Below are 55,760 nucleotides of genomic sequence, written 5' to 3' on the forward strand. Positions count from 1 at the left end.
GAACGCCGCCACGACCAACGCCGGCGCCGACGTCGGCGCGAGCAGCAGATCGGAGAGACGCCGCAACCGCTCTGCCGAGTCGGCCGAGCGCGGGCGACCCAGCTCCTCAGCCTCCAGCGACCCCGCGGCCGCGAGCGCATGCAGCCGCGCGAACGCCTGCAGCGGCGCGTGCTTCACCACCGGCACCAGCGAGAGCAGCTCGGTCGAGAGCCGCACCGCGTCCTGCGCGATCGCGTCCCCGCCGGAGGCGCGAACCTCGCCCAAGGACGACGAGGACCCTTCCAGCACGGCAGAGGCGTGCGCACCGCGCAGCAGCGACTCGGCAGTGGTCTCCGGAGACGTACGCCGCAGTCCCCGGTCACGCAGCATCACATCGATGCCGTCACGAGCTGCGGCGAACCCCGAGGCCACACCTTCGAGCGACACCAACCGGGCAAGCGGATCGTCCTTCACGCGTCAACCTTAAGCGCGCGTTACCCTGACCGAGATGACGGACCCAGCCAACCCCGATCCGGCACGCTCCTTCGGAGGCGTGGCGGACAGCTATGACCGCGGGCGCCCGTCCTACCCGGTGGATGCGGTGAAGTGGCTGGTCGGCGAGGAGCCGTGCTCGGTCCTCGAGCTCGGGGCCGGCACCGGCAAGCTCACCGAGGTGCTGGTCGGCCTGGGCCACGACGTCTTCGCGACCGACCCGGACGACGCGATGCTCGACATCCTCTCCGGGAAGCTCCCGGACGTACGCGCCACCAGCGGTACCGCCGAGCAGATCCCGACCGGCGACAGCCTCTACGACGTGGTCGTCGTCGGCCAGGCGTTCCACTGGTTCGACCACACCAAGGCGCTGACGGAGATCGGGCGAGTGCTGCGTACGGACGGACGACTCGCCGTGGTCCAGAACGAGCGCGACGAGCGGATCCCCTGGGTGCGCAAGCTGGGCAGGCTGATCGGCAAGCAGGACGGTGGCTTCGACCCGGCCCCGATCCTCGACGACTCCGGGTTCTTCTCGGCCGTCGAGGCCCAGACCTTCCGGCACTGGCAGGTCGTCGACCGCCACTCGATCCAGGACCTGGTCCAGTCGCGCTCCAACATCGCCACCCTCGAGCCGGAGGCCCAGGAGCAGAAGCGCCGCGAGGTGCTGGCCTTCTACGACGACTACGGCCGCGGCATGGACGGCATGCAGCTGCCCTACAACTGCCGCGCCTGGCGGGCGCAGGTGCTCCCGCACGCGCAGGTCAAGCACACCGTCGAGATGGACGAGGAGCCGGAGTCGAAGGTGCCCCTGGCCAAGCGCACCGACACCGCCGTACGCCTCCCCCGCGTCATCACCGACCCCGAGAACGGCGACGACGACCTGCTCATCGACTTCCGGTGAGCCCCGCGATCAAAGCACTGTGCGCGGACGCGTCGTGAGCGCGTCGCGCTCCGGGTCCATCAGGTCGAAGCTCTGGAGGACCCAGAAGATCGTGAAGCAGACCAGCAGCGAGACCTCGGTCGCCAGCAGCCAATACTTCCAGCCGGCCAGGCCCAGCACGATCCCGCCCACCAGCAGCACCACCATGGCCACGACCAGCGCCCAGTAGGTCTTGTCCAGCCGCGTACGCGCCTTGTCGGCCTCCTGCGCGATCTTCCGCACGCCCCAGTCGGTGTTGAGGACGACCGCCAGCGCGAACGGCGTGAAGGTGAACACGGCCGCGAGCCCGTGCGCCTTGGTCGCGAAGCTCTCCTGGTCGATCAGCAGCCAGCCGACCCCGACCACCCATGCCCCCGCGACGGAGACCAGGCCGATGGCACCCCAGCGCGACGGCCAGGCCCCGGCGGCGGCGCGCTTGCGGAGCCCGAAGATCAGCACGACCACCCAGCCGATCGCCATCACCGCCAGATAGCTCCAGGCGTTGTTGACGATGGCGGCCTTGTCGATCTGCTGCCCGATCTCGGGCGTCGGCACGAAGCCGACCATCGGCGCCGAGAGCCCGGCGAGGTTGAGCGCGGTGTCCTCCGCGTCGGTGTAGCCCCGCAGCACCACCAGACACACACCCAGCGCACACAGCACCGCGGTGAAGACCGGGCCCGCCGGGGTGTAGTAGTAGGACGAGATGGAGGTCTGCCACTCCCCACTCATAACCGTCTCGGCACCCACCGAGATCGCCAGCCCCGCGAGCAGACAGCACAGAGCGAAACGGACATAGCGGTACGTCGTCACCTCGGTCGTCATACTCCCGAACGTAGCGGGATCCGGCCACCCTCGGGGCCCCATTCGGCAGCGCGTCCGAGACCCGCGCCAATCGTTCACCGAGCAATCTCGAAGAACGCATAGCGTGACGAACGCCACATCGGATACCGTAAATCGAGCCCGGATCCTCGCCGGTTTCGATAAATCCTCCGTCGCTCCTACGATGCGCGCGTGAAGATGACGATCAAGTGAAATCCTTCGCCCCGAGCCGATGATGTCTTGGGATGCGCCCACGGACGCGTTAGCGTCCGGACGAAGCCGCATATCTCTGCCGTAGCCCCACCACCATCACCGCTCGGGCGATGCCTCCTGCGGAAAAAGTGAGGTCGACATGTCCACCGTGACATACCTCGAGGACGGCCCTTCCGTCCTCTCCCTGTACGAAGGTTTCTTCGCCGGTGGCGCCCGGATCCTGCACACCGCAGTCGTCCGCGCGCTCGACGCCACCACGCCTCAGCAGCACAGCGTGCTCAGCCTCAGCGACCGCGTGCAGCGCGAGTTCACCGCGCAGCGGATCTCCTCCGACAACTCCTACCGCCGCCTGACCTCGGCCGGCGTCCCGGTGCGGGCATTGAGACGTACGCCGACGGGCCCCATCACCACCAGCCAGCTCAAGCGCGTGGCGCAGTCGGTGGCCAAGGCCGACGTGGTGCTCTCCCTCAAGGAGCAGCCGCTCACGGTGCTGGGCAGGGTCGGTACGTCCGGGACTCCGCTGATCACCTGCCTGCACCGCTCCGACCCGGAGCATCAGGGGGCAGGGGTGCAGGAGCTCATCGACCTCGACCGGGCCGGGCTGCTGACCGCGGCCGTGTGCTGCGCGGAGTCGACCCAGCGGGCTTACCACGAGGCGACCGGGATCCCGCTGGAGCGGCTGCCGGTCTTCCCCAACGGGGTCGACCTCTACAAGTTCCGCACCGATGCCGAGCTGCGGGCCGGCAAGCGGGCCGAGCTCGGCGTGGACGGCGACGCACCTGTGGTGATGATCGCGGCTCGCTTCGACGAGATGAAGAACATCCCGCTCTTCGTCCGGGCGGCGCGCCGCTTCGTCCAGGAGCACCCCGACGCCCACCTCGTCATGTGCGGCGCCGGGATGACCGCGGACAATCCGGCCTTCGCCCAGCTCATCACCGAGGAGCTCGGCGCCTGGCCGGCGCTGGAGAACAACCTGCACGCCCTCGGGATCCAGAGCCAGATGGCGCCGCTCTACAACGCCGCCGATCTGATCACGCTCACCTCGGCATTCGGCGAGGCCGCCCCGCTCTGCCTGCTCGAGGGGATGGCCTGCGGCGCGGTCCCGGTGACCACGCCGGTCGGCGACGCTCCGGCGATGGTCGGCGACCTCCGTCTGGTCTCGAGCTTCGACCCGGCCGAGATGGCCGAGTCCTGGAAGGCCGCCTTCGCCCAGCGCGAGGAGCACTTCGAGCGGATCTTCCGCAACCGACAGCGCCTCTCCGAGCAGCGGCTCTTCGATGCGTACGCCCGGCTCATCAAGGACTCCGCCGACGCAGCACTGATCCCGGTGGCGGTTTGAGACGACCGCTGGTCGAGCCCCGTGAGCGGAGCTCGACCAGCGGTGGGCCGATCAGTAGATGGTCACGCCGTAGGCGTTGACCGCCTCCCGAACGGGCTGGAAGAAGGTCGTTCCGCCTGTGGTGCAGTTGCCGGAACCACCCGAGGTGATGCCGAGGGCCTTGGTGCCGTCGTAGAGCGCGCCGCCGGAGTCACCGGGCTCGGCGCACACGTTGGTCTGGATCAGGCCGCTGACCCGGCCGGAGCCCTGGTAGCGGACGGTGACGTTGAGCGCCTGGACGGTGCCGGTGTGGACGCCGGTGGTGGAGCCGTCTCGGGTGACCCGCTCACCGACGTACGCGTCGGCGACCGAGAAGCCGCCGGGGTGCGAGAGCGAGGGGTTGTCATAACGGACCAGGGCGTAGTCGTTGCCCGGGAAGCTCGAGGAGACCGTCGGGCCGATCAGGGTGGACTGGCCCGAGTTGGCGTACCAGGTCGGAACCTCGTCACCGCAGTGACCTGCGGTGATGAAGTAGTAGCTGCTGCCGCTCTGCACGTTGAACCCCAACGAGCAGCGGTAGCCGGAGCCGTAGATCGCATCGCCGGCGCCGAGCAGGGTGGTGAACTTGCCGGCGGTGCGCTTGATCGTGAGTGCCTCGGCATCGGCGCCGGCGGCCTTGGTGACCTTGGCCAGCTCCGCCTTGGAGACGGTGGAGTCGGCGGTGACGACGACCTTGCCGGTCGCGGCGTCGGTGTACCAGGCGATGCCGGATACGGCCGACTTGTCGACGGCGGAGTTGACCGCTGCCAACGCCTTCGGACTGAACTCCTTGTGATCCGGTGCGGCGACAGCCGGCGTGGTGGCAGCGGTAGCTGCCAGACCAAGACCGGCGACGACTGCGGCCAGACGGGTGCGGGACGTGGTGAACCTCATGTGTTCCTCCTACGAACGACCAGGCACCCGCGTGGTTGCAGGCGCCAGGAATGCCCGACCACCGCGATGTGCCCGAGCACGCCTTCTCGGGAGTATGTCGACGGGTCGATCGGTCGGCTACGCGAAGGAAGAAAATTTCACCGCCAGGCGGAAATCATTACCAAATAGCGCGAAGTGGTCTGAACCACTTCGCCCAATTTCAGCGGCGTATCAGTAGATGTTGACGTCGTAGGCGTTGACGGCCTCGCGGACGGGCTGGAAGAAGGTGGTGCCGCCGGAGTCGCAGTCACCGGAGCCGCCCGAGGTGATCCCGAGCGCGGTCGAGCCGGCGTAGAGCGGGCCCCCTGAGTCGCCCGACTCGGCACAGATGTCGGTCTGGATCATGCCGCGGACGGTGCCGGACCCGCGGTAGCGGACCGAGACGTCGAGCGCCTCGACCCGGCCGGAGTGCACGCCGGTCGACGAGCCGTCGCGGGTGACCCTCTGGCCCACGCGGGCGTCACCGACGGAGTAGCCGCCCTGGTGGGTCAGCGAGGTGTTGTCGTAACGCACCAGCGCGTAGTCGTTGCCCGGGAAGCTCGACTTCACCGTCGGCCCGATCCGGGTGGTCCGGCCGGAGTTGGTGTACCACGTCCCCACCTCTTCGGCGCAGTGGCCGGCGGTCAGGAAGTAGTGGGTGCCATGGCTGCGTACGTTGAACCCGACCGAGCACCGAACGCCGGAGCCGTAGACGGCGTCGCCGGCGCCGAGGAACGGCTTGAACTCGCCCTTGGCGCGCTTGATCGTGATCGCGTCGGCATCGGCCCCGACCGTCTCGGTCAACCTGCTCAGCGCGGATGCGGGGACGGTGGAGTCCGCGGTCACGACCACCTTGCCGGTGGCCTCGTCGGTGTACCAGGCGATGCCGGACAGCGCGGACCTGCTGACCGCGGAGTCGACGGCGGCGTAGGCGGCCGCCAGCGTGTGGGCGCGGGCCCCCACCTCTGGGGGCGCGGCGACCGCCGGCGTGGCCGCGGCGCCAGCCGCCAGCCCTAGTCCGACCGCTGCAGCGAGCAGACGGTTACGTGACCTGGTGAACCTCATACGTTCCTCCACCGCGGATTGTGCCCGAACACGACCACAGTGAGTATGTCGTTGTAGGCACCTCATCGGCCAGTCGTTGGCAAAAAACTTTCGTAGTTCGACGAAATTTCGTACGCCGCGGGGCAAAGTGGCTCAAACCACCTCACCCCGCGGCGTACCTGTGCTTGATCAGTAGATCGTGGCGCCGTACACGCTGAGCGCCTCGGTCACCGGCTGGAAGAAGGTGGTTCCGCCGGTGGAGCAGTTACCGCTGCCGCCGGAGGTCAGACCCAGCGCGGTCGAACCAGAGTAGAGCGCGCCGCCGGAGTCACCGGGCTCCGCGCACACGTTGGTCTGGATCAGGCCGCTGACGGTTCCCTCGGCGTAGCGGACGCTGGCGTTGACCGCCGTCACGGTGCCGGTGTGGACACCGGTGGTCGAGCCGTCGCGGGTGACGCTCTGGCCGACCCGAGCGGTGCCCGCGGTGAAGCCACCGGTCTTCGAGATGGTCGAGTTGTAGCGGACGATCCCGTAGTCGTTGCCCGGGAAGCTCGAGCCCGCGGTCGAGCCGAGGAGCGTGCTCTGCGAGGAGTTGGCGTACCAGGTCGAGACGGCGTCGGTGCAGTGGCCCGCGGTCAGGAAGTAGTCGGCGCCGCCGACCTTGACGTTGAAGCCGAGCGAGCAGCGGGAGCCGCCGCCGTAGATGGCGTCGCCGGGGCCGATGAGCGGGCTGAACTCGCCCTTGGTGTGCTTGACGGTCACAGCCTCGTCGCCCTGGCTCGTCTTCTCGGCGGCAGCGTCCTTGACCTCCGCGATCTCGGCCGCGGAGACGGTCTCGTCGACGGTGATGACGACCTTGTTGGTGGCCGGGTCGGTGTACCACGACGAGCCGACCGGAGCGGACTCGGCGACGGCCGACTTGACCGACGCGACCTCGGCCTTGCTGAACTCGGCATCCGCGGCGGCTGCCGGGACGGCGACGGCGGCGGAGGCCGCGAGACCCACACCCGCGGCAAGCGCGGCGATCGTGCGGGGACGGAAGGTGGTGCGTTGGAACCTCATACGTCTCCTCCTGGGGGAAAGGCCCACGTGTTGTGGGCTTCCGCACCCGAAACCACGGGTTTCGCGGCTTACCGGGGGCGGGTAACTGAGTTTCGTGTTCTTTCCCCTGCCCCGCATCACAATCGATTCCCCAAGAATCTGCATTGCAAAGACTCGTTCATCGAATTCCTGCAATGCAGCAACACGCGATTCCGCAGGGTTTGCGGCTCCGCGCCGAAAGAAGAGGATTGGGTAAGCATTGCCAAGTTGTAGGTGCCCGGGTCCTGGGCCGCGTACGGTGGGTATCCGTGTTCATCTCGCTGCTCGAGCGGGGATTCGGGCGGGATTTCGTCCGTCTTCCAAACCTTCGGCGTGGCGACTGTTGATAGATGGTAGACAAACCCCATGCCGTATCCGCCGCCCCCAGGCTCCCCCGGTTCGGGCGCGCCTGACGAGGAGCCGCAGAAGCAGCCTGCCCCTTTCGACTACAACGAGCGCCTGATCGGGCTCTCCGACGAGGGCGGCAACCGGCCGGCGTTCAACGCCCGCAAGGAACGCGCCGGCCAGGGCGGGCCACTGCGCCAGGTCCTGACCATCGCCGTCTCCCTCGGGCTCGTGGTCGTGTGCGGGGTGGTCGTCTACGCCCTCTTCACCCGCGGCGATGACGCGGCCACGACCGCCGGAGCGCCGACCGCGAGCGACACGGCCTCGGCCGGCAGGACACCGAGCGAGTCGGCGAGCCAGGGCGGCGGAAGCTCCGACGTCGGCGGTGAGTCCAGCGGCAAGCCCGACTGGCCCGGGACCAGCTCCGCCGACCCCAGCGACGGCGCCACCAGCTCGCGTTCGACCATCGGGCCGGAACACCTCTCCAAGGCCGACGTCCCCCGCCCATGGCAGTTCACCTACGGCGACGTCACCCTGAAGGCCCGCTACCTGAGCGGCAAGGACTACTCCGGCTGCAAGGCGACGCTGAAGCCCGCGATCCGCAACCTCGGCTGCGACTACGCCGTGCGGGTCTCCTACAAGGCGCAGCGGGGCAACCTGCGGATGACCCACTTCATCTACGACTTCAGCACCGTCGAGGCCGCCGGCAAGGCCGCCACGAAGATCGAGCCGCGGCACGTGATCCCGCCCACGGAAGCCTCCCTGCCCGGCTACACCCAGGGATGGTTCAAGGTGAAGGACTACGGCAAGTACGTCGTCTACACCATGGTCACGGCCAGCGACGGAATCACCGTGGCCCAGGGCAAGGAGTACACCTCCTACGGCAACACCGACCTCGGCGCGGAGATCCTCTTCCGGATGTGAGCCGGCCTCAGGGGGTCGCCTGGTCCCCTGCGTCGGGGGAGGCTCCTACCGTGGGCGAAGGCCCGGTCGAGGTGCTGCCGCTCTCGCTCGGCTGCGCCGACGGTGAGGAGCTCGACCCGGTCGAGGTCGACGGCTCGGCGCTCGGCTCCTCCGTCGTGGCCGACTCGGACGGCTCGGCCGACTCCGAGGGCTCGGTGCTCGCGCTCGCGGACTCCTCGGGAGTCGCGGTGGCGTCCGGTGACGGGTCCTCGCGCCGCTTGTCGTCGCCCTTCTCCGAGTCGCCTCCGGTCACCCGGGAGATCGTCGTGCTGCCGTCTCCACCGCTCGTGATCGAGCTGACGCTGCGCCCGGCCAGCAGCTCGAAGACGGTGATCGCGGCGACCACGACCACGAACATCGCCAGCGAGAGCAGCGCGATCCGCTTCCAGGGCAGAGTCTTGAGGCGCTCCTGCCACGACAGCGTCGGCTCGGCGTCGCCGTCCTCGTCCCCCTCGGCCACCTCCGCCGCCTCGGCCACGGAGTCCGAAGCCGGCTCTGTCGCAGGCTCCGGGCTGGTTCGTACGCCGGCGAGCCCGGCCGCCCGCCACCGGGCCAGGGCCTGGACGCTGGTCACCTTCTGGTGGCTCTTCGCGAGCCACTGCGAGTAGAGGTTGGTGCCGATCGTGGCCGCCACGCTGCCCATCGCCGCCCCGACGAGGGTGCCGACGGCACCGAGCGTGGAGAGCAGGACGGCGGAGGTGACGGCAGCGAGGGCGCCTGCGGCGGTCGCGATCCAGTCGATGCGTGTCGGTTTCGATTCTCGGGTATCGCTGGAGGGCGGGGTGTTGCTCATTGGTCCGAGCGTAACTCGCGACCGGACGCTACCGGCATCAACTTGACGCAGATCACCCTTGACTCAGGTCACGCTCCAGAGCCGCTGCGCCGGACATCAGGGTGGCGACGACGCTCGGCAGGGACTCCTTGTCGTAGCGGACGCTGGGCATGGAGATCGACATCCCGGCGACGACGTCGCCGCCGGCGCCACGGACGGGGACGCCGACCGCGACCACGCCACGCTCGGAGCGGCCGTCGTTGAAGGCGAAGCCGTTGCGGCGTACGCGCTCGAGCTCGGTACGCAGCGCGTCGATGTCCGGGCGATCGGCCAGGTGGTCGGCGTACCTCTCCCGGGAGTAGATCGAGGCGACCTCGTCGTCGGAGATCTGGGCCAGGAGCAGGAGGCCGGCGGTGGTGCGGTGTGCGGGGAAGACCATGCCCTCGCGGGAGCCGACCTTGAGCGACTGCGGCGACTCGACCGAGGCGATGAAGCGGCAGGTGTCACCGGTGCGTACGGCGACGTTGGCGGACTCGCCCAGCAGGTCGACCAGGCGCTGCAGATGCGGCAGCGCGACCTGGCGGAGCCTGGATGCGGTCGAGCGCGAGTGGGCGGCCAGCTCCAGCACCGGTCCGGCTCGGTAGACCTTGTCCTCGTCCTGGACCGCGAAGTCGCGGTAGACCAGCATCGCCAGCAGCCGGTGGGCGGTGGAGCGAGCGACGTCGAGCCGAGCCGCTGCCTCCGAAACGGTCAAGCGGCCTTCGACCTGAAGGATCGCCGCCAGCTTGAGTGCGTGGTCGACGCTGGTGATCGCGTACGGGGGCCGGGTCTTGAGCGGCTTGTCCATCCCACCTCTTCCTGATCACACCAAACCAAGCATCTATCGCTCGCCTTCGCAGGAGATTGACCGAGCTGGCGACGGGGCTGTGACAATGACCACGTCTTCGAGGCGCTCCGTCCCACCGCACCCAGATCGACCAGTGAGGAACACCAGACGATGAAGCTCGACACCATCCGTACCGCCGAGGGAACGTGATGTCCGTCCTGATCGGCACCACCCCGACGCGTACGTTCGACGACGCCCGCCGCTGGGTCGCGGAGGGCACGGCCCTGCTGACCGGCGCCATCGACGGCCTCGCCATCGACGGCTTCGATGCCGACTCGCAGCTGCCGGGCTGGACCCGCAAGCACCTGGTCGGCCACGTCGCCGCCAACGCCGATGCCCTCGGCAACCTGATCTCCTGGGCGGAGACTGGCGTGGAGAAGCGGATGTACGCCTCCACGGAGCAGCGCAACGCCGACATCGAGGCGGCGGCGACGCGACCGGCCGAGGAGCTCCGCTCCTGGTATCACCGCGGCGCCGCGGAGCTCGACGCGGCCATGGACCGACTGACCCCCGAGCAGTGGGAGCACGAGGTGATCACCGCTCAGCTCGTCACCCGGAAGGCGAGCGACGTCCCGTGGATGCGGGCCCGTGAGGTCTTCGTCCACGCCGTCGACCTCGGCGTCGGAATCACGTTCGCCGATCTGCCCGACGACTTCCTGCTTGCGCTGGCCGGCGAGATCCGTACGAAGCGGGGTCTCTCGGACGACGACCTGAGCGGCGTCGACGGCCCACTCCCCGAGGTCGCCGCCTGGCTTGCGGGACGGCCGCACGGCCTCTCCGGCACACCGGAGCTCGGGCCCTGGCTGTGATCAGCTCCAGCGGGCGAGCTTGTCCGGGTTCAGGACGATCCAGACGTCGGTGACCCGGCCGCCGGCGACCCGCAGGTTGGCGACGCCGCGGTGAGCGCCGTCCTCGACGAAGGTGAACCCGAGGCCGTCGGCGGTGGCCTCCGTCCGGATCGCCCAGGTCGGCCGCTTCGTGAGCACGCCCAGCAGGAACCGCGCCACCTTCTCCGGCCCGAGGATCGGGTTGAGGGCCGCGCTGACCCGGCCACCGCCGTCGGAACGGAGCGTGATCGACGGGTCCAGCAGCGTCACCAGCCGGCCGAGGTCGCCGCCGGCCGTGGCCGAGACGAAGGCGCGTACGACGTCGTCGTGCTCCGGCAGCGGGGCGACGTCGTCGCGGTGCTGGGCGACCCGGCGGCGCGCGGAGGCCGCGAGCTGCCGTACCGCGGCCGGGGAGCGGCCGACCACCCCGGCGATGTCGCCGAACGGGACGGCGAAGATGTCATGGAGCACGAACGCGACCCGCTCGGCCGGGGTCATCGCGTCGAGTACGACGAGCAGCGCGGTGCTCACCGTGTCGTCCAGGGTCGCCCGGTCGGCCGGATCCTCGGGGGCTGCCAGGAAACCCGGCCTGACCGGCTCGGGCAGCCAGGGGCCGACGTACCTCTCCCTTCGGCTGCGCGCCGACTTGAGTACGTCGAGGCAGACCCGGCTGGTCACGCGGCTCAGCCAGCCGGAGGGGTTGTCGATCGCCGCCCGCTCGTCGTCGGAGAGGCGATACCACCGCAGATAGGTCTCCTGGACCGCGTCCTCGGCCTCCTCGACCGTGCCGAGCAGCCGATAGGCGAGCGCGATCAGGCGGCGGCGCTCGATCATCACCTCGCCCAGGTCGTCCATGTCAGGCATCGTGGCATCTCCTCCGGGGTTCACCCAGTGTGACGAGCCAGACATCGCGATTGTGAGGTGGCGACCTCACATTCGCATCGGCCGCCTCGTCAACCTGATGAGTGCCCGCGCAGTGCGGGCCAGACCCGAAGGACCCAGATGCTCGCCAACGTCAACGTCACCAAGCTCTTCCCCGCTGCGTACAAGGCCCAGATGGCCGTCGAGGAGGCGGTCGAGGAGGCCATCACCGTCGCCGGCCTCGACCGGCTCACCGTCGATCTGGTCAAGCTCCGCGCCTCCCAGATCAACGGCTGCGCCTTCTGCCTGCGGATGCACACCCAGGACGCCATCAAGAACGGCGAGACCAGCGACCGTCTCGCCCTCGTCGCCGCCTGGTGGGAGTCGCAGTACTTCACCCCCGAGGAGCAGGCCGCCCTCACCATCGCCGAGCAGATCACCCGCATCGGCGACCTGCACACCGCCCCCGCCCCCAGGGTGGACGTCGAGAGCATCCTCGACGCCAAGCAGATCGCCGCCCTCACCTGGGTCGCGATCTCCATCAACGCCTGGAACCGGATCGCGATCTCCAGCCACTACCCGGTCGCTCCGTGATCAGGACGGCGTGAACGAGATGGTTCGGGACGTTTCTGCCTATTACCTGCGGGTAGACGGGCGGAAACGTCCCGAACTACTTTTCGGCCGCTACCGATTGCTGTCGCGACCGAGCAGGTAGCCGACCGCCAGCGCGACGACCGCCAACGCCACCGGATAGCTCTGCAGGAATGCCCCGAAGACCACGTCGGCCACCAAGCCGAGCAGTTCCAGGATCACCCAGATCGCCAGGACCGTGCCGGCGACGATGAGGACCTTCCACTTCGTCTCCATCTACTGACTCACACAGTCAGAGGCGTACGTGGTCAAGCGAGGACGCATGGGGATCCTTTGTGGAGCGTGATGGCCGAGGCGGCGCCCACCCGTCGGCGCATCGCAGAAAGTAGCAGCGGTGGTGGGGGCGTACGAGAGAATCGTGGAACCGCGTGGGAACGTTTCTCCTACGTGATTCTTTACTCGGCCAGGGGGCCCGATGACTACGCCGACACCACCACCACCGCCGGACGGGTACGGCGCGATGCCTCCTGCGCCGGACCTTCAGCCTGGGACACCGGCCGGCTGGCCGCCGAACGAAAATTCGTTCGCCGTCGGAGGGCCACCGCCGCCGGAGAAGCCGCACAACCCGTGGCCCATCGTCATCGGGCTGGGGGCGATCGCGGGGGTGCTGATGATCGGCGTGATCATCACTGCCGCTCTCGTCCTGCTCCGCGGTGACGAGGACCCGACGGCCAAGCCCGGGCCGCTGACGGTGACGGCCACGCCGAGCACGTCGGCGACCGCCCCTGCCCCGGGCGGGCTGGCCGCGGATCTGTTCGAGGGCGACTGGAGGTTCAAGCTCGGCGACGTGAGCATGAACGCGACGTACGTGGCCTCCCAGGACTACCCGGACTGCGGGCCGATCGCGTCGGCGGCCCTGGAGAAGAAGGGCTGCGGCTACGCCGCGATGGGGATCCACGACGCCGAGGGCGGCAAGTTGCGGATGCTCCGGGTGATCTACGTCTTCGACAGCGAGGCGGAGGCGACGGCGGCCGCGGAGTCGGTCAAGGAGACCGACTTCGACCTGCCCACCGGCAGCCTCATCGCTGACGACGTCATCGGGAAATGGGTCGCCAAGGACTCCTCCAAGGCGGTCGTCGTCGGCTTCGTGACCGCGCAGAAGGGTGTCCCGGAGTCGACGGTCGACGACTACCTCCACTACGGTACCGCCGACATCGCGGGCGCCCTGATCTTCATGGACCTGTAGGCGCCGGAGTTCACCCGAGGTTTCCGAGTATTCGAACGCGTTTGGTTCGGCGCACACAGCGGACTCATACCGTCGGTAGGCGTGTCCCCCACTGCCTCGGACGGTCTCGCCAAGCTCGACCACCGATGGCGGGCCGTCGTGCCCGCGATCGCGCTGTGCGGTGTCATCGCCGCCGCCTTGAGCTTCCTGGTCCCGACGACCGCCTCCGCCGGCCCGACCGTCAAGGTCGCCCAGGCCGGACCGGTTCAGCCCGGCTTCCAGCGCTTCGCCTGGCTCAACGCGTGGGCCGACCACCACACCGCTCCCGGAGGTGCTGCTGCCGGCCGGCTCGACGGCGTGCCGCGGATGCGGATCGTGGTGGGTCACCTGCGGCGTACGGTCATCGACTTCGGCGTGCTCGCCGAGGTGGAGGCGCCGCAGCGGGAGGCCTTCGAGTCGTTCGGCCGGGAGTTCGCCCTCGTCTCCACGCCCGATGCCACCGACGACGCGGTCTTCTACCGGCGCTCGGTCTTCCGGCTGGTCAGCAAGGAGACGGTCACCATGTACTACCGCCACGGCGCCCACGTCAGCGCGCCGGTGGTCGTGCTGGAGGAGCGTTCCTCGGGACAGCGCGTCGGGGTCCTGCCCGTGCACTTCCCGGCGAGCCTCCCGTCCGCGCCCGGGCAGAAGAAGTGGCGCGACCTGAACGCCCGGATCGTCAAGGACGTGGTCGCGCGCGCCGAGGTGCCGATGGTCGTGGCCGGCGACTTCAACCAGCGCAACGACATCCTGTGCGACCTGACCTCGCCCGGGACCGGTCTGGTGAGTCCGCTCGCGACGCACGAAGACTGCGCCACCGCCCGCCGGGCGCCGATCGACCAGGCATTCCTCAGTCCGTCGCTACGGCCCGACCGCTACCAGGTCTACTCCGGCCCGTCGGCCCGTCGCGCCACCGACCACGGCGCGTTCTACCAGGTCAGGCTGCGACTCTCCGACATCGCCTGAGTCCTCAGAAGTACGTCCGGACCAGGTCGGTCACGGTGTAGTCGAGATCGACGACCGGGATCAGGCGCCACTTGTCGAACGCCGTGCACGGGTGCGAGATCCCGAAGCTGACCAGGTCGCCCGGCCGCAGCCCGGCATCCGTGCGCAGGAAGGCGTGCTGGTCGGCCAGCTTCTCGACGGTGCCCTCGAGCGGCTCCGCGCCACCGAAGCCGTTGCGCCGCACCGCGAGCGGGACGGGCAGGCCGTGGTCGAAGGGCGCGTCCCGCCTGCCCATTCCGACGATGACCAGCCCCTCCTCCGGGGCCGAGACGACCTGGGCCCACACCTCGATCGCCGGGTCCAGGGTGCCCTCGATGCGGCCGTAGGGCGTCTCGCCGGCGTAGAGACCGTGGTCGTGGGTGACGTACGCACCGCTGCGCAGCACCTTGCGAGGCGTCATCCCGTCCGGCCAGCCCGCGGACCAGCGCTCGGCGAGCACGTCGAAGAAGGCACTGCCACCTGCGGAGACGATGGCGTCGGCGGCGATCAGGCCCTTGGTGTACAGGCTCGAGGCGAGCTCCTTGAGACGGTCGAAGTAGTCGCCGACCGCCTCCGCCGTCCGCAGCCCGCCTTCGTAGCCGGCGACCCCCGCCAGGAGTACGCCCGGCGTGGAGTCGACCACCCGCGCGAGCTCGACAGCCTCCTGGACGGAGCGACAGCCGGTCCGCCCGCCCGGGAAGCCCAGGTCGATCAGCACGGCCAGCGGCCGGTCCTCGACCCCGACCAGGGCCGACGCCTCGGCCGCCGCCTCGACGCCCTCGACCGAGTCGACCCAGTGCAGGTGGAGGAACTCCGGGTCGGCCGCACGCTCGGAGGCCACCCAGCTCAGCGCGCTGTGGTCGAGGATCTCGTTGGCGACCAGGACCCTGCGTACGCCGGCATGGCGGGCGACCAGGGCCTGGCTGGGCGAGGCGACGGTGATCGCCCACGCGCCGGCGGCGAGCTGTCGCTGGTAGAGCGAGGGCGCCATCGTGGTCTTGCCGTGCGGGGCGAGCAGCAGGCCGTGCTCCTCCGCGAAGCCCGCGAGGGTCGCGATGTTGTGCTCCAGCGCGCTCTTCTTGAGCACCATCACCGGCCAGGTGAACGAGCCGTCGAAGAGGTTGCGGCCGGAGGTTGCGTACGTGGTGAGATCGACGGCTTCTCCCGGCTCCCAGAAGCCCTTGTCCGCCCAGGTCACTTGATCATCCATCGGGACAGAACCTACCGAGGGCCCAGCTGCGAGACATCGAGTTTTCGAGAAACTGTGGAAATCCCCAGGGAGGTATCGGCGTCGCTTATCGTGACGCCATGGCCAACCGTGCAGCTCAGAGGGCGATGACTCGCCAGCTCCTGCTGGACGCGGCGATGGATCGGTTCGTCGCGAGCGGCTACGCGGCCACGACGATCGATGAGATCGCCTCGGCGGCAGGCACCACCCGGGTGACGTTCTACGCCTACTTCCCCTCGAAGTCCGAGGTCATCAAGGCGTTGATCGCCGAGCGCCTCGAGGACGAGATGGTCCAGCTCCGCTCCCCACAGGGCAGCTCTCTCGGCGGCCTCGCCGACGCCGTGGCGGCCGGCACCCGCGAGCAGCTCGGCGCCTGGATCCGACAGGCCATTGCCCGATGGCCGGCGGTGCGCCCGATCGTCACGATCGCCCGGGCCGCCCAGGCCGTCGATCCCGATCTCACCCGCATCGTCGACGCCTGGACGGACGAGACGATCGAGGACGTCAGCGCGGGTCTGGACAAGGCGGACCGATTCGACGCCGACAGCCGGCGGCTGCGCGGCGCACTGGCGGTCGGCCAGCTCGACTATCTGTTCCAGCGCTGGGAGGACGGGTTGTGGGGTGTGGAGCACGGCCACATGTGCGAGCTGGTCACCGAGAGCTGGTTCCAGCTGCTGGGCGAGTGACCCAGCAGGTCACAGGAAGGTCTGCCCCTCGCCCCGGTAGGTCGGCGCGACGGTGATGATCGTGTCGCCCTCGATCAGCTGGAGCGTGTCGAGCCGCTCGCAGACCTCGCCCGCCTTCGCGTGCCGGAACCAGACCTTGTCACCGATCGCGAGCTGGTCGGCGGCATGCCCACGCAGCGGTGTCTGGACCTCCCCGGCGCCTTCGGTGCCGACGTACTCGAGGCCGAAGGGGTAGGTCGGGCTGGGGACGCGGTCGAGTCCAGGCGGGCCCGAGGCGATCCAGCCACCACCGGCGACGGTGACGATGCCGGGCGCAGGGCGGCGGACCACACTCAGCCCGAAGTAGGCCGCGGGATGGGGCGTGAAGCCGTCGTAGCGGTCGAAGAGGGTCGGCCCGTAGAGCCCGGAGCCGGCCGCGATCTCGGTCACCGACGGGTCGGCATGGGTGGACTCGATCGAGCCCGTGCCACCCCCGTTGACGAACTCGAGGTCGGCCAGGGAGCGTACGGCGGCGACGATCTTCCCGCGGCGCTCGGTGATCTCGGCGATCGAGGCCTTCTTCATCCTCCTGATGACGGCCGCGGGCGGGTTGCCGCCGAGCGGGCGGTCGACGGTGCCGGCGACCTGACCCTCGTAGGCCATCAGCCCGACCAGCTGGAAGTCCGGGTCGTCGGCGACGATCCGGGCCAGCGCGACGGCGTCCTCGGGGGTGCGGACCGGAGAGCGGCGGGCGCCGAGCCAGATGCGGCGCGCGATGACCAGCGCGGCGTCGAGGTCGATGGCGACGCGTACGGGGGCGACCGGGGTGCCGATCGCGGCCTTGACCAGCGACAACCCCTCGGCGCTGTCGACCATCAGGGTGACTCGGGCGAGCTTCTCCTCGTCCTTCGCGAGGGCAGCGAGCGCGGCGCGGTCGACGGTCGGGTAGCCGACCACGACGTCGTAGTGCGTCTCGGCCAGCCACAGCGCCTCGAACAGCGTGAAGGCCAGGATCCCCTCGTATCCCTCGCGGGCGAGCACCCGGTCGATCAGCGCCCGGCAGCGTACGGACTTGCTGGCCACTCGGATCGGGGTGCCAGCCGCACGGCGCACCAGATCGTCGGCGTTGGCGTCGAACGCCGCGAGGTCCACCGCCCCGACGGGTCCGTCGAGACGGGCGGTCGCCCGGTCGAGCCGTTCGTGCTGTTGCGCGGAGAGATGGTGGGAAGTCGTGACCACGACGCAAGTGTCTATGCCCCGCGCGGCACTCGCGTCAACGGGAGGTAACCATCTGTGCCATCGCGCGGGCCGATTGATGTGGGCGAAGGCGTTGACCCGACGGCTCCGAGCCGACACCCTTTCCCGCGTGGGTCAGTGGCAGAACTGGGCAGGCAACCAGCACGCGGGCGCGATCGAGGTCGTGCTGCCTCGCGACGAGGCAGAGCTCTCGGCGGTGGTCGTGGCCGCGGCGGAGGCCGGGCGGAGGATCAGGCCGATCGGCGCGGGGCACTCGTTCACCGCGATCGGCTCGCCGGTCGACATCCAGGTCAGCCTGGATCGCCTCTCAGGGATCGTTCGAGCGGACTCGACGACCGGCCTGGTGACGGTACGCGGCGGCACCCGCCTCAAGGTCCTCAACCGCGCGCTCGAGGCGCTCGGCCTGTCGATGACCAACCTCGGTGACATCGAGGAGCAGTCGATCTCCGGGGCGATCTCGACCGGCACGCACGGCACGGGAGCGCGGTTCGGCGGCCTGGCGACCCAGGTACGCGGCCTGCGGCTGCTCCTCGCCGACGGCTCCGTGATCGCCTGCTCGGCTGAAGAGAACCCCGAGGTCTTCGACCTCGCCCGGGTGGGACTCGGCGCGCTCGGGATCGTCGTCGAGGTCACTCTTCAGACCGAGCCTCTCTTCGCGCTGAACGCGCGCGAGGGCAACGGGGAGCTCGCCAAGGTGATGGCGTCGTTCGACGAGCACGCCTCCGGCACGGACCACTTCGAGTTCTACTGGTTCCCGCACACGACCCGGGTCCTGACCAAGCACAACACCCGGCTGCCGCTGCCGGAGACTCCGCTGGCGCCGGTGGGCCGGCTCCGGGGCTGGTTCGACGACGAGCTCCTCTCCAACCAGGCCTTCGGCGCGACCGTCGGTCTCGGTCTTCGGGTCCCTGGCCTGGTGAAGCCGCTGGCCCGCTTCGCCGCCTCCGCCCTCTCGCCGCGCGAGTTCACCGACATCTCCTACCGCGTCTTCACCTCGCAGCGGAAGGTGCGGTTCGTGGAGAGCGAGTACGCCGTCCCGCGTGCTGTCGGCATGGAGGTCCTCGCCGAGCTGGAGCGTGCGGTCGAGGCCTCGACATGGAACATCTCCTTCCCGGTCGAGGTCCGGGTGGCGGGCGCCGACGACATCCCGCTGTCCACCGGGTTCGAGCGCGAGAACGTCTACATCGCCATCCACACGGCGCCATCCTCGCCCTGGCGCGAGGAGTACTTCGCGACCTTCGAGCGCATCGCCGGCGAGGCCGGCGGCCGCCCGCACTGGGGCAAGATGCACACGCTCACCGCCGCTGACCTGGGCGAACGCTATCCGCGATTCGGCGACTTCGTCGCGCTGCGCGACAAGCTCGATCCGTCGCGCACCTTCGGCAACCCCCACCTCGAGCAGATCCTCGGCTCTTAACCTGCACTTCTCCCGGGGGTCACCGGCGACCCTTAGCGTGACCCGATGCCGCAGCCTCCCCGACCGCCGCGCATCGCTGAGATCCACGGGTTGCGGGGGTTGGCGCTGGCGCTCGTGGTGGTCTTCCACCTCTTCGGCAACGGCCGGGTCTCGGGCGGCGTCGACGTCTTCCTCGCGCTGACCGGGTTCCTGGTGACCCGGTCGCTCGTCCGCCGGGTCGCGTCGTCCCAGCTGCGGCTGGGGGACCACTACGGACGTACGTTCCTGCGGCTCTCGGCTCCCACGCTGGTCGTGCTCGCCGGGACGGCGGTGCTGATGGTGACGGTCATGCCGCGGTCGATGTGGAGCTCGACGTTGCGGGAGATCGCTGCCTCGGCGGCGTACGTCCTGAACTGGGAGATGATCCGGTCGCAGCTCGCCTACGGGGCGGCCGGGCCGAGCGCGAGCCCGCTGCAGCACTTCTGGTCGCTGGCGGTTCAGGGACAGTTCCTGCTGGCCTGGCCGGTGGTGGTGCTGGTGGTCTGGCGGGTGGCGCGGGCGCGGCTCCGGCTCGTGCTGGCGCTCGTCGTGGCGGTGGCGACGGTGGCCTCGTTCGTCTTCGCGTGGCGGCTCGGGATCACCGACCAGCAGGTGGCCTACTTCCACACCGGGGCACGCTTCTGGGAGCTCGGCGTGGGCGCGCTGCTCGCGCTCGGGCTGGACCGTCTCCGCCCGCCCGGGGCCGTGCGCCCGGTGCTCGCCTGGATCGGGCTGCTGCTCGTCGCGAGCTCGGGGTTCGTGCTCGACGGTGCCGCGCTCTTCCCCGGCCCGTGGGCGCTGTGGCCGGTCGGCGGGGCGCTTCTGGTCGTGATCGGGTCGGGGTCTGCGTACGCCTGGGGACCGCAGCGGCTCCTCTCGGTGAGGCCGCTGCGGTTCGTCGCGGACATCTCCTTCCCGCTCTATCTGTGGCACTGGCCGCTGCTGGTGGCGTGGCTGAGCTGGACGTACGCCACCCGGACCACGCTCTTCGCGGCGGTTGTCGTGCTCTCGGCCTCGGTGGTCCTGGCCTGGCTCACCCACCGGTTCGTCGAGGTGCCGGTCACGCGGGTCGTGCCACGCTTCGCCGGGCTCGGGCAGCTCGTGGCCATCCCGGTCGTGCTCGCACTGGTCGCGGGCACGACGATGGCCGGCGCCACCGCGGTCGAGCGCCAGGACGCGGCGGCGAGGGCGGCCGCCGTCGCCGCCGCGGAGAAGTACGCCGGCTGCATCGGCGCCGCCGCGATGGACTCCGCGACCGCCGGCTGCGAGGGTCCGGACCGGCTGCTCGACGCCAGTCTCGGCTACCAGGCGCCCGACGGGTCGGGCTGCTGGTCCAACAAGGAGCGGCCGGTGCGGTTCAAGGTGTGCACGCTCGGGCCCGCTCGCGGCTACACGCGGCGGCTGCTCGCGATCGGCGACTCGCACAACCACCAGCTCGTCCCCGCCTACCGCGAGATCGCCGAGCGGCGCGGGTGGCGCATCGACGTCGCCAGCCGCGCCGGCTGCCACTGGAACGCGCGCGATCGCGTCGGCACTCCCCGGACCACCGTCGAGCTGTGCCGGCAGTGGAAGTCGCGGCTCGCGACCTATCTCTCAGAGGAGCGGGGGATCGATGCGTACGTCGTCATCCACTCCAGCCAGGTTTCGGTCGAGGCCGTCGGTGACGAGACGCCCGGCGAGGCGCTCAGCCGTGGCCTCGCGGAGGCATGGGCGAGCCGGCCGGACCCGTCGGTGCCGGTCATCGCGATCCGGGACAGCCCGATCTTCGAAGGCAGCACCACCCGGTTCGCCCGCGTCGTCCAGCCGTGCATCGACGACGCCGGACTCGCGGCGGGGTCGACCTGTGCTCGCGACCGGGAACGGGTCGTACGCGACGACGGCAGCGCCGGCGCGGTTCACCTGACCCCGAACGCCCACCGTGTCGACCTCACCGACTACTTCTGCGAGGCCGACACCTGCTCCCCCGTCGTCGGCAACCTGCAGGTCTACCAGGACGGCTTCCACATCTCGCCGCTCTACGCCGCGACCCTCGCGCCCTATCTCGGCGACCGGATCGCGACGATCCTGCGCTGATCTCGCAGAGCTAGGCGAGCTCGGCGGCGACCGCCTCCGGCTCGTCCTCTCGCGGGAAGTGGGTCTGCTTGAAACGTACGGCCAGCTTGGTCGACGGTCCCATGGCGGCGGCAGCGGCGACGACGATGGCGCCGATGACGAGCCAGCCGGCGCCGCTGTAGAAGTCGGGATGCCAGCCCATGGCGAGGAAGGTGAACAGGGCGGGGGCCCAGGCGCCGCCGAGCTGGCGGCCGATGCCGGCGACGCCTTCGTACTCACCCCGTCGGTCGGGGTCCATGAGCTCGGCCTGGAAGGCCCACGAGGCGGAGCCGATGGCCAGCTCGGCGCCGGTCACGGCGACGTGGCCGAGCCAGACCAGGAAGATGGTGAGGAACCCGCGGGTGTCGTGGGTGACCAGCGTGATCGCGCAGGCGGCGACGAAGAACGCGCTGCTCCACCACACCCGGCGCAATGCGTCGCGGACGTCGTGGACGCCCTTGGACGTGTAGGCCGGAAGGATGATGCACAGCACCGTGTTGGTGGCGAAGAGCCAGGCCAGCAGCCAGCGCGGCGAGTCGGTGTATTCGACCAGCCACAGCGGGATCACGGTGTGCAGCAGCACCTGGTTGCTCCACAGCGTGCCGGTGAAGGTGGTCACCAGGAGCCAGCCGACGTTGCGCAGCGCGCCCGGGCCGGGCAGCTTCTCGGTGACCTCGCCGGCCGCGCGGCGCTCCTCGTGAGGCGCCCTCGGCAGCCGGGTGATCCAGACGGAGTTGGCGATCCCGATGGCCAGCGCGAAGAACGGCACGCCCCACTTGAGGACCGTGTCGGTGTCCAGGGCGAGCGCGATGCCGGCGATCAGGGCGCCGATGGTGAAGCCGAGATTGAGGCTGGAGTACATGAACGCCTGCGTCGCGACCCGCTCCTTGTCGGGCAGCACATCGAGGACGTACGCATTCCGGCCGGCGCCGCCCGCGTTGTTGACCACCTCGAAGACGACGATGACCGCCAGGTAGGCCCAGAAGCCGTGGATGAACGGCATCGTCGCGAACATCAGTGCGCTGATCAGCGCGCTGATCGCCCAGATCCGCTTCGGGCCGATGAAGTCGGCCAGCCGGCCCATCGGGTAGGCGGTGAGGAACGACGCGATCCCCGCCACCGTCAGGCCGACACCGATCTGCGCCGGGCTCAGGCCGACGAAGGCGACGAGGTAGAACGCGGCCGCGGTGTTGAACGTGCCGTCCCCCGCCGCGAAGAGCAGCGACTGCGTCGCCAACCGCCGCGACAACGGTGTCGGCGGGATGAGGTTGCTGATGAAACCGGGCAGGGGCACCGGCCAATTCCACCACCGCGACCGGGTGGTTGCCGACTGGTTTTCTGGCCTCAGCGGGGGCGGCGGGAGGCGAGGGCCTCGACGGCGTCGCGGGCGGTGGCAGCGATGGCGAGATCGACGTCGTTCTGGATCCGGGCGGTGCGGTCGGAGTCGGTGAGCACGGCGATGGCGACGCGACCGGCGGGGTGGATGACCACGGCGATCTCGTGGCGCAGGGTGAGGAACCCCCCGGTCTTGCCGGCGAGCTCGATGTCGTCGGCGAGCAGGTCGGCGGCGATCCGATGGGTGAAGACCTGCTTGCCCATCAGCCGCCGCACCAGCTCGGTCGCCTCGGGCTTGGCGACCTCGTCGCGCCAGACCCGCTCGAGCAGGCCGACGCAGGCGCGCGGCGAGCCGATCGTGGCGCGGCCGACGTCGAGCGAGTCGATCACGTGCCGACCACCCGGCCGGCGGCCCTCGACCGCGAGCTGGGTGGCGAGGGCGAAGTCGTGGCCGGCGATGCGGGTGGCGTAGTCGTACATCGGCTGCATCCGGTGCCGCACGCGCAACCCCTCCACCCCCCACTCGGCGAGCTGCTCGTCGACCTCGCGCGGCGAGACCAGGTCGAAGAGCGCGTCGGCGGCGGCGTTGTCGCTGAGACCGAGCATCATCAGCATCAGGTCGGTGACCGAGCAGGTCGCGTCGTGGGTGAACGCCGAGATGCCGTACGGCCCGTAGCTCCGCTCCGCCGCGGTCAGCGTCACCATCGCACTGCCGTCGATCTCGCCGCGGGCGATCCGGTCCGCCACCACCAGGGCCAGCGGGACCTTCGCCACCGACGCCAGCGGCATCGGCCGGTCGACGCCGACCCCGACCTCGTGGCCGGTGTCGATGTCGCGGGCGAGGAACGCGACCCGGACCTGGAGCTCCCGGAAGCGCTCGGCGGTCGCCTCGGCGAAGTCGATCAGTCCGCGGTCGCTGCCGACGAGCGGGCTCATCCGCGTCCTTCCTCGGGTGCGCCGACGCAGGCACCGAGCAGGGCGAGGGCCTGCTCGCGCACGGGGCCGGTCGCCAGCGGTCCGGGCGGTGGTGGCTGCTCGACCAGGCGATGGCCGCGCGCCACCTTGTCGGCGAAGGGCGACCAGCTCAGTCCGTACGTCACCGCCTCATGCCGCGCGCAGACCAGGCTCGCGCGCCCCGCCATGGTCTCGGCCACCGCGAGCTGGTGCGGGGCGCGGCGCAGGGTCGCCGGTCCGATGCCGGCCCGGTCCGCGAGCCGTCGCAGCCGGCCGGCGGGATCGTCGAGATCTCGCGGGAGAGCCAGCACCTGCGTACGTTCGCCGCCTCGGCGGGGGCGCATCGCGCTCAGCGACACCGACCCTTCGGCGGTCCCGGGAGCGGTGGCCGCGCCCAGCGGGGTGAGCCACGTGGCCGCGTCCGGGTCGCACGCCTCGACCGTCCAGGCGGCCGACTCCGGCGTCCCGTCGTGGTCGCTGTCGCTCGCGAGGCGTACGTCGACGCCTTCGGCCTCCAGCAGCGCGACCAACCGCGCGAGCGGCGCGGGGTCGCATCCGGACGGCACCGCGACCACGAAGCTCTCCCGGTCGTGGCGGCGGATGCTCCGCAGCAGATGGTCGGCCTGGTCGAGCAGGTGCCTGGCGCGTGGCAGGAGCGCCGTGCCGGCCGGGGTGAGCGCGATCTGGCGCCGGGTGCGGTCGAGCAGCTCCACCCCGAGCTCCCGCTCGAGAGCACGCAGGCGACGGCTGAGGAGCGGTTGGTCGACGCCCAGCTCGAGAGCGGCCTCGGAGACGCTCATCTCGTCCGCGACGGCGGCGAAGCCGCGCAGGTGAAGCAGTAGGTCCACGCGTACAGGATGGCTGATCGGCCCCACCTCGTCCCATGTCGGCGATGCATACGTCCATGCCGGATCGTCCTTGGACGCCGTCGCCGCGGCGGCATCACGATGCTCGGCATGACCACACCGATCCTCAGCCGCCGCGCCATCCTGGGCGGAGCCGCCACTGCGGTCGCCGTCGCCGCGACCGGAGTCAGCAGCTCCGTGGCGTACGCCACCGACAGCCCTTCGATCGCCGCGCTCGAGCAGAAGCACCAGCGTCACCTCGGCGTCTGGGCCAAGAACATGCGGACCGGCCGCGTCCTCGAGCACCGTGCCGACGAGCGCTTCCCGATGCTGTCGACCTTCAAGACCCTGCTCACGGCCTCGATCCTGCGCGATCATCCCGCGCGTACGCTCCAGCAGCGTCTGACCTGGGAGGCGGCCGATGTCGTCGTCAACTCACCGGTCACCTCGCTCACGACGCGCAACGGTCTGACCGTCGCGCAGCTCGCCGAGGCGACGATGACGCGCTCCGACAACACCGCCGCCAACGAGCTGCTCCACCTCATCGGTGGCCCCTCCGGCATCACCAGGTTCGCCCGATCGCTCGGCGACACCGTGACCCGGCTGGACCGCTGGGAGCCCGACCTCAACAGCGCGATCCCGGGCGACCCGCGCGACACCACCTCGCCCCGTGCGATCGCGCAGACCTACACCAAGCTGGTGCTCGGCAACGCCCTCGACCGCGCCGACCGGGACCAGCTGATCACCTGGATGCTGGCCAACCAATCGACCGTCACGAGGTTCGGCGCCGGGGTTCCGGCCGGCTGGCGGCTCGCCGACAAGACCGGCGGTGGCGACTACGCGTCGCGCAACGACGTCGGTGTCACCTGGACTCCTGATGGCGCCCCGATCGTCATCGCCGCCCTCACCCGCTCCGACGACCCCGCCGCCACCCCGCTCGACGTCCCGCTCGCGGACATCGCGGCGACGGTGTGTGGGGAGCTCGGCTGAGGCGCAGGGATACCCGGTTAACCGGGAAAACCTGCACTTCTCTGGCGTTGCATTGCCTGAGAAGTGCAGGAATACCCTGTTAACCGGGTATCCCTACATGCGACTCAGGCCCCGTACACCTTCTCCGGCACCGGCGCCTGCGCGAGCAGCTTGCGGAGGGCGGGGCCGACGTCGGCAGCGTCCCAGCGAGTTCCGGCGTCGGCGGAGGGGCCGTGGGCCCAGCCGTTCTCGACGGTCATCGTGGGCCCGTCGATCTCGATGACCCGGCCGGTGACATCGCGCGCGTCCGGAGATGCGAGCCAGGCGACGACCGGTGAGTTGTCCTCGGGCAGTGCCATGGCGGAGGTGTCGAAGGCGCCCTCGGTCATCCGGGTCTTGGCGACCGGGGCGATGGCGTTGACGGTGACGCCGTAACGGGCCATCTCGGCGGCGGCGACCAGGGTGAGCCCGGCGATCCCGGCCTTGGCGGCCGAGTAGGTGCCCTGCCCGATCGAGCCCTGCAGACCCGCGCCGGAGGATGTGTTGATGACCCGGGCATCCCGCTGCCGGCCCGCCTTGGACTCGGCCCTCCAGTACGCACCCGCGTGCCGCAACGTCGCGAAGTGACCCTTCAGATGCACCCGGATGACCGCGTCCCACTCCTCCTCGGAGGTGTTGACGAGCATCCGGTCGCGTACGAAACCGGCGTTGTTGACGAGGATGTCCAGTCCGCCGTACGTCTCGATGGCCTGTCGCACCATCGCCTCGGCCTCCGCGAAGTCGGCCACATCGGCGGCGTTGGCAACAGCCTCCCCACCTGCAGAGACGATCTCGTCAACGACCTGGGAAGCGGGCGACTCGCCGGTGCCCTCGCCCGCCAATGAGACGCCGAAGTCGTTGACGACGACCTTCGCCCCGTGACGTGCGAGCTCGAGCGCGTGTGCCCGGCCGATGCCTCGCCCCGCTCCGGTGACGATTGCGATCCGGCCTTCGAGCAGTCGAGCCATGGTGGCGTCCCTTCCCATTCTTGCGTTCAGAAACCAAGCAAGTGCTAGGGTACCAAGCAATCGCTAGGTTAGGAACGGACCATGGGCATCTCCACCGAGATCACCGACGAGCAGATCGCCGTCGTGACGATGAACCACCCTCCGGTCAACGCACTGCCGGTGAAGGGCTGGTTCGAGGTCGCCGCCGCCGTCACGACCGCCGCCGACAACGGCGCACGAGTCGTGATCCTGCGCGCCGAGGGGAAGGGCTTCAACGCCGGCGTCGACATCAAGGAGATGCAGCAGATCGAGGGCTTCGAGGGCATCCTCGGCGCCAACCGCGGCTGCTACGCGGCGTTCAAGGCGATCTACGAGTGCCCGGTCCCGGTCATCGCCGCGGTCAACGGCTTCTGCCTCGGCGGAGGCGTCGGCCTGGTCGGCAACGCGGACACGATCGTGGCCAGCGACGACGCCTTCTTCGGCGTACCCGAGGTCGACCGCGGAGCCCTCGGCGCCGCCACCCACCTGAGCCGGCTGGTGCCCCAGCACATGCTGCGTACGCTCTACTTCACCGCCCAGACCATCACCGCCCAGCGGCTCCACGAGCTCGGATCGGTCCACCAGGTCGTCCCGCGGGAGGACCTCGACGAGGCCGCCCTGGAGGTCGCGCGACAGATCGCCGCCAAGGACCCGCAGGTCATCCGCGCGGCCAAGGCCGCGCTCAACGGCATCGACCCGGTCGACGTGAACGCCTCCTACCGCTTCGAGCAGGGCTTCACCTATGAGCTCAACCTCGCCGGCGTGGCCGACGAGCGCCGCGACGCCTTCGTGAAGGACGGACGATGAGCACCGCACAGACATTCCGTACGCCACTGACCGAGCTGACCGGTGTCGACCACCCGATCGTGCAGACCGGCATGGGCTGGGTCGCCGGCCCGCGCCTCGTCTCCGCGACCGCCAACGCGGGCGCGCTCGGCATCCTGGCCTCGGCCACGATGACCCTCGACGAGCTCGAGAAGGCGATCATCGAGGTCAAGGGCCGCACCGACAAGCCGTTCGGCGTCAATCTGCGCGCCGACGCCTCGGACGCTCCCGACCGCTGCCGGCTCCTGATCGACCACGGCGTCAAGGTCGCCAGCTTCGCGTTGGCGCCCAAACCCGAGCTCATCAGCAAGCTCAAGGAGCACGACATCGTCGTGATGCCCTCGATCGGCGCGGCCAAGCACGCCAAGAAGGTGGCGGGCTGGGGCGCCGACATGGTGATGATCCAGGGCGGGGAGGGCGGCGGCCACACCGGAGCGGTCCCGACCACCCTGCTCCTCCCCAGCGTCCTGGACGCCGTAGACATCCCCGTCGTCGCCGCGGGCGGCTTCTTCGACGGCCGCGGACTCGCCGCGGCGATGGCCTACGGCGCCGCCGGCATCGGGATGGGCACGCGCTTCCTGCTCACCGCCGACTCGGCCGTCCCGGAGGACGTCCGACGGCGCTACCTGAGCTTCGGCCTCGACGGCACCGTCGTGACCACCAAGGCCGACGGCATGCCGCACCGCCTGCTCCGCACCGAGTTCATCGACACCCTCGAGAAGGAGGGTCTCACCGCAAAGCTGCTGCGCACGCTCAAGCGCACACGCCAGTTCAAGGAGTTGTCCGGCCTGCCGTGGCGGACGCTCATCAAGGACGGCCGAAACATGGTCCACGGCGGCGACCGCACCTGGGCCGAGGTCGTCCTCGCCGCCAACACCCCCATGCTGCTCCGCGCCGGCCTCGTCGAGGGCGACACGAACGCCGGGATGCTCTCCAGCGGACAGGTCGTCGGCCTCCTCGACGACCTCCCCACCTGCGAGGAGCTGGTCGACCGCATCGTCGCCCAGGCCACCGACCGCCTCAAACACCTGGACGCGACCCGCGCCTGAGCAGCATTCTTGCGCCATGGTGATCGAGGTTCGCCCGGCGACGGTGTTCGAGGACGTACGCACGCTTGTCGGTCCCAAACGCCCCGACGCCAGCGTGTGCTGGTGCCTGAGCTACCGGATCCCCTCCACGATCAACAACAAGATGCGCGGCCAGGAACGCGGTGAGTTCGTACGCGACCTCCTCGCCGACGGGCCGCTGGGCGTGCTGGCCTACGAGGGCGATGATCCGGTCGGCTGGGCCGCCGTCGCCCCACGCGCGGACACGACCTTCGCCCGCAACCGGAAGATCCCCCACGTCGACGACCTGCCGGTCTGGTCCGTGTGGTGCATCCGGGTCCGGCCGGGCCATCGCGGCAAGGGCATCTCGCACACGCTGATCAAGGGCGCCGTCGACTTCGCGCGCGACCGCGGCGCCCCGGCCATCGAGGCCTACCCGCTCGACAACAAGGGCGCCAAGGTCGACCTGACGATGGCGTACGCCGGGATCCGCAAGAACTTCGAGGCCGCGGGCTTCACCTGGGCCGCCGACACCACCTCGGTCCTCGCCGGTCACCCGCGCGTGCTGATGCGGCGCGACCTGAGATGAGGGCCTGGTTGACCTCCATCGGTAGAGTGTGAGTCGTGAAGAACGAGACGAGCCGCGTACGCATCGCGCTCGTCGCACTTTTCACGCTGATGCTCCCGGCGCTGATGAGCGTCGATCCCGAGCAGGCGCTGCTCACCATCGCGGTCTCGACCGCGCTCGCCGCGGTCGCCGTCGGCGCGATCCACAACGTCGGCGCCTTCGCCCTGGTCAGGGCCCATTCGACGGCCCCACGCGACTCCTCCGACGGGCCTCACCATCTCGCTGCCCGGGTCACCGACCCGGTGTGCTCCCCGCGCCGCCCGCGCGCTCCTGAGCAGGTCTGACCGCTCGCCCACCGGCGAGCCCGTCAGCCCTACCCACTCGCCTCAGGAGCACACCCATGTCCGTTCTCGCCCCGTTGTCGCACGCCCTCGCCGCCGTCCTCGCCGGCGCCCACCACGTCCTCGCCTTCGCCGGGGACAACGCCAGCTGGCTGCTGGCCATCGCCGCCGTCGTGGTGCTGGTCCGGCTCGCCCTCCTGCCGCTCACGATCCGCGGCGTACGCCACTCCCACGCCGCCGCCCGGGCCCGCCCGCAACTCCAGGCGCTGACGAAGAAGTACGCCAAGAAGAACGCGAAGGGCAGCCCGAGCCAGGCCGATGTGATGGCGATGATGGAGGAGCGGCGCAAGATCAACGAGGAGCACGGCGTACCCCGCTTCGCCATGCTCGCCGCCTTCGCCCAGCTGCCGATCTTCCTGGCGCTCTACCACCTGCTCTCCGACGTCAGCCGCAACAACGCGGTCGGCGCGATGAACGACTCGCTGGTCGCCTCACTCGGGAACGCGACGTTCCTGGGCACGCCGCTGACCGGCCACGGCTACCTCTCCGGCGACACGACCCACCTGGTGATCACCCTCGGCCTCGCCGCGACCGCCGCGGCGGTCAGCTACCTCAGCCAGCGGCTGTGGGTCCTGCCCAACATGGTGCGCGCCGACCTGCCCGAGTCGATGGTGCGGATGCAGGAGCTCATGCCCGTCATCTCCGCCGCGGGCATGCTCCTCGCGGGCAGCAGCGTCCCTCTCGCCCTGCTGGTCTACTGGGTCATCAGCGGCCTGTGGACCGCCGGCCAGGCCGCGGTCATCCACCACTGGTTCCCCACGCCCGGCTCCCCCGCCGCCGCTCGCGCCGAGAAACGACACGAGAAGCGAGCTGTACTCACAGCCGCTCGATGATGGTGACGTTCGCCTGGCCGCCGCCCTCGCACATGGTCTGGAGGCCGTAGCGGCCGCCGGTGCGCTCGAGCTCGTTGAGGAGGGTGGTCATCAGCCGGGTGCCGGTGGCGCCGATGGGGTGGCCGAGAGCGATGCCGCCGCCGTTGACGTTCACCTTCGAATGCGGGACGTCGAGCTCCTTCATCCACGCCAGGACGACGCTCGCGAAGGCCTCGTTGCACTCGAACAGGTCGATGTCGTCGACCGTCAGACCCGTCTTGGCCAGGGCATGACGAGTTGCCTCGATCGGGCCGGTGAGCATCCAGACCGGGTCGTCGCCGCGGACCGAGAGGTGGTGGATCCGGGCCCGCGGGGTGAGGCCGAAGGTGCGTACGGCCGCGGCCGACGCCACCAGCAGCGCCGAGGACGCGTCGCAGATCTGCGAGGCGACGGCGGCGGTGATCCGCCCGCCGGGAGCGAGCGGCTCCAGGGAGGCCATCTTCTCGAGCGAGGTCTCCCGCGGGCACTGGTCGACGGCGAAGTCACCGACCGGCACGATCTCCCGGTCGAACCGCCCCTCGGCGATGGCGGTCTTGGCGCGCTGGTGCGAGGCGAGCGCGTACGCCTCCATGTCCTCGCGCGAGATGTCCCACTTCTCGGCGATCATCTCCGCGGATCGGAACTGGGAGACCTCCTGGTCGCCGTAGCGCTTCACCCAGCCGGGCGACTCGGCGAACGGGGTGGTGTAGCCATACTGCGCCCCCACCAGCATCGCCGCCGAGATCGGGATCGCGGACATGTTCTGGAGCCCACCTGCTACGACCAGGTCCTGGGTCCCCGACATCACTCCCTGAGCCGCGAAGTGCACCGCCTGCTGAGAGGAGCCGCACTGCCGGTCGATGGTCACGCCGGGTACGTGGTCGGGCAGCCCGGCCACCAGCCACGCGGTCCGCGCGACGTCGCCGGCCTGCCCGCCGATGGTGTCGCAGCAGCCCATGATCACGTCGTCGACGGCTCCCGGGTCGATCCCGGTGCGGTCGACGAGCGCGGCGAGTGAGTGGGCGCCGAGGTCGGCCGGGTGGACCTCGGCCAGCGCGCCCCCGCGCTTGCCGACAGGCGTACGAACCGCGTCGATGATGAATGCCTCAGACATCTGGTGACCCTCTCGATCAGGCGTGCTGGCTGGAGACGGAGACGACCTCGCCGGTCATGTAGGACGAGTAGTCGCTGGCCAGGAAGACCATGACGTTGGCGACCTCCCAGGGCTCGGCGGCGCGGCCGAAGGCCTCTCGGCCCTTGAGCTCCACCAGGAGCTCGGGCGAGGTGACCTTCTCCAGGAACGGGTGCATCGCCAGGGACGGCGAGACCGCGTTGACGCGGATCCCGTGCGGAGCGAGGTCGGCGGCGGCGGAGCGGGTCAGCGCCATCACCCCGGCCTTGGCCGCGGCGTAGTGCGCCTGCCCCTCCTGCGCCCGCCAGCCGATCACGGAGGCGTTGTTGACGATGACGCCGCGCTTCCCGGCGGCCACGAACCGCTGCCCGACCGCTCGGACGCATCGGAACGTCCCGGTCAGGGTGATGTCGAGAACGCGGGACCACTGCTCGTCGGTCATCTCCAGCACCGAGGCGGTCCCACCGAGGCCGGCGTTGTTGATCATCACGTCGACACCGCCGTACGGCTCCGCGGCATCGAGCAGCGCCTGGACCTGGTCCTCCTGCGTGACATCGCAGGTCACAGCCGTGATCCGGTCCTCCCCGAACTCCTCGGCGAGGGCATCGCGCGACTCCTTGAGCCGGCGCTCGTGGGTGTCGGAGACGACGACCGCCTTCGCGCCCTCCTCGAGCACCTTCCGCACCACCGCCGCCCCGATCCCCGCACCGGCGGCCGCCGTCACGACGACGACCCGTCCGTCGAGGAGCGAGTGGCCGGGGACGTACGCGGGGCTTGGCTGTTCCGGCTTCATGCACGGGCCTCTCTGCGTGATTCTCTGGGCAGGCCGAGCACACGCTCGGCGATGATGTTCCGTTGGATCTCGTCCGAGCCGCCGTAGATCGTGTCGGCGCGGGAGAAGAGGTAGAGGGACTGCAGCCGGTCGAGCGCGTAGTCCTCGCCGGTGGTCAGGCCGGCGAGGCCGAGGACGTCCATCGCCAGCTCGCCAAGGTCGCGGTGCCACCGGGCCCAGAGCAGCTTGGAGACGCTCGCCTCGGGGCCCGAGGAGCCGGAGTCGTACGCCGACAGTGTCCGCAGCGCGTGCAGCCGGAGCACCTCGAGCCCGACGTGGGCCTGGGCGAGCCGAGCGGCGATGCCGGGGTCGTCGATGGTGCCGTTGGCACGCGCCGCGTCCTCGACCATCTCCAGCTCGCGCGCGAAGCCGACCTGCTGGCCGATCGTGGAGACGCCGCGCTCGAACCCGAGGGTCGCCATCGCGACCTTCCAGCCGTCGCCGGGCTCGCCGACCACCAGGTCCGCGGCGGTGACCGCGCCGTCGAAGAAGACCTCGTTGAACTCGGAGGTGCCGGTGAGCTGCTGGATCGGTCGTACGTCGACCCCGGGCTGCGCCATCGGCACCAGCAGATAGGACAGCCCGTGATGGCGCGAGGAACCCGGCTCGGTCCGGCACACCACGAAGCACCAGTCGGAGAGGTGGGCGTTCGAGGTCCAGACTTTCTGCCCGTCGACGACCCACCGGTCGCCGTCCAGCCGCGCGCGGGTGCGCACCCCGGCCAGGTCGGACCCGGCGCCGGGCTCGGAGTAGCCCTGACACCACAGCTCCTCCACCGCCACGATCTTCGGCAGGAACCGCTCCTTCTGAGCGGACGTGCCGTGGGCGATCAAGGTGGGTCCGAGCAGCTCCTCGCCGAGATGGTTGATTCGCACCGGGGCGTCGGCCCGGGCGTACTCCTCATGGAAGATCACCTGCTGGAACAGCGGCAGGCCGCGTCCGCCGTGCTCCTCGGGCCAGCCCAGACACGTCCACCCGTGTGAAGCCAGGTAGCGGTTCCACGCCAGCCGCCCTTCGTACGACTCGTGATCGCGCCCGTTCCCGCCGGTGCCGCGCAGCGCGGCCCACTCGCCCACCAGATGGTCGGCCAGCCACTCGCGCACCTCGGCACGGAACGCCTCGTCCTCGGCGGAGTAGGTCAGGTCCATGCCGGACAACCTACCAAACCAAGCACTTGTTTGGTAGCGTCTGCGGCATGAGCGCCACTCCAACCGAGACCAGTGTCGTGACGTACGAGACCCACGGACCCGTCGCGGTGGTGCGGCTGAACCGCCCCGAATACCGCAACGCCCAGAACTCGAAGGTGACCTACGCGCTCGACGCGGCGTTCACGCGAGCGACCAACGATGACGAGATCAAGGTGATCGTCCTCGGCGGCAACGGCAAGCACTTCTGCGCCGGCCACGACATCGGCACCCCGGGCCGCGACATCGACGAGAGCTTCGAGCGCAAGGCCGTGATGTGGTGGGACCACGTCGGCAAGGAGGGTGTCGACTCCCGCTTCGCGCGCGAGTCCGAGGTCTACCTCGGCATGTGCCGCCGCTGGCGTGAGCTGCCGAAGCCGACGATCGCGATGGTGCAGGGCGCCTGCATCGCCGGCGGCCTGATGCTGGCCTGGTCCTGCGACTTCATCGTCGCCTCCGACGACGCCTTCTTCTCCGACCCGGTGGTCAAGATGGGCATCCCCGGGGTCGAGTACTTCGCGCACCCGTGGGTCACCAACCCCCGCGCCGCCAAGGAGATGCTCTTCACCGGCGACCGGTTCTCCGCCGAGCAGGCCGAGCGCTGGGGCATGGTCAACCATGTCGTACGCCGCGACGACCTCGAGACCGAGACGCTCGCCCTCGCGGGGCGGATCGCCGAGATGCCGCGGCTGGGGCTGGCGCTGGCGAAGAAGGCGGTCAACCAGGCCGAGGACCTGATGGGCATGCGCGCCGGGATGGACTCGGTCTTCGGCCTCCACCACGCCGCGCACGCGCACAACGCCGAGGTCGGCAAGGACTCGCTCGCGGGAATGAACGCGAGGTCGATGAAGTCGTGAAGTTCGAAAACAGCATGCTGGGGCCGAGCAGCGCCGATGTAACACGTTGTTCGTCGGACTACTCGCCCGGTCAGAACGACCGGATAGTCCTACGAACGACGTGTTACAGCGACCGAGGAGCGCAATGAGCACCTTGGAGTTCACCGGAGCCGAGGAGGCCTTTCGGGTCGAGGCGCGCGAGTGGCTCGCTGCCAACAACCCCGGCCGGCTGCCGTCGATGGACACTGCCGAGGGTGCCGCGGCGCACCGGGAGTGGGAGCGCACCCTGGCCTCCGGTCGGTGGTCGGTGGTCGCCTGGCCCGAGGCGTACGGCGGTCGCGACGCGTCGCTCACCGAGTGGGTCATCTTCGAGGAGGAGTACTACCTCGCCGGCGCCCCCACGCGGATCAGCCAGAACGGCATCTCGCTGCTCGCGCCGATCATCTTCGGCCACGGGACCGAGGCTCAGAAGGAGCGCTATCTGCGCGACATGACGGACGGCACGCTCGTCTGGGCGCAGGCGTGGTCGGAGCCGGAGGCGGGGTCCGACCTGGCCTCGCTCCATGCATCCGCGACGCGGGTCGAAGGCGGCTGGAGGCTGAACGGGCAGAAGACCTGGAGCAGCCGGGCACCCTTCGCCGACCGCGGCTTCGGTCTCTTCCGCTCCGATCCTTCGGCGGAAAGACATCGGGGCCTGACGTACTTCCTCTTTCCTCTCGAAGCCGACGGCGTCACGGTCCGTCCGATCGACCAGCTCGACGGCACTCCCGGTTTCGCGGAGATCTTCTTCGACGACGTCTTCGTGCCCGATGAGGACGTGCTCGGCGGGGTCGGCGACGGCTGGAAGGTGGCGATGTCGACCGCGGGCAACGAGCGGGGTCTGTCACTGCGTTCGCCGGGGCGGTTCTGTGCCGCGGCGGAGCGGCTGCTGGACCTGTGGGCGTCCGAGCCGCAGCCTCACCTGCGTGACCAGGTCGTCGACGCCTGGATCGGGGCCGAGGCCTACCGCCTCTACACCTGGGGCACCGTCACCCACGTCGAGGCCGGCGGCTCCGTCGGCACCGAGGGTTCGATCAACAAGCTGTGGTGGTCCGACCTCGACCTCTCGCTGCACGAGACCGCACTCTCGCTGCTCGGCGCCGACGCCGAGCTCTCCGGTCCGTGGGTCGACGACTACCTCTTCTCCCTTTCCGGCCCGATCTACGCCGGCACCAACCAGATCCAGCGCAACATCGTCGCCGAGCGCGTCCTCGGCCTGCCGAGGGGTGACCGATGAGATTCGGACGTACGCCGGAGCAGCACGCCTTCTCCGAAGCACTCGATGACCTGCTGGCCGCCGCCGACGTCCCCTCGGTCTCGCGCGCCTGGGCGGCCGGTGACCACTCGGCCGGGCTCAAGCTGTGGCAGCGGCTCGCCGAGCTCGGTGTCACCGGGCTGCTGGTGCCGGAGGAGCACGGAGGCGTGGGGGCCACCCCGGTCGACCTGACCGTCGCGTTCGAGCGGCTCGGCTATCACGGCGTCCCTGGTCCGTGGATCGAGTCTGCCGCGGTCGTGCCGCATGTCCTCACCGGTACACCCGATTCTGACCTCCTCCCGCGGCTGGCTTCCGGCGAAGCGATCATCTCGGTCGCCCCCGAAGCAAGGGCCGTGGATGCCGATATTTCCGAGCGAACGTACGCGCTGAGCGCCACCCTCCACGACGCGGTTGTCGGCGCCGAGCGGAAGTCGGTCGACCCGACCCGACGGCTCTTCGACGTGACCCCAGGCGAGGAGATCGCCATGGTCGACGCGGCGACGGCGCTCGACCTCGGCACCCTCGCCTGCTCGGCCCAGCTCCTCGGCGCCGGGCTGAGGCTCCTCGACGATTCGGTCGCCTATGTGAAGCAGCGGACGCAGTTCGGGCGCCCGATCGGCGAGTTCCAGGCGGTGAAGCACCTGCTCGCGGACGTACGCGTCGCTCTGGACTTCGCGGCCCCGCTGGTGCACAACGCAGCGGTCGAGCTCGACGCGGAGGCGCCCACGGCGGCCCGAGCGGTCTCGGCCGCGAAGGTGGCGACCGGCGACGCGGCGTACCTCGCCTCGCGCACCGCGCTCCAGGTCCACGGCGCGATCGGCTACACCCGCGAGTTCGACCTGAGCCTGTGGATCCTGAAGGTGCGCGCGCTGGTCGGCGCCTGGGGCACCCCGGCCGAGCATCGTGCGCGGATCCTCGCTCTGCTTACCGAGGGCGGGCTGGTGGAGGGCCGATGAGGTTCGCGCTCACCGAGGAGCAGTCCGACCTGGTCGCGACCGTGCACACGCTGATCGCCAAGCGGGCCGCGTCGATGGATCTGCGTGCGGCGATCAGCACGCCCGAGGGCTACGACACCACCCTTTGGCAGACGCTCACCGAGCAGATCGGGGTGACCGCGCTGGCGGTCCCCGAGGCGTACGGCGGGGTCGGCTGCACCTACATCGAGGCGCATCTCGTCCTCGAGGAGCTCGGCGCCACGCTCACGCCCTCGCCGTTCGTCGGCACGCTGCTGGCGACCCAGGTGCTGACCGCCGCCGACACCCTGCAGGCCGGCGAGCTGCTGGCGCGGATCGCCGGCGGGGCCACGGCCGCGGTCGCCGCTTCGGGATCCGATCTCGTCATCGACGCGTCCAGTGCTGAGATCCTCCTGGTGCTGCGCGGCGACCAGGTCCACGCGGTGGATCCTTCGGCGGCCACGGTCACCCCGACCCCGGCGCTGGACCCGACCTGGAGGTTCGCGACGGTCACGATCGACGACCTCCCGGATGTATCCGTCGGAACGGTCGACCCGGCGTACGTCACCACAGTCGGCGCCACCATGATGACCGCCCTTCAGGCCGGAGCGGCGCGCGAGGCGCTGGAGCGTACGGTCGCCTATCTCAAGGAGCGCCACCAGTTCGGTCGGTCGCTCGGCTCCTTCCAGGCGCTCAAGCACCGCTGCGCCGACCTGCTGGTCCAGGTCGAGACCGCGCGGACGATGAGCTGGGCAGCGGCTTGGGAGCTCACGCAGCCGACTCCAGACGTAAGTCTCGTCCATGCCGCCAAGACCTGGTGCTCCGATGCGTTCTCGCAGGTCGCGGCCGAGATGATCCAGCTCCACGGCGGGGTGGCGATCACCTGGGAGCACGACGCCCACCTCTACTTCAAGCGCGCCCACGCCACCGCCCAGCTCTTCCGAGGAGACACGTGAACAAGACACTCCCCCTCACCGAGGTCAGCAGCAAGCTCGAGTCCGGGATGACCATCGGTATCGGCGGCTGGGGCTCGCGGCGCAAGCCGATGGCGCTGGTCAAGGAGATCCTCCGCAGCGACATCACCGACCTGACCGTGGTCGCGTTCGGTGGCCCCGACGTGGGCCTGCTCGCCCGTGCCGGGAGGATCCGCAAGCTGGTCTACGGCTTCGTCAGCCTCGACTCGATCCCGCTCGACCCCAACTTCACCCGCGCCCGTGAGCGGGGCGAGATCCCGGAGACGAGCGAGTACGACGAGGGCATGTTCGTCGCCGGTCTCAAGGCGGGCGCCAACCGGCTCTCGTTCCAGCCCATCCGCGCAGGCCTCGGCAGCGACGTGATGGTGATGAACCCCGACCTCAAGACGGTGAAGTCGCCCTACGACGACGAGGAGTACGTCGCCGTCCCCGGGCTCCGCCTCGACGTCTCGCTCATCCACCTCAACCGCGCCGACGCGGCCGGCAACGGCCAGTACCTCGGCCCCGACCCCTACTTCGACGACCTCTTCGCGATGGCCGCCGACACCACGATCATGTCCGTCGAGCAGATCGTCTCCACCGACGACCTCACCGCCAAGGCCGCGCCGCAGACGCTCCTGGTCCCCCGGATCTTCGTGAACCACGTCGTCGAGGCCCCCGGCGGCGCCCACTTCACCAGCTGCGAGCCGGACTACGGCCGCGACGAAGAGTTCCAGAAGACGTACGCCGCAGCAGCCAAGTCGGATTCCGACAGTGACTGGACCGAGTTCGAGGAGCGTTACCTGTGACCCAGCAGACGATCAGCCGAGCAGACATCTGCGTAGCCGCCGTCTCCGACGCCTTCAAGGGCTCCGGGGAGGTGCTCGCCCACGCGGTCGGCATCGTCCCGGCCATCGGCGTACGCCTGGCCAAGGCCACCCACACCCCCGAACTCGCACTCAGCGACGGTGAGGCGTTCATGATGGCCGAGGCTCCACCGCTGCTGAAGACCGCGGCGGCCGGCGGCACCCCGGAGGCCTGGGTGCCGTTCCGCAGCATCTTCGACATCGTCGCCAGCGGCCGCCGGCACTCGATGATGGGCGCCAGCCAGATCGACCGTCACGGCAACCAGAACATCTCCTCGATCGGCGACTGGCGGCAGCCGAAGCGGCAGCTGATCGGCGTACGCGGCGCCCCGGGCAACACCGTCAACCACCGTGTCGACTACTGGGTCGCCAAGCACTCCGCCCGGATCTTCGTCGACCGCGTCGACGTCGCCAGCGGTGTCGGCAACGACCGCGCCACCGGCACCGCCGGGCGCTTCCACGACCTGGGCGTCGTCGTCACCAATCTCGCCGTCTTCGGCTACGACGAGAACGGCCTGATCAAGGTCGACTCGATCCACCCGGGCGTCACGCCCGAGGAGCTCCAGGACGCCACCGGCTTCTCGATCGACGCCACCGACGCGCCCCTCACCCGCGAGCCCACCCCGGACGAGCTGAAGATCATCGAGGCAGAAGACCCCAAGGGCCTCCGCTTCAAAGAGGTCCCCTAAGACCCCGAGGTCAGGCGAGGATGCCGGCGTGGAGCAGCTTCAGATACTGCTCCGCGAGGGTCTCGGGGGTGTGGCGGCCGCCGGGGCGATACCAGGAGACGGTGGACCAGACGCCGTCGCGGATGAACCGGTAGGTCAGCGCCGGGTCAAGGGAGGCCTGGAAGGCGCCCGAGGCCTGGCCGGCCTCGATGACCCGGATCCAGAGCGCCTCGTTGTCGCGCGAGCGCTCGGCGACGAACTCGAAGCCCTCGACGGTCGCCAGGAAGGACGCCTCGTTCTGGTAGAGCGCGACAGCGAGCCGTTCGTTGTGGATGGTCCGGAACGATTCCGTGATCAGTCCGTCCAGGTCGGCCCGCGGGTCGACCCCGCTCTCGACGATCTCGGTGAACCGCGCGTTGAGCCCGTCGAGGAACCCCGACAGCAGCTCGGTCAGCATCGCTTCCTTGGACCGGAAGTGGTGGTAGAGCGAGCCGGACAGGATCCCGGCGGCGTCTGCGATGTCGCGTACGGTCGTCTGGGCGAAGCCCTTGGTCGCGAACATCTCGGCAGCCAGCGTGAGCAGCTCGGCCCGCCGCGACGACCCCGACGCCGTCCCCCGCCTTCTCGGCGCAACCCCCGTGTCAGTCATGGACGAAGCCTACCAAACAAGCAGTTGCTCAACTACGCTTGCGAGGGTGACCCCGCGCACGATCCCCGCCCTGATCGAGAAGGCCAAGCAGACCTACGCCGACCATCCGGCGATCGTCGACGGCCCCACGACGCTCACCTACGCCGAGCTCGCCGAGGCAGCGGACAGGGCCGCGCGCGCCTTCCTGGCCAGCGGCGTACGCAGCGGCGACCGCGTCGCGATCTGGGCGCCCAACCGCTGGGAGTTCCCGGTGGCGGTTCTCGGCGCGCAGACGATCGGGGCGGCCGTGGTGCCGCTCAACACCCGCTACCGGGGCCATGAGGCGCGCGAGATCCTGGAGCGCTCCCGCGCCACGGCGCTGGTCACCGTCAACGGCTTCCTCGGCACCGACTACGTACAGATGCTCCACGACGCCGGGCCGCTCCCGGAGCACCTGCTCACCATCGTCGACCTCGCCGCCAACTGGGAGGAGTTCCTCGCCAAGGGCGAGGCGATCCCCGATCAGCGGCTCGAGGACGCGAAGGCGTCGGTCACCCCCGACACCCTTGCCGACCTGCTGTTCACCTCCGGCACCACCGGGAAGCCGAAGGGCGTGATGAGCGCCCAGCGGCAGACGATCGGCGTCGCCGACGTCTGGGCGCGCGGCGCCGAGCTCACCACGCGGGACCGCTACGCCATCGTCAACCCGTTCTTCCACGGCTTCGGCTACAAGGCGGGGTTCATCGCGGCGTTCACCTCGGGCGCGACGGTCTACCCGATCGCGACCTACGACCCGAGCCAAGCACTGAAGCTGATCCAGGACGAGCGGATCACGGTCCTCCCCGGCGCTCCCACGATCTTCACCACGCTCATCAACCACCCCGACCTGAAGGCGTACGACCTCTCCTCGCTGCGCTTCGCGATCGCCGGCGCCGCGAGCGTCCCGGAGAGCCTCTTCGCCGACATGCGCGACATCCTCGGGATCGACGAGGTCAAGGGGGCGTACGGCCTGACGGAGTGCATGGTCGCCACGACCACTCGTCCCGGCGAGGATCCGGAGCACGTGGCCAAGGTGGTCGGGCCGGCGGTCGAGGGTCTGGAGATCCGCACCGTCACCCCGGCCGGCGACGACGCCGAGCCGGGCGAGGACGGCGAGGTCTGGATCCGTGGCGACAACGTCATGCTCGGCTACTTCGAGAACCCCGAGGCGACGGCCGAGGCGATCGACGAGGACGGCTGGCTCCACACCGGCGACGTCGGCTTCCTCGACGAGCACGGCTGTCTGAAGATCACCGACCGGATCAAGGACATGTTCACCGTCGGCGGCTTCAACGTCTATCCGGCCGAGGTCGAGAACACCCTCGCCGGCCACCCCGGCATCGTCGAGGCAGCGGTCATCGGCGTCCCCGACGCCCGCCTCGGTCAGGTGGGCAAGGCCTTCGTCGTCGTACGCGACGACCTGAGCGCCGACGCGATCGCGACCTGGCTCAAGGACCGCCTGGCCAACTACAAGCAGCCGAGGGCGTACGTCCTGGTCGACAGCCTTCCGCGCAACGCCAGCGGCAAGGTCCTGAAGACGGATCTGCGCGACAACTCGATATAGGTGAGACACCCCACCCCGCGGGGGTATAGGTTTCCTCAGCCCGTTCTTTACTTCCCCCACGGAGGCTTCGATGCCCCGACGCGCCAAGATCGCGTCCATCTCCGGCACCACCCTCATTCTCGGCGCGGCCGCTGTGGCGATCCCCCTGACGCTGAACTCCGCCACCGCCGAACCGACCACGTCCGGCCCGCTGGCCGCGTTCGAGGCCGCGAACAGGGAGCCGTCCACCCTTCCCGCCGGTTCGGTGGAGTCTCACGTCGAGGAGATCGCACTGACCACCTCGACCGGCAAGGCGACCGAGCACGCGACGAAGGTCGACAAGCACCGCACCAACGTCATCAAGAGCGAGCCACAGGACGTCACCGGCTTCGGTGTCGTCGGCGTGACCTGGTCCGGCAGCATCGCCGACGACGTACGCCCCGAGATCCGCACCCTGAAGGACGACGTGTGGTCGGCGTGGAGCCCGATGGTGGTCGACGTCGAGGATCACGGTCCGGACGCCGGCACGGCGGAGGCGAAGGGTGTCCGCCCCGGCACCGACGAATTCTTGGCCGGGCACGTCGACCAGGTGCAGACCCGGATCATCGTCCCTGACGCTGCCGAGATCCCCGACGACCTCGAGCTCGCGGTGATCGAGCCGGGCACACCTTCGGACACGGTCGAGGAACTCCCCGAGATCGAGACCGACAAGGACAAGCCCCGGGCGACCAACGTCCACCAGGGCAGCAAGGACTCCGACCTCAACCTGGTCGCGTCCACCTACACCTCGAGCCCGACGATCTACAGCCGTGCGCAGTGGGGCGCCGACGAGACGCTCCGCGAGCAGACGGCCCCGACCTACCGCACGATCCACGGCGGTTTCGTCCACCACACCGCGGGCACCAACGCCTACACCGAGACCGACGTCCCCAGCATCATCCGGGGCATCTACGAGTTCCACGTGACCACCCGCGGCTACCGCGACGTCGGCTACAACTTCTTCGTCGACAAGTTCGGCCGCATCTGGGAGGGCCGCCACGGCGGCGTCGCACTGCCGGTCGAGGGCGCCCACACCAGCGGCTACAACTACGACAGCTTCGGTGCTTCGGCGCTCGGCTGCTTCGACACGGTCGCGGCCGGCTGTCCTGACGACGCCGGCTCGACGCAGAACCAGCCCACGGACGCGATGATCCAGGCGTACGGCTCTCTCTACGCCTGGAAGCTCTCGCTCCACGGCGTCACCGCCAACGCCACCAACGTGTCGCTGACCAAGACCGACGGCACCAAGACGGTCTTCCCGCACGCGATCAACGGCCACCGCGACGCGGGCACCACCGTCTGCCCGGGCGCGAACCTCCAAGCCAAGCTCCCCGCCGTCCGTACGCTCGCCGCCAGCCTCCAGAAGAGCTGGAGCGGCCGCGACCTGGAGTCCCACATCGCCGGCACGAGCCACTCCGACTTCGTGGCACGACGCGCTTCCGATGGCCGGATCTTCACGCTGCGTACGGGCGGTTTCGCCGGGTTCAACTCGACCAAGACGTCCACGACGGTCGGCAGCACCGTGCGCGAGGCCGTAGTCACCCCGGACATCACCGGCGACGGCAAGGCCGACCTGATCCAGGTCCGCACCGACGGCTCGGCCGGCATCCGCAAGGGCCGCGGCGACGGCACTTTCGCGTCGGTCTTCAAGAACCTCGGCAAGAGCACGTTCTCCGGGGTCTCCAAGATCACCGCGACCGGCAACATCGGCGGCACCTCGGCCAACGACCTGGTCGGCAAGAACGCGAAGGGCTACCTGGTCCGCTACACCGGCGACGGTGCCGGCGGGTTCACCCGGGCGGGCACGACGCGCTCGCTGAGCGGCTTCGACAAGCTCGCCGCGACCGGCGACGTCAACAAGGACGGCAAGCGCGACCTGATCGGCCGCAAGTCCGGGGCGCTCTACTACTTCAAGGGATCCGGCAGCGGTACGTTCGGCTCGCCGATCAAGCTCGCGACCCAGAGCCCGTCCTGGTCCTCGCTGGCCCAGATCAGCGGCTACGGCGACTTCACCGGCGACGGCCGCGGAGACCTGATCGGCCGCGACTCGTCCAACCGCGGCTGGATCTACCCGGCTTCCGGCTCGGGCTTCGGCAAGCCGTTGGGGCCGTACGCCGACATCAACCGCACCCTCGTCGGCGCGGTCAACCTCGTCGGCAACAGCCTCCCGGACCTGGTGATGAAGTCCGGCTCGACGCTATACGTCAAGCCGAACAGCGGTCGGGTCAGCCTGGCCGCGCCGGTCGACAGCGGCATCACCCTGACGAGCGCCACCGCACTGATGAACGCCGGCGACTGGAACCGCGACGGCAAGGGCGACTTCCTGGCGAAGATGTCCGACGGTTCCGTACGCCTCTACCGGGGCTACGGCACCGGCAAGTTCGCCAGCCCCGTCACGATCGCGACCGGCCTCGGCACGGTCAGCGTGATCGACGCGGTCGGCGACGTCACCGGCGACGGCTATCCGGACCTGATGGGCCGCACCTCCGGCGGCACGATCAAGCTGTGGCCGGGCAAGGGCTCGACCAAGGTCGGCGCCTCGATCACCATGAAGTCCTCGGCCTCGGGCACCCGACTGGTCGGCGTCGGGCGCTGGAACAGTGGCAACACCCCCGACGTACTCTTCGTCAACGGCACCAGCACCGTCGTCCACGAGAGCAACGGGCCCGGCGGCCTGGTCTCCACGCAGACCCTGTCGATCAACCTGTCCGGCTATGACGCGGTGCTCGGCGTACGCGATCTGCGGGCCGGCTCGGGCGGCGACCTGATCGTGCGGTCGGGCAGCTACATCTATGCGCTGGAGCGCAACAGCACCGGCACCGGCGTGACTCGCACGTATCTGGGTGCGCTGTCGGGGTACAACCTGCTGGGCTAAGCCGAGAGCCGGCGCTCCTGGTTGACCCGGAGCGCCTTCTCGGCGAGGTCGGAGCCGGCGGAGGCGTACAGGTTCAGGACGGCGTGGGCGCCGCGCTTCTTGAGCTCGTCGCGCTCCTCGGGGCGCAGGGCGATGGCGGCCACGGTGCCGGTGAAGCCGAGCTTCTGGAGCAGGTCCATGGCGAGCAGGTTGTCGCCGTGGAAGGGCATGGTGAGGACGACCAGCTCCATGCCGGTGCCCTTCTTGACCCGCTCCCAGAAGTCCTGGTCGGTGGCGTCGGCCTCGACCACGTCGAAGCCCTCCTCCTTGAGCGAGTCGGCCCGCAGCGAGTCGTGCTCGACCGCCAGGACGTGGTAGCCCTGGGTGTCGCGCAGCTCCTCGTAGGTCGTACGCCCCACCCGGCCCATCCCGACCACCAGCGCCTTGGCGTCACCGAGGTTGATCGGCCGGTCCGCCTCCTGGAGCCGGTCGGGCCTCCGTTCCGGCAGCATCCGGTTGAGCAGGTTGATGAGCTTCGCGGCGTACGCGTTGAAGACCGCGGCCACCAGGAACGAGAGTGAGGTCGCGACGGCGAGCACGGTCTGCCACTGGGCCGACGCCAGCCCGCTCGCGGAGGCGATGACGATCACGATCAGGCCGAACTCGGAGTAGTTGGTCAGCGTGAACGAGGCCAGCGTCGCGGTGCGGTAGCGCAGCCCCATGATCGCGAAGATCACGACGTACGCAACAGCCTGGAGCGGCAGCAGGAGCTGAAGCACGGTGGCCAGCGCGAGGTCCTCGAGCGAGGGCACCCCGGTCAGCCCGATGCTCAGGAAGAACGCGATGAGCAGGAGCTCCTTGGTGCTGAACAGCAGCTTGGCCAGCGCCGGCGCCTTGGCATGCGACCCGAGGAGTACGCCGACCACCAGCGCCCCGAGGTCGCCCTTGAGCCCCACCGCCTCGAAGAGCCAGTAGCCCGGCACGAGCGCGATCGCCAGGCCGAAGAGCGCGGTCAGCTCGGCGGAGGTGATCCGGTCCCAGATCCGGTGCGCGAGCCAGGCACCCGGGAGGAGCAGCACCAGCGCGAACACCCACGGGGAGGGCCAGTGGCCCTTGGAGATGGTCAGGAACACCACCGCGACGATGTCCTGCATGATCAGCACACCGATCGCGATCCGGCCGTAGAGGGTGTTGTTGTCGTGGCGCTCCTCGAGCACCTTGATCGCGAAGACGGTCGAGGAGAAGGAGAGCACGAAGGCGATCAGCGCCATCTCGCCCAGGTCGGCGTCGGCGAGGAGCGCGAACCCGAGCGGCGCGATGCCGGCCAGCATCCCGACCCCGATCATGACACTGAAGCCCAGGTGGGCGAAGGTGCTCAGCCAGACGTCGGGCCGGAGCAGCGATCTCACGTCGAGCTTGAGGCCGATCCCGAACAGGAGCAGCGTGACGCCGAGATCGGCCAGCGTGTGCAGCCCCGCCATCTCACCGACGCCGACGGCGTGCAGCCCGAACCCGGCGGCCAGGAAGCCGACCAGGGGCGGGAACTTGAGGAACATCGCGACCAGCCCCGCTCCGAGTGCGACGAGCAGGTAGAGCGCGGTCAGCGACATATGGACGTCCCCCAGGGTGAAGCTCGACGGTTCGGACACACGTACGATACCGCGTGATACCACTTCGGGTTACGCTGGGTCCATGGCTATGACTCTGCGACTCAGCGAAGCCGACGACCGGCTGCTGACCGACCGTGCCAGGACGGAGAACCGGTCCAAGCAGGAGATCGCCCGCGAGGCCATCCGCGCCTACCTCAACGATCACGAGCGCCGCATCGAGGATCTCGAGGACGATCTCGCCCTCGCGCGCTACTCCCTGCGCCGCGAGCTCGGCGAGGTCAGCTACACCCCCCACGCCGAGGCCCGCCGCGCCCTCGGTCTCGACCGCCCGCTCAGCGAGTGACCTATCAGGTCGTCTGGGCCGACGAGGCGTTGCAGTCGGCCGAGGCGTACGTCGACGACGATCCCATCGGCCTGATCCAGGTCTTCGACACCATCGACACCCTGACCGAGACCCCGCGTGACGTCGGCGCCTACGCCTGGGGCAAGGACCGCTACCGCCTCCGCGTCGGCCGCTACCGCATCGTCTACGTGGTCGAGGAGCGCCGGGTCACCGTCGCGGTCATCCACCTGGGGCGGCGGAGCGTCTGACGCCGCTGGCCGAGCCGCCAGCGGTCGTGTAACACGTCGTTCGTAGGACTACTCGCCCTATCTGATAGGGCGAGTAGTCCTACGAACGACGTGTTACATGCCAGATGCAGCCGACAGCTCGATCAGCCCAGGCGCTCGATCACCATGGCCATGCCTTGGCCGCCGGCGGCGCACATGGTCTCGAGACCGTAGCGGCCGCCGGTCTCCTGCAGGCCGTGGAGAAGCGTGGTCGTGAGGCGGGCGCCGGTGGAGCCGAAGGGGTGACCGAGGGCGATCGCACCGCCGTTGACGTTGACCCGCTCGGGGTCGAGGCCGATCTGGGCGATGCTGGGGAGCACCTGGGCAGCGAAGGCCTCGTTCATCTCCACCAGGTCGAGGTCGGCGGCAGTGAGCCCGGCGCGGGCGAGCGCCTGGCGGGAGGCATCGACCGGTCCGAGGCCCATGATCTCGGGCGAGAGCCCGGAGACTCCGGTCGACACGATCCGGGCCAGCGGCCTGATCCCGAGCGCCTCAGCGCGTACGTCGCTCATGATCACCAGCGCGGCCGCGCCGTCGTTCAGCGGGCAGCAGTTGCCGGCGGTGACGGTGCCGTTCTCGCGGAAGACCGGCTTGAGGCCGGCGACCTTCTCAAGGGTGACCCCGGCTCGCGGCCCGTCGTCGGTGGAGACGACCTCTCCGGACGGCAGCGTCACCGGCGTGATGTCCCGTTCCCAGAAGCCCCGGGCGGCGGCGGCCTCGGCGCGGTTCTGGGAACGTACGCCCCACTCGTCCTGTGCCTCGCGCGTGATGCCGTACATCTCGGCGACGTTCTCGGCGGTCTCGCCCATTGCGAGGTGGTAGTCGGGCAGCTCGCCGGACTCGCGAGGGTCGGTCCAGGCCTCGCCCGCGGCCACCCGCGCGGCACCGCGCTCGCCTGCCTTGAGGAACTCCTCGGCCTTGGTGTCCGGCATCCCGTCGGCCTTGCCGCGCTCGTAGCGGGACACGCACTCCACCCCCGCGGAGACGAACGCATCCCCCTCGCCCGCGCGGATCGCATGGAAGGCCATCCGGGTGGTCTGAAGCGACGATGCGCAGTAGCGGTGGACCGTGGTGCCGGGCACAGCGTCCAGGCCCAGACGTACGCCGACGACCCGCCCGATGTTGTAGCCCTGCTCCCCCGCGGGCTGGGCACAGCCCATCATCAGGTCGTCGATCTGCGTCGGGTCCAGCTCCGGAACCGACGACAGGGCGCTGCGTACGATCTGCTCGGCCAGCACGTCGGGACGCAGGTCCTTCAGCGATCCCTTGAAGGCGCGGCCGATGGGTGAGCGGGCTACCGAGACGATGACGGCTTCAGGCATGGGGGCTCCTCAGGAGTTGGGGGTGTGCTGGAGGAAGGCGGGCCACTCGCCGCCGCCGTCGAGGGCGAGGACGGCGCCGGTGATGTGCGCGGCGAGCGGAGAGGCGAGCATGAGGCAGGCGTCGCCGACCTCCTCGGGGGTCGCGAAGACGCCGCGCGGGATGGTCGCGGCCACCGCGGCGCGCTGCTCCGGGCTGCCGTAGTGGTCCTCGGACCCCGGCGTGGCGACGAGCCCGCAGGAGATGGCGTTGACGCGTACGTCCGGGGCCCACTCGACCGCGATCGACCCGGTCAGGCTCTCGACGGCCGCCTTCGCAGCCCCGTAGACCGCTGTCCCGGGACTGGGCCGCCGTGCCGAGATCGAGCTGATGTTGACGATGGAGCCGCGAGAGGCTTTCAACGCCTCGTACGCCGCCTGGCTGACGTAGGCGGTGGCCAGGAAGTTGAGCGCCGAGATCTTCTCGTGGAACCGCGGCGACGCGGTCGCGAAGTCGGCGTAGGGCGCGCCACCGGCGTTGTTGACGACCACGTCGAGCCGCCCGAGCCGCGAGGTGATCGCGGCGATCCACGCCGCGACCTGCTCCGGATCCCGCACGTCCACCTGGGAGAAGACCGGCTTGCGCCCGTCCACGACGGGCAGCTCGTCAGGCGTCGACCGGCCGCAGATCTCGACCTCCGCTCCCGCCGCCAGGAACCGCGCGACGATCCCGGCGCCCACTCCGCGCGCGCCACCGGTCACCGCGACCACCTTGCCGCTGAAGTCGATCTCGACTGCCATGTGCGGCAGTCTAGAACGCCTACCAAGCAAATGCTAGGTTGATGATCGCGGCGACCGGATCAGAAGGTCAGACGCAGCGCCTCACACGCAGTGCACGTCCACCCAGTAGGTGTGGTCCCCACTCATGTGCTTCTTGACCTGGATCGGGACGGTGACCGAGCCGCTCGCGTCGGGCAGGAACGTCTGCCCGGCGTAGTGCACGTCGTCGATCTCGCAGCCGACCTGGTCGGTCACGGTGATCTTGTGCAGACCCGCCTCAGCGGCCTCGACGTGCGCCTCGTGGAACGCGAGAACCGCCGGGTTGTACTCGGAGTACTTCACGTTGTGCGCACCCAGCGTGTCGGTCCACTCGGCAGCCAGACCGTCGATGAACGGTCCACCATGGCGGGAGAACCGGGTGTCGATCTCGACGATCGCCCGTGCCTTGACCTTGAAGTTGTCTGTCTTGCTGTCGGCCGGGACGAAACCGTGCCGGTTGCCCGGCGCGGTCGGGTCGAGTGCGTCGTACGGCGTCAGCCAGACCTTGTACTCGCCACCGTTGTTCGGGGTGTCGAGGTAGGGGAACAGCTGCACGGTGATGCCGCCGTCCTCAGCGTCGGTGCCGGTCGCGTGCGCACAGGCACCACTCGGGGCGACGCTGACGAAGCGGCCACTGGCGTCGACCTCGACCCGACGGCAGGAGACGGGATCGGTGGAGAGCAGCGTCTTGCCGGAGGGATCGGTCACCTGGAAGGCGTAGATCCCGGCAGGCAGGCCGGCAGCGTCATCGGGCGCATTGATGCCAGGACCGCCGTTGAGATAGACGTCCTGCTTGGCGGCGTAGTGGTTCAGGTTGACGGGCGCGCCGGTTACGTCGGTGGTGAAGATCGCGCCGGAGAGCTGCAGCAACGGTGCGGACGAGGCCGGCATCGACCAGAGCGCCGCCGCGGCGACCCCGGCCGCGACCGCACAGACGAGCTTTCGGATCATCGGTTTCCCCCTCGGATAGGTCGGACCTCGAGTCTTCGTCGCGCCTCGGTAAAGGCCTCTGTCCGATTCCCGGGTATCACCCGAACCAGGTAGGACCGGGACTGTGTGATGGGCCACCTCGGCACCGTTCCAGGGAATACCGGAGAGTCCCTCCGTCTTGCGTCAGGAGTGGATCGAGGCCACCGGCCTCGGCAGACCTGAGAGGACCTTCTTGTGACCACGACCGCCGTCGACACCTTCACGGGCGTGATTCGCTCGCGCCGCTCCGCGCGAGCCTTCCTGCCCGACCCGATCCCCGCCGACGACATCCGCGGTGTGCTCGAGGACGCCCAGCGCGCCCCGTCGCACAGCAACACCCAGCCGTGGGAGGTCCACGTCTTCTCCGGTGAAGCCCGCGAGCGCCTCAGCGAGGCGATGCTCAAGGCGTTCGAGGCCGGCCAGATGAGCCCCGACTTCACCACGACGTACGGTGACGACGACAGCGTCCACGTCCAGCGGTCGCAGCAGACCGGGGCCGTCCTCTACAGCGCTCTCGGGATTGCCCGCGAGGACGTCGACGGCCGCACCAAGGCCGTCGCCGAGAACCTCCGCTTCTACGGCGCTCCGCACGTGGCGCTGCTCTTCGTGCCAGAGCTCGGCGATGTCGTACGCGCTGCCAACGACGTCGGCATGTACGCCCAGAACTTCCTGCTGTCCCTCACCGCCCGCGGCTACCACGGCGTACCCCAGGGTATGCACGGCCTCTTCGCCGACACCGTCCGCACCCACCTCGGCCTGCCCGCCGACCGCAAGCTGCTCTACGGCATCTCGTTCGGCACCGCCGACCCCGACGCCGCCGTGAACCGCCTCGACGTCGGCCGCGCCCCGCTCGACGAGCACATCGTGCTGCACGACACCTCGCTCTGAGCCGCCGCGACGAGCTGTAACACGTCGTTCGTAGGACTTTTCGCCCTATCGCGGCGACCGGATAGTCCTACGAACGACGTGTTACTTGGGCGGCACGCCCGTCAGACGGCAGCCGCTCCGCGGATCTCCGCCACAGACGTACGCTGCGCCCGGCCCGCCGCGAAGAGGCTGACCGCCACCGCGAGCAGGAGCCAGAGGACCAGGCCGCCGATCGGCGCACCGACCGCGGCACCACTCTGCGCGACGGCGACCCCGCGGAGCGCCTCGGCGGCGAGCGGGACCGGCAGGATGCCCGCGAGCGCACCGAACGGCGCGGAGGCCGTGGCGACCGGCAGCAGCCCGCCGATGGAGACCAGCTGCAGGGCGAGGAAGGCCAACGAGATCAGCCAGCCACGGCGCTGGCCGGCGAGCGCGACGACGGCCTGGTGGACCGCGACGAACACCGACGCGGCGAGCACGGCGATCCCGACCGTGGCGATCGGCTGCGCGAGATCGGCACCGAGAAGCGCAGCGGCGGCCACGAGGAGCACCGCCTGCGCCAGCCCGACGAGAGCCGCCGGCCACAGGCCGGCGAAGGTGAGCCGCCGCGCCGTGAGCGCCTCCCGAAGCCTCCCGGCGGGGAAGGCCGGACGGAGCAGGTAGATCGCGAGCGCGCCGAGCCACAGCGCCAGGGCTATCACCGCCGGCGCCAGCCGGGTCGCGCCGGAGGTGGAGGGGCCGGAAGCGACCGAGACCTGCACCGGGTCGGCGACGACCTCGGCCTGCTTCTCACCGGGAACCGCGATCTGCGAGGCACCGTCGTCGAGACCCGAGGCGAGCGAGTCGGCGCCCTCGGTCAGTGAGGACGTACCGGAGGAGAGGTCGTCGGCCACAGAGGCCAGAGAAGCCGAACCGCTCTCGAGCTGCTTTGTCCCTGAGGCGAGCTGGTCGGCCCCGGAGGCCAGCTCGGTGGCGCCGTCGTTGGTCTTGCCGAGACCGGACTCGAGCTCACGCGCGCCCTTGGCGAGGCGGGCGTTGGCGTCGGCGACCTGGGACGCACCGGACGCGACCTTCCCGGCACCGTCCGCCGCCGACGAGATCCCTCCGCTCAGCTCGGGAGCCGCCTGCGACAGGGCCGAAGCCCCCGAGGCGACCTGCGCCGCTCCCGCAGCGAGCTGGTCCGCCTGCCCGCCGCCGGAGCCGACCGCCGAGGCGGTGGCTCCGCACAGCTGCGGCTTGGAGGCCGCGAGCAGCGGGTCGCTCGCGCACGCCTGCGCCCAGCCCTTGGCGAGCTGGGTGTAGCCGGCCACTCCCTCCGACACCTGGGAGGCGCCGGTCGCGAGCGACGAGGCCTGCGACGGGAGCCCCGCGGTCGACCTCTCGAGCTGGTCGAGCCCGCCGCTCAGCTCGTCGGCGCCGGCGGCCAGCGAGGACGCGCCCTTGGACGCCTTGCCCGCTCCCCCTGCCAGCGATCCCGCACCCGACTCCAGCCGCGCGGTCCCGCCGGCGAGCTGGTCGAGCCCGCCCGCGACCTGCGAGGCACCGTCGGCGGCCCCGGACGCACCGGAGCTCAGCGACCGAGCGCCGTCGGCGACCTTCCCGGCACCCGAGTCGGCGGCAGCGGTGCCGTCGGCGAGCTGGTCGGCACCGTCGGCGGCCGAGTCGAGGCTGGTCTTGAGCTTCCCGGTCTGGTCCCGGACCCCGTCGAGGTAGGTCGTCGTGACCGTACGCCCCAGGGTCGACGCCGACTGCCGCGCGACCTGCCGGGCGATCTCGGCGGTCACCTCGCTGGAGGCCTCGGACGCCTCCACGCTGACCCGGCCGGCGCTCGGGTCGATCCCCTGCACCCCCGACAGCGTCTTGGACAGGTCCTTGGGGATGGTGATCACCGCCGCGTACGTCCCGTCCGAGTAGCCCTCCCGTGCATCCGCCGCATCGGTGAGCTCCCAGCCGAGCGTGGGGCTCGCGGACGATCCCGAGGAGGAGACGAGGTCCGCGGCCAGCGCCCGGCCGGCGTAGACCGTCTGCTTGTCCTTCCCGCTCCCCGTCGTCACCGGCTCGTCGAGGTTGACCACCGCGGCGGGCACCTTGTCGAGGTTCTCGGTACGGTCGCTGAGCGCGACGAGCGCGAGCGCCGTCACGACGACCGGCAGCAGGATCGCGGCCGCCACCAGGCGGCGGCCCGACCACCATGATTTCGTACGTTTCATCGGACTGTCTCCAGGTCGGCGACCGAAGCCGCAGGGTCGGTGAGCTCAGGATCAGGTGAGGTGCGTGCGGGCACGGCATGCGCGAGCGCATCCGCGACCTGCGGCACGGCGGGCAACGACGGCATCCCGAGCAGGACCGTCGTGCCCCGCGCGGTCAGCGCGGACAGCGCCGCGAGCTGCCCGCTGTCGAGCGAGGTCGGGCTGTCGATGGCGACCAGGGCCGGCATGCGCCGAGCGCCCACGAGCCGGAGCGCATCCGCGACGTCGCCGACGAGAGCAGCCCGGGCACGGACGGCGCCGGCTTCCTCCGGCAACAGCCGGTCGAGCACCACGAGCTGCCCGGAGAAGCCGAGCCGCCCGGTGAGCGCAGCGAGCGCTGCAGATCGCGCGACCGGGTCGGCCCCGTGGACGATCCCGAGCCCTCCCGGCCGCAGGTGAAGATCGAGCGGCGCGAGCGCCCCCGAGACCTCGACCTGCCGCGCCCGAACCGCGACCTCACCGTTCGAGGCGACGTAGTCGGCGTGCTCGAGGTGGTGGATGAGCGCCTCACCCTCGATGTCGAGGACCGGCATCCGCCGGTCCAGCCAGCCCGGCAGCCACCAGGCACCCCGCCCGAGCAGGGCGAGCACCGCCGGCACCAGCGTCATCCGCACGAGGAACGCGTCCACGAGCACACCGACGGTGAGTCCCAGCGCCATCGGCTTCACGATCGGATCGCCGTTGGGCACGAAGGCGGCGAAGACGGCGATCATGATGATCGCCGCGGCGGTGACGACGCGGGCGCTGGCGGCGAACCCGGTGTCCACGGACCGGCGCGCGTCGCCGGTGTGGACGAAGTCCTCCCGCATCCGGGAGACCAGGAACACCTCGTAGTCCATCGCGAGCCCGAAGAGCACCCCCATCAGGATGATCGGGAAGAACGCGATCACCGGGCCGACCTTGGCGACGTTGAACAGGTCGGCGCCCCAGCCCCACTCGAAGACCGCGGCGACCACCCCGAACGAGGCCGCCACCGACAGCACGTAGCCGAGCGTCGCCTTCAGCGGGACCGCGATCGAGCGGAACACGATCGTCAGCAGGATCAGCGACAACCCGACGACGACTGCCCCGAACGGCAGGATCGCGCCGGAGAGACGCGCGCTGACGTCGATCGCCACCGCGGTCTGCCCGGTGACCATGACGTCCTCGATCCCGAACCGCTTCTCCAGGTCTGCCGAGTCCGCGCGGATCTCCTTGACCAGCGATGCGGTCGCCGGGTCGCTCTTCTCGGTGGTCGGGTAGATCACCACGAGCCCGAGGTCGGCGGTCCGGTTCGGCGTGGCCAGCGCGACCTTCTGCACTCCGTCGTACGTCCCGAGCGCCTTGCCGAGGTCGTCCATCACCCCGATCGGGTCGGTGGTGTCGATGATGTCCGCGGTCACGAACAGCGGCGCGTTGTAGCCCGGCCCGAAGTCGCGACTGATCAGGTCGTACGTCTCCCTCGGAGCACTCCCCGGCTCGGCGCTGCCGTTGTCGTTGAGCCCCAGCGCGAGGTCGCGCGCGGGGATCGCCAGGACGGCGATCACCAGCAGCGAGACCACGACGGTGAGGACCGGAACCTTGGTCACCAGCCGCACCCAGCGTGCCCCGAGGGTGATGGCGTGAGGCCGCCCCTCCGCGACAGCCTCACGCCGGTGGGCCCGAGACCCGGGCCTGGGCCGGAGCCGCTCGCCCGCGAGCGAGAGGAGCGCCGGCACGGCGGTGAGCGCGACGAGCACGGCGACCAGGACGGCCGAGGCCGCTGCGTACCCCATCACCGCCAGGAACGGGATGCCCGCGACCACGAGGCCGCACAGCGCGATGATGACCGTGACACCCGCGAAGATGACCGCGCTGCCGGCGGTCGCGACCGCCCGGGCGATCGACTCCTCCACCCCGAGACCGGTGGCGAGCTGGCTGCGATGCCGGGCGATCACGAACAGCGCGTAGTCGATCCCGACCGCAAGCCCGATCATCAGCGCGAGCGTCGGGGTGGTGGCCGAGATCGTGGTGGCCGCGGCGACCGAGAAGATCCCCGCCATCGCGATCGCCACCCCGAGCAGCGCGGTCAGGATCGGCAGGCCGGCGGCCAGCAGCGACCCGAACGTGATCGCCAGGACGAGCAGGGCGATGAGGATCCCGATCCCCTCGGTCGCACTGACGTGCACCCCGGTGACGGAGTACGCATCCCCACCGACGTGGAGTTCCAGCGACGACCCCTCGGGCAGTTCCGCAGCTTCCTCCAGATCCGAGGTCACGCCCTCGGGGAGCTCGTCGAGACCGAGGTCGAACTGCACCGTCGCCAGCGCGTCCCGGCCGTTGTCGCTGACGGTCCTGCTCTCCGAGGCCAGCGGGTCGGTGACCGTCGCGACGTGGTCCACCTTCTCGACCTGCGCGAGCACCTTCTCGATCTCTTGGCGGTGGTCGTCGATCTTCTCCCCCTCGGGAGCGACGAAGACCAGCTGGGCGGAGGTCCCGGAGACCTCGGGGAAGCGCTGCGTGAGCGCGTCCAGGCCCTGCTGGGACTCGGTTCCGGGGATCGTGAAGTCGTTCTGCAGCTTGCCGCCGAGCGAGACGGTCAGCGCACCCAGGAGCACCGCGAGCAGGAGCCAGAGCGCCAGCACGGTCTTGGCGTGGCGCGCGACCTGTCGGCCGAGTCGGTAGAGGTAGGAGGACACGTTCGATACATTAACGCATTCAATACGAAAGTGTATCGTCGCCGTATGTGAGGATGACTACATGACCGAGGTGAAGGCCCCCAGGCGACGTACGAACACCCGCGCCCGGCTGCTGTCCGCGGCCGTCGACGTCTTCGTCGAGCGTGGGGCGCGCCGGGTCACCGTCGACGATCTGGTCAGCGCGGCCGGCTACACGCGCGGAGCGTTCTACTCCAACTTCGGCAGCGTCGAGGAGGTGCTGCTCGAGGCGTTCAAGGAGGAGTCGGAGAGGCTGATCGAGGCCGTGCGCACCGCCGTCGGCGAGCACAGCGACGCCGACTCGAGCGGATCACTGATCGGCGCAGCCTTCGACGCGATCCGCCCCCTCCAGGATCGCTGGTTCGTCCTGCAGAGCGAGGTGGTGCTGCAGAGCCTGCGCGACCCCGACGCGCGCGAGATCAGCTCGGCGACGTTCACGGCGCTCAGCGAGCAGCTCGTCGAGGTCGTCGACCTCGCCTTGGACCGCCTCGACCGCACCTCCACGATGCCGACCGACCTCCTCGCCCAGACGATGATGGGCGTGTTCTTCCACAGCGTCACGATGCGTACGATCCGCCCCGACGACCCCCGCGCCGACCGGCTTCTCGAAGACGCGCTTCCCCAGATCCTCGATGGGCTGTCGATCCCGAGGACCTCCGCCTAGGCTGAGGCCGATCCCAGGTCTCGGGTCGACTCTCAGGGGGTTTGTCACTATGGGCGCACCAACATGGGTGTGGCTGGTCACCGTCGTCGCGATCATCGGCCTGCTCGGTTTCGACTACGTCTTCCACGTACGCAAGGCCCACACGCCCACGCTGAAGGAGGCGGCCACGTGGTCGGCGATGTACGTCGCGATCGCCCTGCTGTTCGGCGTCGGCGTGCTGGTCTTCGGCGGCGGCACGATGGGCGGGGAGTACTTCGCCGGCTACATCACCGAGAAGGCGCTCTCGGTCGACAACCTGTTCGTCTTCCTGATCATCATGACCAGCTTCCGGGTGCCCCGCGAGGACCAGCAGAAGGTGCTCCTCTTCGGGATCACG

Annotated in this window: 53 protein-coding genes and 1 pseudogene (1 of these 54 running past the window's edge); 29 read left to right on the forward strand and 25 right to left on the reverse strand. The window is 70.0% G+C overall.

Translation table 11 applies throughout. The annotated features are described in order from the left end of the window. Positions 1-453, reverse strand: a pseudogene (locus ACFX43_RS00930) (oxidoreductase); the annotation flags it as partial. 34 nt (positions 454-487) lie between these two features. On the opposite strand from ACFX43_RS00930, the gene ACFX43_RS00935 reads away from it, so the two are divergent. Continuing rightward, positions 488-1,372, forward strand: a complete 885-nt coding sequence (locus ACFX43_RS00935) for a class I SAM-dependent methyltransferase (RefSeq protein ID WP_378815901.1) — start codon at positions 488-490, stop codon at positions 1,370-1,372. A gap of 9 nt (positions 1,373-1,381) precedes the next feature. On the opposite strand, the gene ACFX43_RS00940 is transcribed toward ACFX43_RS00935, so the two are convergent. Then, on the reverse strand, positions 1,382-2,212 hold the full coding sequence (locus tag ACFX43_RS00940; protein WP_378815903.1) for a hypothetical protein: 831 nt from the start codon (positions 2,210-2,212) through the stop codon (positions 1,382-1,384). Positions 2,213-2,561: 349 nt separating this feature from the next. Between ACFX43_RS00940 and ACFX43_RS00945 the strand changes: the two genes are divergently transcribed. Next, positions 2,562-3,761 (forward strand): glycosyltransferase, encoded by a 1,200-nt coding sequence (locus tag ACFX43_RS00945; RefSeq protein WP_378815905.1) that lies wholly within the window; start codon positions 2,562-2,564, stop codon positions 3,759-3,761. 51 nt (positions 3,762-3,812) lie between these two features. On the opposite strand, the gene ACFX43_RS00950 is transcribed toward ACFX43_RS00945, so the two are convergent. The 3 genes from ACFX43_RS00950 to ACFX43_RS00960 form a co-directional block, all read right to left on the reverse strand. Then, on the reverse strand, positions 3,813-4,673 hold the full coding sequence (locus ACFX43_RS00950; protein ID WP_378815907.1) for a S1 family peptidase: 861 nt from the start codon (positions 4,671-4,673) through the stop codon (positions 3,813-3,815). Between the two features lie 210 nt (positions 4,674-4,883). Next, complete coding sequence (locus tag ACFX43_RS00955; RefSeq protein WP_378815909.1) at positions 4,884-5,756, reverse strand: S1 family peptidase; 873 nt, start codon at positions 5,754-5,756, stop codon at positions 4,884-4,886. Between the two features lie 168 nt (positions 5,757-5,924). Then, positions 5,925-6,797, reverse strand: a complete 873-nt coding sequence (locus ACFX43_RS00960; RefSeq protein WP_378815910.1) for a S1 family peptidase — start codon at positions 6,795-6,797, stop codon at positions 5,925-5,927. Positions 6,798-7,181: 384 nt separating this feature from the next. Here ACFX43_RS00960 and ACFX43_RS00965 point away from each other — a divergent pair, with 384 nt between their 5' ends. Continuing rightward, positions 7,182-8,084 (forward strand): hypothetical protein, encoded by a 903-nt coding sequence (locus ACFX43_RS00965; protein WP_378815912.1) that lies wholly within the window; start codon positions 7,182-7,184, stop codon positions 8,082-8,084. A gap of 7 nt (positions 8,085-8,091) precedes the next feature. Here ACFX43_RS00965 and ACFX43_RS00970 read toward each other — a convergent pair whose 3' ends face one another. After that, on the reverse strand, positions 8,092-8,916 hold the full coding sequence (locus tag ACFX43_RS00970) for a hypothetical protein (RefSeq protein ID WP_378815915.1): 825 nt from the start codon (positions 8,914-8,916) through the stop codon (positions 8,092-8,094). A gap of 52 nt (positions 8,917-8,968) precedes the next feature. Then, complete coding sequence (locus ACFX43_RS00975) at positions 8,969-9,742, reverse strand: IclR family transcriptional regulator (protein WP_378815917.1); 774 nt, start codon at positions 9,740-9,742, stop codon at positions 8,969-8,971. A 188-nt stretch (positions 9,743-9,930) separates the two neighbouring features. Between ACFX43_RS00975 and ACFX43_RS00980 the strand changes: the two genes are divergently transcribed. Further along, complete coding sequence (locus ACFX43_RS00980; RefSeq protein WP_378815919.1) at positions 9,931-10,590, forward strand: maleylpyruvate isomerase family mycothiol-dependent enzyme; 660 nt, start codon at positions 9,931-9,933, stop codon at positions 10,588-10,590. Here ACFX43_RS00980 and sigJ read toward each other — a convergent pair whose 3' ends face one another. Beyond that, positions 10,591-11,472 carry an RNA polymerase sigma factor SigJ gene (sigJ, locus tag ACFX43_RS00985; RefSeq protein WP_378815921.1) on the reverse strand — a complete coding sequence of 294 codons (882 nt, stop codon included), beginning with the start codon at positions 11,470-11,472 and terminating at the stop codon, positions 10,591-10,593. It abuts the gene before it with no gap. Positions 11,473-11,610: 138 nt separating this feature from the next. Here sigJ and ACFX43_RS00990 point away from each other — a divergent pair, with 138 nt between their 5' ends. After that, entirely contained in the window at positions 11,611-12,063 is a 453-nt protein-coding gene (locus ACFX43_RS00990) for a carboxymuconolactone decarboxylase family protein (RefSeq protein WP_378815923.1), read from the forward strand. Positions 12,064-12,153: 90 nt separating this feature from the next. Here ACFX43_RS00990 and ACFX43_RS00995 read toward each other — a convergent pair whose 3' ends face one another. After that, on the reverse strand, positions 12,154-12,336 hold the full coding sequence (locus ACFX43_RS00995) for a hypothetical protein (RefSeq protein ID WP_378815925.1): 183 nt from the start codon (positions 12,334-12,336) through the stop codon (positions 12,154-12,156). A 199-nt stretch (positions 12,337-12,535) separates the two neighbouring features. On the opposite strand from ACFX43_RS00995, the gene ACFX43_RS01000 reads away from it, so the two are divergent. Further along, entirely contained in the window at positions 12,536-13,306 is a 771-nt protein-coding gene (locus ACFX43_RS01000; RefSeq protein WP_378815927.1) for a hypothetical protein, read from the forward strand. Between the two features lie 81 nt (positions 13,307-13,387). Continuing rightward, positions 13,388-14,290: an endonuclease/exonuclease/phosphatase family protein gene (locus tag ACFX43_RS01005; RefSeq protein ID WP_378815929.1), complete on the forward strand. Its 903-nt coding sequence runs from the start codon at positions 13,388-13,390 to the stop codon at positions 14,288-14,290. A 4-nt stretch (positions 14,291-14,294) separates the two neighbouring features. Here ACFX43_RS01005 and ACFX43_RS01010 read toward each other — a convergent pair whose 3' ends face one another. Then, positions 14,295-15,518, reverse strand: a complete 1,224-nt coding sequence (locus tag ACFX43_RS01010; RefSeq protein WP_378815931.1) for an alanine racemase — start codon at positions 15,516-15,518, stop codon at positions 14,295-14,297. A gap of 98 nt (positions 15,519-15,616) precedes the next feature. Between ACFX43_RS01010 and ACFX43_RS01015 the strand changes: the two genes are divergently transcribed. After that, a complete protein-coding gene (locus ACFX43_RS01015) occupies positions 15,617-16,222 on the forward strand; it encodes a TetR/AcrR family transcriptional regulator (protein ID WP_378815933.1) in 606 nt (201 codons plus the stop codon). Positions 16,223-16,231: 9 nt separating this feature from the next. Here ACFX43_RS01015 and ACFX43_RS01020 read toward each other — a convergent pair whose 3' ends face one another. After that, complete coding sequence (locus ACFX43_RS01020; protein WP_378815935.1) at positions 16,232-17,440, reverse strand: amino acid deaminase/aldolase; 1,209 nt, start codon at positions 17,438-17,440, stop codon at positions 16,232-16,234. Between the two features lie 127 nt (positions 17,441-17,567). Between ACFX43_RS01020 and ACFX43_RS01025 the strand changes: the two genes are divergently transcribed. Both ACFX43_RS01025 and ACFX43_RS01030 read left to right on the forward strand, forming a co-directional pair. Further along, the gene (locus tag ACFX43_RS01025) at positions 17,568-18,875 is read left to right on the forward strand and encodes a D-arabinono-1,4-lactone oxidase (protein ID WP_378815937.1); all 1,308 of its coding nucleotides are present in this window, start codon (positions 17,568-17,570) and stop codon (positions 18,873-18,875) included. Between the two features lie 45 nt (positions 18,876-18,920). Next, positions 18,921-20,966: an acyltransferase family protein gene (locus ACFX43_RS01030; protein ID WP_378815939.1), complete on the forward strand. Its 2,046-nt coding sequence runs from the start codon at positions 18,921-18,923 to the stop codon at positions 20,964-20,966. A 10-nt stretch (positions 20,967-20,976) separates the two neighbouring features. Here ACFX43_RS01030 and ACFX43_RS01035 read toward each other — a convergent pair whose 3' ends face one another. From ACFX43_RS01035 to ACFX43_RS01045, 3 genes are read right to left on the reverse strand one after another with little or no spacing between them, the layout of a single operon-like run. Then, the gene (locus tag ACFX43_RS01035) at positions 20,977-22,278 is read right to left on the reverse strand and encodes an MFS transporter (RefSeq protein WP_378815941.1); all 1,302 of its coding nucleotides are present in this window, start codon (positions 22,276-22,278) and stop codon (positions 20,977-20,979) included. A gap of 50 nt (positions 22,279-22,328) precedes the next feature. Beyond that, positions 22,329-23,255, reverse strand: a complete 927-nt coding sequence (locus ACFX43_RS01040) for a serine hydrolase (protein ID WP_378815943.1) — start codon at positions 23,253-23,255, stop codon at positions 22,329-22,331. Beyond that, positions 23,252-24,121, reverse strand: coding sequence for a LysR family transcriptional regulator (locus ACFX43_RS01045; RefSeq protein ID WP_378815945.1), 870 nt, complete (start codon positions 24,119-24,121; stop codon positions 23,252-23,254). The genes ACFX43_RS01040 and ACFX43_RS01045 overlap by 4 nt, the downstream gene beginning before the upstream one ends. A 108-nt stretch (positions 24,122-24,229) precedes the next feature. Between ACFX43_RS01045 and bla the strand changes: the two genes are divergently transcribed. Further along, positions 24,230-25,108 (forward strand): class A beta-lactamase, encoded by an 879-nt coding sequence (bla, locus tag ACFX43_RS01050; protein ID WP_378815947.1) that lies wholly within the window; start codon positions 24,230-24,232, stop codon positions 25,106-25,108. Positions 25,109-25,212: 104 nt separating this feature from the next. Here the strand turns inward: bla and ACFX43_RS01055 are convergent, their stop codons facing one another. Then, on the reverse strand, positions 25,213-26,094 hold the full coding sequence (locus tag ACFX43_RS01055; protein ID WP_378815950.1) for an SDR family oxidoreductase: 882 nt from the start codon (positions 26,092-26,094) through the stop codon (positions 25,213-25,215). A gap of 81 nt (positions 26,095-26,175) precedes the next feature. Between ACFX43_RS01055 and ACFX43_RS01060 the strand changes: the two genes are divergently transcribed. Genes ACFX43_RS01060 through yidC form a run of 5 tightly spaced genes read left to right on the forward strand, consistent with a single transcriptional unit; the run spans position 26,176 to position 29,785 of the window. Next, the gene (locus ACFX43_RS01060; protein ID WP_378815952.1) at positions 26,176-26,919 is read left to right on the forward strand and encodes an enoyl-CoA hydratase family protein; all 744 of its coding nucleotides are present in this window, start codon (positions 26,176-26,178) and stop codon (positions 26,917-26,919) included. Then, positions 26,916-27,986 (forward strand): NAD(P)H-dependent flavin oxidoreductase, encoded by a 1,071-nt coding sequence (locus tag ACFX43_RS01065; RefSeq protein WP_378815954.1) that lies wholly within the window; start codon positions 26,916-26,918, stop codon positions 27,984-27,986. The genes ACFX43_RS01060 and ACFX43_RS01065 overlap by 4 nt, the downstream gene beginning before the upstream one ends. A 16-nt stretch (positions 27,987-28,002) precedes the next feature. Continuing rightward, the gene (locus ACFX43_RS01070; RefSeq protein ID WP_378815957.1) at positions 28,003-28,572 is read left to right on the forward strand and encodes a GNAT family N-acetyltransferase; all 570 of its coding nucleotides are present in this window, start codon (positions 28,003-28,005) and stop codon (positions 28,570-28,572) included. Between the two features lie 35 nt (positions 28,573-28,607). Continuing rightward, a complete protein-coding gene (locus ACFX43_RS01075) occupies positions 28,608-28,895 on the forward strand; it encodes a hypothetical protein (RefSeq protein WP_378815958.1) in 288 nt (95 codons plus the stop codon). 56 nt (positions 28,896-28,951) lie between these two features. Beyond that, entirely contained in the window at positions 28,952-29,785 is an 834-nt protein-coding gene (gene yidC / locus ACFX43_RS01080) for a membrane protein insertase YidC (protein ID WP_378815960.1), read from the forward strand. Here yidC and ACFX43_RS01085 read toward each other — a convergent pair. From ACFX43_RS01085 to ACFX43_RS01095, 3 genes are read right to left on the reverse strand one after another with little or no spacing between them, the layout of a single operon-like run. Continuing rightward, positions 29,769-30,917, reverse strand: coding sequence for an acetyl-CoA C-acetyltransferase (locus ACFX43_RS01085; protein WP_378815962.1), 1,149 nt, complete (start codon positions 30,915-30,917; stop codon positions 29,769-29,771). The genes yidC and ACFX43_RS01085 overlap by 17 nt on opposite strands. Positions 30,918-30,933: 16 nt before the next feature. Beyond that, positions 30,934-31,728: an SDR family oxidoreductase gene (locus ACFX43_RS01090; protein WP_378815964.1), complete on the reverse strand. Its 795-nt coding sequence runs from the start codon at positions 31,726-31,728 to the stop codon at positions 30,934-30,936. Then, on the reverse strand, positions 31,725-32,915 hold the full coding sequence (locus ACFX43_RS01095; RefSeq protein ID WP_378815966.1) for an acyl-CoA dehydrogenase family protein: 1,191 nt from the start codon (positions 32,913-32,915) through the stop codon (positions 31,725-31,727). The genes ACFX43_RS01090 and ACFX43_RS01095 overlap by 4 nt, the downstream gene beginning before the upstream one ends. A 47-nt stretch (positions 32,916-32,962) precedes the next feature. Between ACFX43_RS01095 and ACFX43_RS01100 the strand changes: the two genes are divergently transcribed. The 6 genes from ACFX43_RS01100 to ACFX43_RS01125 all read left to right on the forward strand — a co-directional run bounded on the left by ACFX43_RS01100 (position 32,963) and on the right by ACFX43_RS01125 (position 38,542). Then, the gene (locus ACFX43_RS01100; protein WP_378815968.1) at positions 32,963-33,808 is read left to right on the forward strand and encodes an enoyl-CoA hydratase; all 846 of its coding nucleotides are present in this window, start codon (positions 32,963-32,965) and stop codon (positions 33,806-33,808) included. Between the two features lie 124 nt (positions 33,809-33,932). Then, complete coding sequence (locus ACFX43_RS01105) at positions 33,933-35,063, forward strand: acyl-CoA dehydrogenase family protein (protein ID WP_378815970.1); 1,131 nt, start codon at positions 33,933-33,935, stop codon at positions 35,061-35,063. After that, positions 35,060-36,037: an acyl-CoA dehydrogenase family protein gene (locus ACFX43_RS01110; protein WP_378815972.1), complete on the forward strand. Its 978-nt coding sequence runs from the start codon at positions 35,060-35,062 to the stop codon at positions 36,035-36,037. The genes ACFX43_RS01105 and ACFX43_RS01110 overlap by 4 nt, the downstream gene beginning before the upstream one ends. Next, positions 36,034-36,990 (forward strand): acyl-CoA dehydrogenase family protein, encoded by a 957-nt coding sequence (locus tag ACFX43_RS01115; RefSeq protein WP_378815974.1) that lies wholly within the window; start codon positions 36,034-36,036, stop codon positions 36,988-36,990. The genes ACFX43_RS01110 and ACFX43_RS01115 overlap by 4 nt, the downstream gene beginning before the upstream one ends. Continuing rightward, on the forward strand, positions 36,987-37,796 hold the full coding sequence (locus tag ACFX43_RS01120; protein WP_378815976.1) for a CoA transferase subunit A: 810 nt from the start codon (positions 36,987-36,989) through the stop codon (positions 37,794-37,796). The genes ACFX43_RS01115 and ACFX43_RS01120 overlap by 4 nt, the downstream gene beginning before the upstream one ends. Beyond that, positions 37,793-38,542 carry a CoA-transferase subunit beta gene (locus tag ACFX43_RS01125; RefSeq protein ID WP_378815978.1) on the forward strand — a complete coding sequence of 250 codons (750 nt, stop codon included), beginning with the start codon at positions 37,793-37,795 and terminating at the stop codon, positions 38,540-38,542. Before ACFX43_RS01120 ends, ACFX43_RS01125 begins: the two co-directional genes overlap by 4 nt. Positions 38,543-38,552: 10 nt before the next feature. Here the strand turns inward: ACFX43_RS01125 and ACFX43_RS01130 are convergent, their stop codons facing one another. Then, positions 38,553-39,170 (reverse strand): TetR/AcrR family transcriptional regulator, encoded by a 618-nt coding sequence (locus ACFX43_RS01130; protein WP_378815980.1) that lies wholly within the window; start codon positions 39,168-39,170, stop codon positions 38,553-38,555. A gap of 46 nt (positions 39,171-39,216) precedes the next feature. Here ACFX43_RS01130 and ACFX43_RS01135 point away from each other — a divergent pair, with 46 nt between their 5' ends. Further along, positions 39,217-40,752 carry a FadD3 family acyl-CoA ligase gene (locus ACFX43_RS01135; protein WP_378815982.1) on the forward strand — a complete coding sequence of 512 codons (1,536 nt, stop codon included), beginning with the start codon at positions 39,217-39,219 and terminating at the stop codon, positions 40,750-40,752. 70 nt (positions 40,753-40,822) lie between these two features. Continuing rightward, complete coding sequence (locus ACFX43_RS01140; RefSeq protein WP_378815984.1) at positions 40,823-43,645, forward strand: FG-GAP-like repeat-containing protein; 2,823 nt, start codon at positions 40,823-40,825, stop codon at positions 43,643-43,645. Here the strand turns inward: ACFX43_RS01140 and ACFX43_RS01145 are convergent. After that, positions 43,642-45,273, reverse strand: coding sequence for a cation:proton antiporter (locus ACFX43_RS01145; RefSeq protein WP_378815985.1), 1,632 nt, complete (start codon positions 45,271-45,273; stop codon positions 43,642-43,644). The genes ACFX43_RS01140 and ACFX43_RS01145 overlap by 4 nt on opposite strands. A 43-nt stretch (positions 45,274-45,316) precedes the next feature. Here ACFX43_RS01145 and ACFX43_RS01150 point away from each other — a divergent pair, with 43 nt between their 5' ends. Further along, the gene (locus ACFX43_RS01150) at positions 45,317-45,577 is read left to right on the forward strand and encodes a ribbon-helix-helix protein, CopG family (RefSeq protein WP_355223608.1); all 261 of its coding nucleotides are present in this window, start codon (positions 45,317-45,319) and stop codon (positions 45,575-45,577) included. Next, positions 45,574-45,825, forward strand: a complete 252-nt coding sequence (locus ACFX43_RS01155; RefSeq protein WP_378815987.1) for a type II toxin-antitoxin system RelE/ParE family toxin — start codon at positions 45,574-45,576, stop codon at positions 45,823-45,825. The genes ACFX43_RS01150 and ACFX43_RS01155 overlap by 4 nt, the downstream gene beginning before the upstream one ends. A gap of 122 nt (positions 45,826-45,947) precedes the next feature. Here ACFX43_RS01155 and ACFX43_RS01160 read toward each other — a convergent pair whose 3' ends face one another. The 3 genes from ACFX43_RS01160 to ACFX43_RS01170 form a co-directional block, all read right to left on the reverse strand. Then, positions 45,948-47,165, reverse strand: a complete 1,218-nt coding sequence (locus tag ACFX43_RS01160; protein ID WP_378815989.1) for an acetyl-CoA C-acetyltransferase — start codon at positions 47,163-47,165, stop codon at positions 45,948-45,950. Positions 47,166-47,174: 9 nt separating this feature from the next. Then, the gene (locus ACFX43_RS01165) at positions 47,175-47,942 is read right to left on the reverse strand and encodes an SDR family oxidoreductase (protein ID WP_378815991.1); all 768 of its coding nucleotides are present in this window, start codon (positions 47,940-47,942) and stop codon (positions 47,175-47,177) included. 81 nt (positions 47,943-48,023) lie between these two features. Next, positions 48,024-48,911, reverse strand: a complete 888-nt coding sequence (locus tag ACFX43_RS01170) for a hypothetical protein (protein ID WP_378815993.1) — start codon at positions 48,909-48,911, stop codon at positions 48,024-48,026. Between the two features lie 213 nt (positions 48,912-49,124). On the opposite strand from ACFX43_RS01170, the gene ACFX43_RS01175 reads away from it, so the two are divergent. Further along, on the forward strand, positions 49,125-49,817 hold the full coding sequence (locus ACFX43_RS01175; RefSeq protein WP_378815995.1) for a nitroreductase: 693 nt from the start codon (positions 49,125-49,127) through the stop codon (positions 49,815-49,817). A 101-nt stretch (positions 49,818-49,918) separates the two neighbouring features. Here ACFX43_RS01175 and ACFX43_RS01180 read toward each other — a convergent pair whose 3' ends face one another. Both ACFX43_RS01180 and ACFX43_RS01185 read right to left on the reverse strand, forming a co-directional pair. Further along, entirely contained in the window at positions 49,919-52,006 is a 2,088-nt protein-coding gene (locus ACFX43_RS01180; protein ID WP_378815997.1) for a YhgE/Pip family protein, read from the reverse strand. Then, a complete protein-coding gene (locus ACFX43_RS01185) occupies positions 52,003-54,702 on the reverse strand; it encodes an MMPL family transporter (RefSeq protein WP_378815999.1) in 2,700 nt (899 codons plus the stop codon). The genes ACFX43_RS01180 and ACFX43_RS01185 overlap by 4 nt, the downstream gene beginning before the upstream one ends. A gap of 61 nt (positions 54,703-54,763) precedes the next feature. Between ACFX43_RS01185 and ACFX43_RS01190 the strand changes: the two genes are divergently transcribed. After that, on the forward strand, positions 54,764-55,384 hold the full coding sequence (locus ACFX43_RS01190) for a TetR/AcrR family transcriptional regulator (protein WP_378816001.1): 621 nt from the start codon (positions 54,764-54,766) through the stop codon (positions 55,382-55,384). Between the two features lie 49 nt (positions 55,385-55,433). Next, on the forward strand, positions 55,434-55,760 hold the 5' end (the start) of the coding sequence (locus tag ACFX43_RS01195) for a TerC family protein (protein ID WP_378816003.1). Its footprint extends 900 nt past the window's final position; the window shows 327 of its 1,227 coding nt (coding positions 1-327); its start codon is at positions 55,434-55,436; its stop codon lies beyond the right edge, outside the window.

This window comes from Nocardioides sp. YIM B13467 (assembly GCF_042788075.1).
Taxonomy (GTDB): Bacteria; Actinomycetota; Actinomycetes; order Propionibacteriales; family Nocardioidaceae; genus Nocardioides.

What these genes read in the sequence shown, in the direction of transcription:
- ACFX43_RS00935 (WP_378815901.1), top strand. Translation starts at nt 488, where the DNA reads ATGACGGACCCAGCCAACCCCGATCCGGCACGCTCCTTCGGAGGCGTG.
- ACFX43_RS00940 (WP_378815903.1), bottom strand. Translation starts at nt 2,212, where the DNA reads ATGACGACCGAGGTGACGACGTACCGCTATGTCCGTTTCGCTCTGTGC.
- ACFX43_RS00945 (WP_378815905.1), top strand. Translation starts at nt 2,562, where the DNA reads ATGTCCACCGTGACATACCTCGAGGACGGCCCTTCCGTCCTCTCCCTG.
- ACFX43_RS00950 (WP_378815907.1), bottom strand. Translation starts at nt 4,673, where the DNA reads ATGAGGTTCACCACGTCCCGCACCCGTCTGGCCGCAGTCGTCGCCGGT.
- ACFX43_RS00955 (WP_378815909.1), bottom strand. Translation starts at nt 5,756, where the DNA reads ATGAGGTTCACCAGGTCACGTAACCGTCTGCTCGCTGCAGCGGTCGGA.
- ACFX43_RS00960 (WP_378815910.1), bottom strand. Translation starts at nt 6,797, where the DNA reads ATGAGGTTCCAACGCACCACCTTCCGTCCCCGCACGATCGCCGCGCTT.
- ACFX43_RS00965 (WP_378815912.1), top strand. Translation starts at nt 7,182, where the DNA reads ATGCCGTATCCGCCGCCCCCAGGCTCCCCCGGTTCGGGCGCGCCTGAC.
- ACFX43_RS00970 (WP_378815915.1), bottom strand. Translation starts at nt 8,916, where the DNA reads ATGAGCAACACCCCGCCCTCCAGCGATACCCGAGAATCGAAACCGACA.
- ACFX43_RS00975 (WP_378815917.1), bottom strand. Translation starts at nt 9,742, where the DNA reads ATGGACAAGCCGCTCAAGACCCGGCCCCCGTACGCGATCACCAGCGTC.
- ACFX43_RS00980 (WP_378815919.1), top strand. Translation starts at nt 9,931, where the DNA reads ATGTCCGTCCTGATCGGCACCACCCCGACGCGTACGTTCGACGACGCC.
- sigJ (WP_378815921.1), bottom strand. Translation starts at nt 11,472, where the DNA reads ATGCCTGACATGGACGACCTGGGCGAGGTGATGATCGAGCGCCGCCGC.
- ACFX43_RS00990 (WP_378815923.1), top strand. Translation starts at nt 11,611, where the DNA reads ATGCTCGCCAACGTCAACGTCACCAAGCTCTTCCCCGCTGCGTACAAG.
- ACFX43_RS00995 (WP_378815925.1), bottom strand. Translation starts at nt 12,336, where the DNA reads ATGGAGACGAAGTGGAAGGTCCTCATCGTCGCCGGCACGGTCCTGGCG.
- ACFX43_RS01000 (WP_378815927.1), top strand. Translation starts at nt 12,536, where the DNA reads ATGACTACGCCGACACCACCACCACCGCCGGACGGGTACGGCGCGATG.
- ACFX43_RS01010 (WP_378815931.1), bottom strand. Translation starts at nt 15,518, where the DNA reads ATGGATGATCAAGTGACCTGGGCGGACAAGGGCTTCTGGGAGCCGGGA.
- ACFX43_RS01015 (WP_378815933.1), top strand. Translation starts at nt 15,617, where the DNA reads ATGGCCAACCGTGCAGCTCAGAGGGCGATGACTCGCCAGCTCCTGCTG.
- ACFX43_RS01030 (WP_378815939.1), top strand. Translation starts at nt 18,921, where the DNA reads ATGCCGCAGCCTCCCCGACCGCCGCGCATCGCTGAGATCCACGGGTTG.
- ACFX43_RS01040 (WP_378815943.1), bottom strand. Translation starts at nt 23,255, where the DNA reads ATGAGCCCGCTCGTCGGCAGCGACCGCGGACTGATCGACTTCGCCGAG.
- bla (WP_378815947.1), top strand. Translation starts at nt 24,230, where the DNA reads ATGACCACACCGATCCTCAGCCGCCGCGCCATCCTGGGCGGAGCCGCC.
- ACFX43_RS01055 (WP_378815950.1), bottom strand. Translation starts at nt 26,094, where the DNA reads ATGGCTCGACTGCTCGAAGGCCGGATCGCAATCGTCACCGGAGCGGGG.
- ACFX43_RS01060 (WP_378815952.1), top strand. Translation starts at nt 26,176, where the DNA reads ATGGGCATCTCCACCGAGATCACCGACGAGCAGATCGCCGTCGTGACG.
- ACFX43_RS01065 (WP_378815954.1), top strand. Translation starts at nt 26,916, where the DNA reads ATGAGCACCGCACAGACATTCCGTACGCCACTGACCGAGCTGACCGGT.
- ACFX43_RS01070 (WP_378815957.1), top strand. Translation starts at nt 28,003, where the DNA reads ATGGTGATCGAGGTTCGCCCGGCGACGGTGTTCGAGGACGTACGCACG.
- yidC (WP_378815960.1), top strand. Translation starts at nt 28,952, where the DNA reads ATGTCCGTTCTCGCCCCGTTGTCGCACGCCCTCGCCGCCGTCCTCGCC.
- ACFX43_RS01085 (WP_378815962.1), bottom strand. Translation starts at nt 30,917, where the DNA reads ATGTCTGAGGCATTCATCATCGACGCGGTTCGTACGCCTGTCGGCAAG.
- ACFX43_RS01090 (WP_378815964.1), bottom strand. Translation starts at nt 31,728, where the DNA reads ATGAAGCCGGAACAGCCAAGCCCCGCGTACGTCCCCGGCCACTCGCTC.
- ACFX43_RS01095 (WP_378815966.1), bottom strand. Translation starts at nt 32,915, where the DNA reads ATGGACCTGACCTACTCCGCCGAGGACGAGGCGTTCCGTGCCGAGGTG.
- ACFX43_RS01100 (WP_378815968.1), top strand. Translation starts at nt 32,963, where the DNA reads ATGAGCGCCACTCCAACCGAGACCAGTGTCGTGACGTACGAGACCCAC.
- ACFX43_RS01105 (WP_378815970.1), top strand. Translation starts at nt 33,933, where the DNA reads ATGAGCACCTTGGAGTTCACCGGAGCCGAGGAGGCCTTTCGGGTCGAG.
- ACFX43_RS01110 (WP_378815972.1), top strand. Translation starts at nt 35,060, where the DNA reads ATGAGATTCGGACGTACGCCGGAGCAGCACGCCTTCTCCGAAGCACTC.
- ACFX43_RS01115 (WP_378815974.1), top strand. Translation starts at nt 36,034, where the DNA reads ATGAGGTTCGCGCTCACCGAGGAGCAGTCCGACCTGGTCGCGACCGTG.
- ACFX43_RS01130 (WP_378815980.1), bottom strand. Translation starts at nt 39,170, where the DNA reads ATGACTGACACGGGGGTTGCGCCGAGAAGGCGGGGGACGGCGTCGGGG.
- ACFX43_RS01140 (WP_378815984.1), top strand. Translation starts at nt 40,823, where the DNA reads ATGCCCCGACGCGCCAAGATCGCGTCCATCTCCGGCACCACCCTCATT.
- ACFX43_RS01150 (WP_355223608.1), top strand. Translation starts at nt 45,317, where the DNA reads ATGGCTATGACTCTGCGACTCAGCGAAGCCGACGACCGGCTGCTGACC.
- ACFX43_RS01160 (WP_378815989.1), bottom strand. Translation starts at nt 47,165, where the DNA reads ATGCCTGAAGCCGTCATCGTCTCGGTAGCCCGCTCACCCATCGGCCGC.
- ACFX43_RS01165 (WP_378815991.1), bottom strand. Translation starts at nt 47,942, where the DNA reads ATGGCAGTCGAGATCGACTTCAGCGGCAAGGTGGTCGCGGTGACCGGT.
- ACFX43_RS01170 (WP_378815993.1), bottom strand. Translation starts at nt 48,911, where the DNA reads ATGATCCGAAAGCTCGTCTGTGCGGTCGCGGCCGGGGTCGCCGCGGCG.
- ACFX43_RS01180 (WP_378815997.1), bottom strand. Translation starts at nt 52,006, where the DNA reads ATGAAACGTACGAAATCATGGTGGTCGGGCCGCCGCCTGGTGGCGGCC.
- ACFX43_RS01190 (WP_378816001.1), top strand. Translation starts at nt 54,764, where the DNA reads ATGACCGAGGTGAAGGCCCCCAGGCGACGTACGAACACCCGCGCCCGG.